The 56057-nt window shown below is 71.5% G+C and carries 50 protein-coding genes, 4 tRNA genes and 3 pseudogenes (1 of these 57 cut by a window edge); 30 read left to right on the top strand and 27 right to left on the bottom strand.

Annotated features, from left to right (window positions below; translation table 11 throughout):
• Positions 1-89 precede the first annotated feature (89 nt).
• The 4 genes from IE136_RS04115 to IE136_RS04100 all read right to left on the bottom strand — a co-directional run bounded on the left by IE136_RS04115 (position 90) and on the right by IE136_RS04100 (position 4439).
• Positions 90-632 (bottom strand): RNA 2'-phosphotransferase, encoded by a 543-nt coding sequence (locus IE136_RS04115; protein ID WP_189599494.1) that lies wholly within the window; start codon positions 630-632, stop codon positions 90-92.
• A gap of 153 nt (positions 633-785) precedes the next feature.
• Positions 786-1739 carry a MerR family transcriptional regulator gene (locus IE136_RS04110; RefSeq protein ID WP_229818624.1) on the bottom strand — a complete coding sequence of 318 codons (954 nt, stop codon included), beginning with the start codon at positions 1737-1739 and terminating at the stop codon, positions 786-788.
• Between the two features lie 70 nt (positions 1740-1809).
• Positions 1810-3588 carry an SDR family oxidoreductase gene (locus IE136_RS04105; protein ID WP_189599489.1) on the bottom strand — a complete coding sequence of 593 codons (1779 nt, stop codon included), beginning with the start codon at positions 3586-3588 and terminating at the stop codon, positions 1810-1812.
• The gene (locus IE136_RS04100; protein WP_189599487.1) at positions 3588-4439 is read right to left on the bottom strand and encodes a M24 family metallopeptidase; all 852 of its coding nucleotides are present in this window, start codon (positions 4437-4439) and stop codon (positions 3588-3590) included. The genes IE136_RS04105 and IE136_RS04100 overlap by 1 nt, the downstream gene beginning before the upstream one ends.
• A gap of 252 nt (positions 4440-4691) precedes the next feature.
• On the opposite strand from IE136_RS04100, the gene IE136_RS04095 reads away from it, so the two are divergent.
• Genes IE136_RS04095 through IE136_RS04080 form a run of 4 tightly spaced genes read left to right on the top strand, consistent with a single transcriptional unit; the run spans position 4692 to position 8198 of the window.
• The gene (locus IE136_RS04095; RefSeq protein WP_158994486.1) at positions 4692-5657 is read left to right on the top strand and encodes an ABC transporter ATP-binding protein; all 966 of its coding nucleotides are present in this window, start codon (positions 4692-4694) and stop codon (positions 5655-5657) included.
• Positions 5654-6556, top strand: coding sequence for an ABC transporter permease (locus IE136_RS04090; RefSeq protein ID WP_158988611.1), 903 nt, complete (start codon positions 5654-5656; stop codon positions 6554-6556). The genes IE136_RS04095 and IE136_RS04090 overlap by 4 nt, the downstream gene beginning before the upstream one ends.
• Entirely contained in the window at positions 6553-7464 is a 912-nt protein-coding gene (locus IE136_RS04085; RefSeq protein ID WP_158988612.1) for an ABC transporter ATP-binding protein, read from the top strand. Before IE136_RS04090 ends, IE136_RS04085 begins: the two co-directional genes overlap by 4 nt.
• A gap of 14 nt (positions 7465-7478) precedes the next feature.
• Positions 7479-8198, top strand: coding sequence for an ABC transporter permease subunit (locus tag IE136_RS04080; RefSeq protein ID WP_158988613.1), 720 nt, complete (start codon positions 7479-7481; stop codon positions 8196-8198).
• Between the two features lie 113 nt (positions 8199-8311).
• On the opposite strand, the pseudogene IE136_RS04075 reads toward IE136_RS04080, so the two are convergent.
• Positions 8312-9554: pseudogene (locus IE136_RS04075) on the bottom strand (CynX/NimT family MFS transporter).
• Positions 9555-9657: 103 nt separating this feature from the next.
• Positions 9658-10335: a FadR/GntR family transcriptional regulator gene (locus tag IE136_RS04070; protein WP_189599485.1), complete on the bottom strand. Its 678-nt coding sequence runs from the start codon at positions 10333-10335 to the stop codon at positions 9658-9660.
• A 115-nt stretch (positions 10336-10450) separates the two neighbouring features.
• On the opposite strand from IE136_RS04070, the gene lpdA reads away from it, so the two are divergent.
• The 3 genes from lpdA (at position 10451) to IE136_RS04055 (ending at position 12885) form a co-directional block, all read left to right on the top strand.
• A complete protein-coding gene (gene lpdA / locus IE136_RS04065) occupies positions 10451-11854 on the top strand; it encodes a dihydrolipoyl dehydrogenase (protein ID WP_189599483.1) in 1404 nt (467 codons plus the stop codon).
• Between the two features lie 44 nt (positions 11855-11898).
• Positions 11899-12576 carry a rhomboid-like protein gene (locus IE136_RS04060; protein ID WP_373308990.1) on the top strand — a complete coding sequence of 226 codons (678 nt, stop codon included), beginning with the start codon at positions 11899-11901 and terminating at the stop codon, positions 12574-12576.
• A 206-nt stretch (positions 12577-12782) separates the two neighbouring features.
• A tRNA-OTHER gene (locus IE136_RS04055) sits at positions 12783-12885 on the top strand.
• Between the two features lie 16 nt (positions 12886-12901).
• Here IE136_RS04055 and IE136_RS04050 read toward each other — a convergent pair.
• From IE136_RS04050 to IE136_RS04010, 9 genes are all read right to left on the bottom strand, one after another.
• Positions 12902-13708 carry an HAD family hydrolase gene (locus tag IE136_RS04050; protein ID WP_189599481.1) on the bottom strand — a complete coding sequence of 269 codons (807 nt, stop codon included), beginning with the start codon at positions 13706-13708 and terminating at the stop codon, positions 12902-12904.
• Positions 13705-14994: a serine--tRNA ligase gene (serS, locus tag IE136_RS04045; protein WP_158988616.1), complete on the bottom strand. Its 1290-nt coding sequence runs from the start codon at positions 14992-14994 to the stop codon at positions 13705-13707. The genes IE136_RS04050 and serS overlap by 4 nt, the downstream gene beginning before the upstream one ends.
• 606 nt (positions 14995-15600) lie before the next feature.
• Complete coding sequence (gene pheA, locus IE136_RS04040; protein ID WP_158988617.1) at positions 15601-16536, bottom strand: prephenate dehydratase; 936 nt, start codon at positions 16534-16536, stop codon at positions 15601-15603.
• Between the two features lie 73 nt (positions 16537-16609).
• Positions 16610-17869, bottom strand: a complete 1260-nt coding sequence (gene efeB / locus IE136_RS04035; RefSeq protein WP_229818623.1) for an iron uptake transporter deferrochelatase/peroxidase subunit — start codon at positions 17867-17869, stop codon at positions 16610-16612.
• 5 nt (positions 17870-17874) lie between these two features.
• Positions 17875-19872 carry a copper resistance CopC/CopD family protein gene (locus tag IE136_RS04030; protein ID WP_189599479.1) on the bottom strand — a complete coding sequence of 666 codons (1998 nt, stop codon included), beginning with the start codon at positions 19870-19872 and terminating at the stop codon, positions 17875-17877.
• Positions 19873-19896: 24 nt separating this feature from the next.
• A complete protein-coding gene (locus IE136_RS04025; protein ID WP_189599477.1) occupies positions 19897-20382 on the bottom strand; it encodes a copper chaperone PCu(A)C in 486 nt (161 codons plus the stop codon).
• Complete coding sequence (locus IE136_RS04020; RefSeq protein ID WP_189599475.1) at positions 20379-21107, bottom strand: SCO family protein; 729 nt, start codon at positions 21105-21107, stop codon at positions 20379-20381. Before IE136_RS04020 ends, IE136_RS04025 begins: the two co-directional genes overlap by 4 nt.
• A 42-nt stretch (positions 21108-21149) precedes the next feature.
• A complete protein-coding gene (locus IE136_RS04015; protein WP_189599472.1) occupies positions 21150-21899 on the bottom strand; it encodes a YcnI family copper-binding membrane protein in 750 nt (249 codons plus the stop codon).
• Positions 21900-22026: 127 nt separating this feature from the next.
• Positions 22027-22857: a hypothetical protein gene (locus IE136_RS04010; RefSeq protein WP_189599470.1), complete on the bottom strand. Its 831-nt coding sequence runs from the start codon at positions 22855-22857 to the stop codon at positions 22027-22029.
• A 203-nt stretch (positions 22858-23060) separates the two neighbouring features.
• On the opposite strand from IE136_RS04010, the gene IE136_RS04005 reads away from it, so the two are divergent.
• Positions 23061-23576 (top strand): ATP-binding protein, encoded by a 516-nt coding sequence (locus IE136_RS04005; protein WP_158988623.1) that lies wholly within the window; start codon positions 23061-23063, stop codon positions 23574-23576.
• Positions 23577-23700: 124 nt separating this feature from the next.
• Here IE136_RS04005 and IE136_RS04000 read toward each other — a convergent pair whose 3' ends face one another.
• Complete coding sequence (locus IE136_RS04000; protein ID WP_158988624.1) at positions 23701-25164, bottom strand: aminopeptidase P family protein; 1464 nt, start codon at positions 25162-25164, stop codon at positions 23701-23703.
• Positions 25165-25315: 151 nt separating this feature from the next.
• Complete coding sequence (locus tag IE136_RS03995; RefSeq protein ID WP_189599468.1) at positions 25316-26920, bottom strand: PP2C family protein-serine/threonine phosphatase; 1605 nt, start codon at positions 26918-26920, stop codon at positions 25316-25318.
• A gap of 381 nt (positions 26921-27301) precedes the next feature.
• Here IE136_RS03995 and IE136_RS03990 point away from each other — a divergent pair, with 381 nt between their 5' ends.
• Together IE136_RS03990 and IE136_RS03985 are read left to right on the top strand one after the other, a co-directional pair.
• A complete protein-coding gene (locus IE136_RS03990) occupies positions 27302-27982 on the top strand; it encodes a bifunctional DNA primase/polymerase (RefSeq protein WP_158988626.1) in 681 nt (226 codons plus the stop codon).
• 250 nt (positions 27983-28232) lie between these two features.
• Positions 28233-28844 (top strand): hypothetical protein, encoded by a 612-nt coding sequence (locus tag IE136_RS03985; protein ID WP_189599466.1) that lies wholly within the window; start codon positions 28233-28235, stop codon positions 28842-28844.
• Positions 28845-29067: 223 nt separating this feature from the next.
• Here the strand turns inward: IE136_RS03985 and IE136_RS03980 are convergent, their stop codons facing one another.
• The 3 genes from IE136_RS03980 to IE136_RS03970 all read right to left on the bottom strand — a co-directional run bounded on the left by IE136_RS03980 (position 29068) and on the right by IE136_RS03970 (position 31730).
• Positions 29068-30036 (bottom strand): DUF5926 family protein, encoded by a 969-nt coding sequence (locus tag IE136_RS03980; protein WP_158988628.1) that lies wholly within the window; start codon positions 30034-30036, stop codon positions 29068-29070.
• A gap of 198 nt (positions 30037-30234) precedes the next feature.
• Positions 30235-30837, bottom strand: a complete 603-nt coding sequence (locus IE136_RS03975) for an ATP-binding protein (RefSeq protein WP_189599464.1) — start codon at positions 30835-30837, stop codon at positions 30235-30237.
• Positions 30838-30908: 71 nt separating this feature from the next.
• On the bottom strand, positions 30909-31730 hold the full coding sequence (locus tag IE136_RS03970) for a glycerophosphodiester phosphodiesterase (RefSeq protein WP_158988630.1): 822 nt from the start codon (positions 31728-31730) through the stop codon (positions 30909-30911).
• A 177-nt stretch (positions 31731-31907) separates the two neighbouring features.
• On the opposite strand from IE136_RS03970, the gene IE136_RS03965 reads away from it, so the two are divergent.
• A complete protein-coding gene (locus IE136_RS03965; protein WP_158988631.1) occupies positions 31908-33329 on the top strand; it encodes a S1C family serine protease in 1422 nt (473 codons plus the stop codon).
• Positions 33330-33969: 640 nt separating this feature from the next.
• Complete coding sequence (locus IE136_RS03960; RefSeq protein ID WP_189599462.1) at positions 33970-34701, top strand: trypsin-like serine peptidase; 732 nt, start codon at positions 33970-33972, stop codon at positions 34699-34701.
• A 49-nt stretch (positions 34702-34750) separates the two neighbouring features.
• Here the strand turns inward: IE136_RS03960 and IE136_RS03955 are convergent, their stop codons facing one another.
• From IE136_RS03955 to IE136_RS35325, 3 genes are all read right to left on the bottom strand, one after another.
• Entirely contained in the window at positions 34751-35068 is a 318-nt protein-coding gene (locus IE136_RS03955; protein WP_158988633.1) for a hypothetical protein, read from the bottom strand.
• Positions 35069-35146: 78 nt separating this feature from the next.
• On the bottom strand, positions 35147-35347 hold the full coding sequence (locus IE136_RS35330; RefSeq protein WP_229818622.1) for an integrase: 201 nt from the start codon (positions 35345-35347) through the stop codon (positions 35147-35149).
• Positions 35344-36123, bottom strand: coding sequence for a site-specific integrase (locus tag IE136_RS35325; RefSeq protein ID WP_229818667.1), 780 nt, complete (start codon positions 36121-36123; stop codon positions 35344-35346). The genes IE136_RS35330 and IE136_RS35325 overlap by 4 nt, the downstream gene beginning before the upstream one ends.
• A 213-nt stretch (positions 36124-36336) precedes the next feature.
• Between IE136_RS35325 and IE136_RS03945 the strand changes: the two genes are divergently transcribed.
• Positions 36337-36424: transfer RNA gene (locus IE136_RS03945), tRNA-Ser, on the top strand.
• Between the two features lie 108 nt (positions 36425-36532).
• Here IE136_RS03945 and IE136_RS03940 read toward each other — a convergent pair.
• Positions 36533-37423: a bifunctional DNA primase/polymerase gene (locus IE136_RS03940; protein WP_189599460.1), complete on the bottom strand. Its 891-nt coding sequence runs from the start codon at positions 37421-37423 to the stop codon at positions 36533-36535.
• Between the two features lie 399 nt (positions 37424-37822).
• Here IE136_RS03940 and IE136_RS35320 point away from each other — a divergent pair.
• From IE136_RS35320 to IE136_RS03900, 9 genes and pseudogenes are all read left to right on the top strand, one after another.
• Positions 37823-38159, top strand: a pseudogene (locus tag IE136_RS35320) (hypothetical protein).
• A gap of 174 nt (positions 38160-38333) precedes the next feature.
• Positions 38334-39512 carry an acyl-CoA dehydrogenase family protein gene (locus IE136_RS03935; RefSeq protein WP_189599458.1) on the top strand — a complete coding sequence of 393 codons (1179 nt, stop codon included), beginning with the start codon at positions 38334-38336 and terminating at the stop codon, positions 39510-39512.
• Positions 39509-40483, top strand: a complete 975-nt coding sequence (locus IE136_RS03930) for a bifunctional MaoC family dehydratase N-terminal/OB-fold nucleic acid binding domain-containing protein (protein ID WP_229818621.1) — start codon at positions 39509-39511, stop codon at positions 40481-40483. The genes IE136_RS03935 and IE136_RS03930 overlap by 4 nt, the downstream gene beginning before the upstream one ends.
• Before the next feature lies 1 nt (position 40484).
• Positions 40485-41573: an acyl-CoA dehydrogenase family protein gene (locus IE136_RS03925; RefSeq protein ID WP_189599456.1), complete on the top strand. Its 1089-nt coding sequence runs from the start codon at positions 40485-40487 to the stop codon at positions 41571-41573.
• A complete protein-coding gene (locus IE136_RS03920; protein WP_158988651.1) occupies positions 41570-41974 on the top strand; it encodes a MaoC family dehydratase in 405 nt (134 codons plus the stop codon). Before IE136_RS03925 ends, IE136_RS03920 begins: the two co-directional genes overlap by 4 nt.
• Positions 41971-43137, top strand: coding sequence for a lipid-transfer protein (locus IE136_RS03915; RefSeq protein ID WP_189599454.1), 1167 nt, complete (start codon positions 41971-41973; stop codon positions 43135-43137). The genes IE136_RS03920 and IE136_RS03915 overlap by 4 nt, the downstream gene beginning before the upstream one ends.
• A 52-nt stretch (positions 43138-43189) precedes the next feature.
• On the top strand, positions 43190-44149 hold the full coding sequence (locus IE136_RS03910; RefSeq protein ID WP_158988653.1) for a DUF1906 domain-containing protein: 960 nt from the start codon (positions 43190-43192) through the stop codon (positions 44147-44149).
• A 124-nt stretch (positions 44150-44273) separates the two neighbouring features.
• Entirely contained in the window at positions 44274-44843 is a 570-nt protein-coding gene (locus IE136_RS03905; RefSeq protein ID WP_158988654.1) for a SigE family RNA polymerase sigma factor, read from the top strand.
• A gap of 196 nt (positions 44844-45039) precedes the next feature.
• Positions 45040-46692, top strand: a complete 1653-nt coding sequence (locus IE136_RS03900; RefSeq protein ID WP_189599452.1) for a long-chain fatty acid--CoA ligase — start codon at positions 45040-45042, stop codon at positions 46690-46692.
• 105 nt (positions 46693-46797) lie between these two features.
• Here IE136_RS03900 and IE136_RS03895 read toward each other — a convergent pair.
• From IE136_RS03895 to IE136_RS03885, 3 genes and pseudogenes are all read right to left on the bottom strand, one after another.
• Positions 46798-47051, bottom strand: a pseudogene (locus tag IE136_RS03895) (winged helix DNA-binding protein); the annotation flags it as partial.
• 76 nt (positions 47052-47127) lie between these two features.
• Positions 47128-50850 (bottom strand): hybrid sensor histidine kinase/response regulator, encoded by a 3723-nt coding sequence (locus tag IE136_RS03890; protein WP_189599449.1) that lies wholly within the window; start codon positions 50848-50850, stop codon positions 47128-47130.
• 197 nt (positions 50851-51047) lie between these two features.
• Positions 51048-51479, bottom strand: coding sequence for an SSI family serine proteinase inhibitor (locus tag IE136_RS03885; protein ID WP_158988656.1), 432 nt, complete (start codon positions 51477-51479; stop codon positions 51048-51050).
• 205 nt (positions 51480-51684) lie between these two features.
• On the opposite strand from IE136_RS03885, the gene IE136_RS03880 reads away from it, so the two are divergent.
• From IE136_RS03880 to IE136_RS03845, 8 genes are all read left to right on the top strand, one after another.
• Positions 51685-51775: transfer RNA gene (locus tag IE136_RS03880), tRNA-Ser, on the top strand.
• Positions 51776-52015: 240 nt separating this feature from the next.
• Positions 52016-52088, top strand: a tRNA-Arg gene (locus tag IE136_RS03875).
• 117 nt (positions 52089-52205) lie between these two features.
• Positions 52206-52865 (top strand): signal protein, encoded by a 660-nt coding sequence (locus IE136_RS03870; RefSeq protein WP_229818620.1) that lies wholly within the window; start codon positions 52206-52208, stop codon positions 52863-52865.
• Between the two features lie 78 nt (positions 52866-52943).
• Complete coding sequence (locus tag IE136_RS03865; protein WP_158988657.1) at positions 52944-53309, top strand: PH domain-containing protein; 366 nt, start codon at positions 52944-52946, stop codon at positions 53307-53309.
• A 123-nt stretch (positions 53310-53432) separates the two neighbouring features.
• Positions 53433-54326 (top strand): BRO-N domain-containing protein, encoded by an 894-nt coding sequence (locus IE136_RS03860; protein WP_189599440.1) that lies wholly within the window; start codon positions 53433-53435, stop codon positions 54324-54326.
• 179 nt (positions 54327-54505) lie between these two features.
• Positions 54506-55342 carry a DUF2797 domain-containing protein gene (locus IE136_RS03855; protein ID WP_189599438.1) on the top strand — a complete coding sequence of 279 codons (837 nt, stop codon included), beginning with the start codon at positions 54506-54508 and terminating at the stop codon, positions 55340-55342.
• Positions 55343-55417: 75 nt separating this feature from the next.
• Positions 55418-55753: an antibiotic biosynthesis monooxygenase family protein gene (locus IE136_RS03850; protein WP_158988660.1), complete on the top strand. Its 336-nt coding sequence runs from the start codon at positions 55418-55420 to the stop codon at positions 55751-55753.
• Between the two features lie 58 nt (positions 55754-55811).
• A protein-coding gene (locus IE136_RS03845) for an amidohydrolase family protein (RefSeq protein ID WP_229818658.1) crosses the window boundary here: on the top strand, positions 55812-56057 show its beginning. Its footprint extends 618 nt past the window's final position; 246 of the gene's 864 nt are visible here — the first part of the coding sequence; the start codon lies at positions 55812-55814; its stop codon lies off the right edge, out of view.

The raw sequence follows: 56057 nt of genomic DNA, 5'->3' as shown, positions 1-56057 counted from the left end.
CACGAGCCTACGACCGACGCGCCGGTCCCCGTCGCGCGCCGATCCTCTTCGCGCCGATCCTCTTTGCGCACGGACGGGGACGGCAGGCGTCAGCCGGGGAAGCGGAGGAACTCCGGAGGGACGGCGTCCGTCAGCCAGACGCCGTTGGCGCTGACGTGGAAGGCATGGCCGGCCCGGTGCATCGCGGCGGCGTCCACGGCCAGGACGACGGGGCGGCCACGCCGCGCGCCGACCCGGGTCGCGGTCTCCCGGTCGGGGGAGAGATGGACGTGGTGACGTGCCATGGGCCGCAGGCCCTCGGCCCGGATCCCGTCCAGATGGGCGGCGACCGTACCGTGATAGAGGTACGCGGGCGGCTCGGCAACCGGCAGGTCCAGGTCGACCTCGACGGTGTGACCCTGGCTTGCGCGGATGCGCGTGCCCTCGATCGCGAAGCGCTTCTTGTCGTTGGTGGCGACGACATGGTCCAGCTCGTCGCGGGTGACCGGGAAGCCGTGCTCGGCCGCCGCGCGCAGCAGCGCGTCGATCTCGACCCAGCCGTTCGGGTCGAGGACGAGCCCGATCCGCTCGGGCTGATGGCGCAGATGCTTCGAGAGGTACTTCGACACCTTCACGGTGCGTCTGTCGTCCATGGGTCGGTTCATGGCGCCAGGATGCCCGAGCTCGGATCGACGGACCATTCAATTGACGCGCGGATGTTTGATCCACAGCCAAGTGGAGTTATCCACAAGCGAATTGAAGGATCTGTGGACAAAGAGCTTGTGAAATACAGCCATTTGGGCAAATCAGACCCCTTCCTCTTTAGTTGCCGCCAGGGCGTCCAATGTCCTGGTATGCACCTCGCGTTCGGCTGCCGCCGTGATGAACGCGGCCACGTTCTCCGCGCCGACGAGCCGCTGTACGGCCCGGATCGTGCCGGACGGCAGGACGACCGGACGCGGCTCGTCGTCCCGTACCGGCGGAGGGCCGGGCGACAGGTGATGCTGGAGATGGCGGGTGGCGAACAGGCGCATCGCGCGCGCCAGTTCGGCATCCACCGTCTGCTGCGCCAGCGGCCTCAGCCTGCGGACCATCGTCGCCGCGGCGGCCGCGTCGGCGTCCGTGGGCGGGCGGTGCTCCAGATAGCGCGCGAAGACGTGCTCGGTGGTGAACTCCAGGAAACGGGAAGCGATGTGTTCGACCTGGCCCCGAAGCTCCCGCAGATGCCCGGAGATCGCCTGGAGAGGCACGCCGGCCGCGTACAACTCGGCTGCCACCGCCAGCTCTTGCGGGCTGGGAACGAGAAACTCGTCCTCCCGGTCCGCCACCCGCTCCAGCACCCCGAGTTCGATCGCCTCGCGGATCGCGTCCTCGTCCGGCTTGCCGCCGAACGTGGCGTCCAGCTCCTCGCGGGAGATCCGGTCGGCCTCCTCGTCCGTCCACGGGCCGTCGACCTCGGCGACCAGACCCAGCACTCCGCCCAGCCCGCGTCCCGTGTCCCATGCCTCCAGCAGCTCCTTGATGGAGGCCAGGGTGTAGCCGCGGTCCAGCAGATCCGCGATCTGCCGAAGCCGCGCCAGATGCGTGTCCCCGTACACATTGGACCTGCCCCGGCGCTCCGGGCGCGGCAGCAGGCCACGATCCTGGTAGGCGCGGATGGTCCGGACCGTGGCACCGCTGCGGTGGGCCAGATCCTCGATCCGGTACTCCGCCGGGGACGGCTGTCCGCCCCCGGCCGACTGTGCTGACTGCTCCGACAAACCCGCTCCCACTGCTCCCACCGCCTGTCCGTCCGCCCGCCTCAGGCGCGCCCGGCGTGGCTCCGCTCGATCACGCCGGCGGCTCCAGGCGCGCTATCGCGCGCAGGGCCCTGGGGGCGAAGCGTGACATGAAGTGGGCACCGCGCGCCTCGGGGGTGACCGGGACGACGGCCTCGTTGCGGACCACCGCGCGCAGGATCGCGTCCGCGACCTTCTCCGGAGGATAGTTGCGCAGACCGTAGAGCCGGGATGCCTTCTGCTGCCGGCGCTTCTGCTCCTCCTCGCCGACACCGGCGAACCGGGCCGTCGCGGTGATGGCGGTGTTCACGATGCCGGGGCAGATCGCCGAGACGCCGATGCCCTGACCGGCCAGCTCGGCGCGGAGGCACTCGCTCAGCATCAGCACGGCCGCCTTGGACGTGCTGTACGCGGGCAGGGCGCGGGAGGGCTGGAACGCCGCCGCCGAGGCGGTGTTGACGATGTGGCCGCCCTGCCCGCGCTCGGCCATCTGGCCGCCGAAGATCCGGCAGCCGTGGATGACGCCCCAGAGATTGACGTCGAGGACCTTCTTCCACTCCTCGCTCGTCGTTGCGAAGAACGAGCCGCTCAGGCCGATGCCCGCGTTGTTGACGAGGACGTCGACCGTTCCGTAGTCGCTCGCCACCTTCGCCGCGAGCTTCTCCATGGCCTGCTCGTCGCTGACGTCGACGGTCTCCCCCCAGGCGGCGGGGGCGCCGATGAGCCGGGACATCTCGGCCGTCCGGGCCGCGCCCTCGCCGTTCCGGTCGACGGCGACGATCCGCGCACCCGCCTCGGCGAACGCGAAGGCGGTGGCCCGGCCGATGCCGCTGGCCGCGCCGGTCACCAGGACCAGCTGGCCGCCGAACCGCTCCGCGTACTCCGGTCGCACGCCGCTCTTCGCCGTCGTTTTCGGAGCCTTGGTGGACCGGTCCTCGTTCGCCCCGACGAACTCGCCGATCCAGGCGGCGAGCTGGTCGGGCCTGGTGCGCGGAACCCAGTGCTTGGCCGGCAGGGAGCGGCGGGTGAGGTCCGGCACCCAGGCCCCGAGGTCGTCATAGAGCCGCTCGGAGAGGAAGACGTCGCCGGTCGGCGTGATCAGCTGCACCGGCGCGTGCGCGTACGCGTCGGCGCGGGGGCGGCTGAGCCGTGCGCGGACGTTGTCCCGGTAGAGCCAGGCGCCGTGCGCCGCGTCGCCGGGCAGGGACGCCGTCGGATAGTCGCCGGCCGGGACCTTCTCGACCCGCTGGAGGATCTTCGGCCACCGCCTGCCGAGCGGGCCGCGCCAGGCGAGCTCGGGCAGCAGGGGCGTGTGCAGCAGGTACACGTACCAGGACTTGGCGCCCTGGCCGAGGAGCTGGCCGATCCGGCGCGGGGTGGGCCGGGCCATGCGCTGCTTGATCCAGTGCCCGAAGTGGTCGAGGGACGGGCCGGACATCGACGTGAAGGAGGCGATCCGGCCCTCCGTGCGCGGAACGGTCACGAACTCCCACGACTGCACCGAACCCCAGTCGTGGCCGACGAGATGGACGGGCCGGCCGGGGGAGACCGCGTCCGCCACGGCCAGGAAGTCGTCGGTCAGTTTCTCCAGGGTGAAACCGCCGCGCAGCGGGGTCGGCGCCGTGGAGCGGCCGTGGCCCCGGACGTCGTACAGCACCACGTGGAACCGCTCGGCGAGCCGGTGCGCGACCTCCGACCAGACCTCCTTGGAGTCCGGGTAGCCGTGCACCAGCAGGACGGTCGGCCGGCTCTCGTCACCCAGCTCGGCCACGCACAGCTCGATCCCGCCCGTACGGACCCAGCGCTCCCGCGCCCCCTTCAGCCCCGCCATCACACGTCCCTCTCGTTCCAGCGCCGCACGTGCGGCAGATCGTCGTCCAGCCAGAACGCGCTCTGCTCGGGGTCCTTCGAGTCGGTGACGACGAGGATCTCCTCGAACTTCGCGCCCGTCCCCCGGAATCCGAGGTGCGGCTCGACGGCCCACAGCCCCGGCCGCGGCGGGTGGTCGGAGAACTTGTACGGCGACCAGAGCGGCGACCAGCCGTCGCGGTGGCCGTGCACGGCGTCGCTCGCCAGCCCCTTCAGCGACTGGGTGCCGAAGCCGAAGAGCGTCGGCGACCAGCGCCGCTCCCTGACCCGGTCGATCTTGTGGGCGATCACGCCGAAGGGATACGCGCGGTGCCGGTTGGCGTATCCCTGGCGGACCATGAGCCGGTCCACGTCCTCGTAGATCTCCCGCAGCGAGCGGCGCTCGCGCACCTGGCTCAGAATCAGCTCGCGGTGCGCCCTGAGATCGGCGAGCAGTTTGTCGTGCAGGGGGTCGAGGCCCAGGCATCCGGAGTAGCCGATGTCCGAGGTGTAGCCCTTGTACACCGGGGCCATGTCGAGGATGAACGGCATCCCCGCCTCCAGGCGCCGGTTCGTGGGGAAGAACTGGAGCGGGATCTTGAAGTCCACGAAGGCCGTGCGGTCGCCGAACCAGGCGAAGGGCCGGTGGAACCAGTCCCGCACCCCGCGTTCGTACAGCCAGTCCCGCTGCATCTTCGCGGCCTCGCGCTCGGTCACCCCCGGCTTGAGCTGCGCCGCGACCGCTTCCGCGCACTCGTAGGAGAGGCGCTGCACTTCCCTGAACCCCCGCAGGTCCGCGGCCGGTCCGCCCGTCACTGCCGAGGCCTTCGTCATTGCTGAGGCCATGCCACCCCGCCCGTCCGATGTGAGCGTACGCGTGCGCTACGTGTCCGTAACGTGACACTGATGAATGTGACAATGATCGACGGCTGCGTCAAGGGTCGCGCGCATGCCTGTGGAAAACGGCGGCGGCGAACGACTTTGGTCTCGACTCCCCTACGGGTTCGTACGCCTGGAGTCGGATACGGATCGAGCCGTTGGGCTGACGACTGCTGTGGTGTGCGCCACTACCGTCGAATCGTGACTGTGATCGCCACCGAAAGCCTCAGCAAGCGGTTCCCCCGGGTGACCGCTCTCGACCGGCTCTCCCTGGACATCGGGCCCGGTGTGACCGGACTGGTGGGTGCCAACGGAGCCGGTAAGTCCACGATGATCAAAATCCTGCTCGGGCTGTCCCCCGCCACGGAGGGCCGGGCCGAAGTGCTCGGCCTGGACGTCGCCACATCCGGCGCCCAGATCCGTGAGCGGGTCGGATACATGCCCGAGCACGACTGCCTCCCGCCGGACGTCTCGGCGACCGAGTTCGTCGTCCACATGGCGCGGATGTCGGGCCTTCCCGCCACGGCCGCCCGCGAGCGGACGGCCGACACGCTGCGCCACGTCGGTCTGTACGAGGAGCGGTACCGCCCCATCGGCGGCTACTCCACCGGCATGAAGCAGCGGGTGAAGCTGGCCCAGGCCCTGGTCCACGACCCGCAGCTGGTGCTTCTCGACGAGCCGACCAACGGCCTCGACCCGGTCGGCCGCGACGAGATGCTCGGCCTGATCCGCCGGGTGTGGACGGAATTCGGCATCTCGGTCCTGGTGACCTCCCACCTGCTCGGCGAGCTGGAGCGCACCTGCGACCACGTCGTCGTCATCGACGGCGGGCGGCTGCTGCGCTCCAGCTCCACCAGCGACTTCACCCAGATCACCACGACCCTCGCGGTCGAGGTCACCGACTCCGACACCCATCCCGACGGCACGGCGACGCTGCGCGCGGCCCTCGCCGCCGCCGGGGTCACCCTGCACGAGGGTGTCGAGGACGGGCTGCCCGGCGCGGGCCACATCCTCCTGGTGGAGGCCGCCGGCGAGGAGACGTACGACCTCGTCCGCGACACCGTCGCCGACCTCGGCCTCGGTCTCGTCCGCATGGAGCAGCGCCGCCACCACATCGCCGAGGTCTTCCGCGCCGAGGGCTCCCAGGAACAGCAGGAGGTGCCGACGCGATGAGCTCACCGGCCCAGACCCCCGAGACCACCCGGATCCACAACATCGGGTACCGCAACTACGACGGGCCGCGCCTCGGCCGTGCGTACGCGCGCCGGGCGCTGTTCTCCCAGTCGCTGCGCGGCGCGTACGGACTCGGCCGCAGCGCCAAGTCCAAGGTGCTGCCGATGATCCTCTTCGCGGTGATGTGCGTTCCCGCGCTGATCATCGTCGCGGTGGCGGTCGTGACCAAGGCGCCCAAGCTCGCGATCGAGTACACGCAGTACGCGATCTACCTCCAGCTCGTCATCGCCATCTACCTGGCGGCCCAGGCACCTCAGTCCGTCTCCCGCGACCTCCGCTTCAGGACCGTGCCGCTGTATTTCTCGCGGCCGATCGACCGCGTGGACTACGTCCTCGCCAAGTACGGCGCCATGGCCTCGGCGCTCTTCATCCTCACCGCCGCCCCGCTGCTGATCCTCTTCATCGGTTCACTGCTCGCCAAGCTCGACTTCGCCACCCAGAGCAAGCTCTTCGGCCAGGGGCTCGTCTCCGTGGCCCTGCTCTCGCTGCTCTTCGGAGGCATCGGCCTGGTCATGGCGGCGCTCACGCCGCGGCGCGGCTTCGGCGTCGCCGCCGTGATCGCCGTGATGGTGATCTCGTACGGCGCGGTCTCCACCCTGCAGGGCATCGCCTACGGCACGGACAACGTCGATGCCATCAAGTGGATGGGCCTGTTCTCGCCGGTCACCCTCATCGACGGCGTGCAGACAGCCTTCCTCGGAGCGCCGACCGCGTTCCCCGGCGGCGCGGCCGCCGCTCCGGGGGCCGGAGCCGGCGCGGTCTACGTGCTGGTCGTCCTCGCGCTCATCGCCGGCTCCTACGGCGTCCTGATGCGCCGCTACCGAAAGGTCGGACTGTGACCACGATCAACATCGACCACACCTCGCGGTGGTTCGGCAACGTCGTGGCCGTCAACGACGTCACCATGACGATCGGCCCCGGTGTGACCGGCCTCCTCGGCCCCAACGGCGCCGGGAAGTCCACCCTCATCAACATGATGGGCGGCTTCCTCGCCCCCTCCACCGGGGCGGTCACCCTCGACGGGCAGCCGATCTGGCGCAACGAGTCCGTCTACCGGCAGATCGGCGTCGTGCCCGAACGGGAAGCGATGTACGACTTCCTCACCGGCCGCGAATTCGTCCTGGCCAACGCCGAGCTGCACGGGCTCGGCGCCAAGGAGGCCCAGCACGCGCTCGCCACGGTCGAGATGGAGTACGCGCAGGACCGGAAGATCGCCACGTACAGCAAGGGCATGCGGCAGCGCGTGAAGATGGCCTCGGCCCTCGTCCACCAGCCGTCCGTGCTCCTGCTCGACGAGCCGTTCAACGGCATGGACCCGCGCCAGCGCATGCAGTTGATGGACCTGCTGCGCCGGATGGGATCAGCGGGCCGCACCGTGCTGTTCTCCTCGCACATCCTGGAGGAGGTCGAGCAGCTCGCCTCGCACATCGAGGTGATCGTGGCCGGACGGCACGCCGCCTCCGGCGACTTCCGCAAGATCCGCCGGCTCATGACCGACCGGCCGCACCGCTATCTCGTACGGTCCAGCGACGACCGTGCGCTGGCCGCCGCGCTCATCGCCGACCCGTCCACGGCCGGTATCGAGGTCGATCTGGCGGAGGGCGCGCTGCGCGTCCAGGCCGTCGACTTCGGGCGCTTCACCGAGCTGCTGCCCCAGGTCGCCCGGGCACAGGGCATCCGCCTGCTGACGGTCTCGCCCTCGGACGAGTCCCTCGAATCGGTCTTCTCGTATCTCGTAGCGGCCTGAAAGGAGCCTGACCGATGTACAACCCCACAGTCGCCCGGCTCACCTACCGGGCCCTGCTCGGCCGCCGGCGGGCGCTGATCCTCTTCGCACTCCCCGCTCTGCTGCTCCTGATCGCCGCGGCGGTACGGGCCTTCAACGGCGCGGACGACCAGATCGCGGCCGACGTGCTCGGCGGCTTCGCGCTCGCCACGATGGTGCCGCTGATCGGTGTGATCGCCGGAACGGGCGCGATCGGCCCGGAGATCGACGACGGTTCGATCGTCTACCTGCTGTCCAAGCCGGTGAAGCGGCCGACGATCATCTTCACCAAGCTGATCGTGGCGATCGCCGTGACGATGGTCTTCTCGGCCGTCCCCACGTTCCTCGCCGGCATGATCCTCAACGGCAACGGTCAGCAGGTGGCGGTGGCGTACACCGTCGCGGCACTGGTCGCCTCCATCGCCTACAGTGCGCTTTTCCTGCTGCTCGGCACTGTCAGCCGCCACGCGGTGGTCATCGGCCTCGTCTACGCCCTGGTGTGGGAGGCGCTCTTCGGCTCCCTGATCTCGGGGGCCAAGACGCTCAGCGTGCAGCAGTGGGCGCTGGCGGTCGCCCAGAAGGTCAGCGGCGAGGGCCTGGTCACCTCGGAGGTCGGCCTGTCGACGGCACTTGCGCTGCTGATCGGCGTGACGATCGCCGCGACCTGGTACGCGGGCCAGAGGCTGCGGTCGCTGAAGCTGGCGGGCGAGGAGTAGGCCCGGGCGGCGACTGCGGCGGGAAACGCAGGCCCGATCGGGCCTGACGGCCGGAGGGGGCCGCCTCGGACGGGGGGCCATGCAGCCGGGGCCCTGCCTCGGCGGGGCCCGCCTCAGACCTTCCGGTCCCTCGCCGCGAGCAGACCGACACCCAGCGCCGCTACGCAGACGCCGAGCACCAGCGCGATCGGCACCGTCCAGGACCCGGTCGCCTGGTGCACCGCGCCGGCGGCCAGCGGCCCTGCCGCGGCGAGCGGATAGCCGACGGTCTGGGCCATCCCGGAGCCGGGCGGCGGTGACCGCGTCGCCGCTGCGCAGCACGATCAGGGTCAGGGCGAGGCCGACCGCCCCGCCCTGGCCGACGCCGAGGACGGCGGACCACAGCCAGGCCCCCTGCACGGGGACGATCAGCAGCCCGGCGTACCCGAGCGCCACCATCGAGGTGACGAGCACGACCAGGGGGCGCTGGCTCCGCATCCGGCAGGCGAGGAGCGGCACGGCGAAGGCCCCTGCCACCTGGATGAGGTTGTTGAAGGCGAAGATCACGCCCGCCGTGGAACGGCTCATCCCCTGGTCCGTGAAGATGGTCGGCATCCAGGCGATCAGGACGTAGGACCACAGCGACTGCAGCCCCATGAAGAGGGTCACCTGCCAGGCCGTCGCCGAGCGCCAGACGTTCCGGGCCCGGGGCGCCGGGACGGTCCGTACCGCTTCACGGCCCGTGCGACCCCGCGCGATCACCACCTGCGGCAGCCACGCCAGCGCCGCGAGGGCGGCCAGCAGCGACCAGAAGCCCAAGGACGCCTCCCAGCTGCCGCCGAAGGCACGCTCCAGCGGCACGGACGCCGCCGCGACCACGGTCGCACCCGCGATCATCGCCCCCGTGTAGACCGAGGTCATCGAGGCCGCCCGGTCCGGGAAGTCCCGCTTGATCAGACCCGGCATGAGGACGTTGAGCAGGGCGATCGCCGTGCCGACCAGGACGCCTCCGCCGTAGAGCGCGTACACCGACGGCACGATCCGAACGAGGATGCCGGCCCCGAGCAGTACCAGCGCCGCGCACAACACCGGTTCGGCGCCGAACCGCCGCCCCAGCCGGGGCGCCACCAACGCGCCGATCCCGAGGAAGAGCACCGGTACGGACGTCACCAGCGAACTCGCCGTCGAGGACAGGCCGAAGGCCGTCGCGATCTCGCCCACCAGCGGTGACACGCTCGCGAGCGCCGCCCGCATGTTGAGCGAGGCCAGCACGATCCCCACCATCAGCAGGGCGGGGTGGGCGAGCAAGGCCCGCCGCCCGGCGGCCTCTTGGGGCGAGTGCCGGACATCGGCCTCGGCATCGGGAAGCACGGGTATCTCCGGGCGGGGCACGACGAACGGCCTTTCTCTTCTGTACGTAAGGGAGTTCAGCGGGCGGTCAAGGGATGAGCGGGGCGCCGGACGGCCGGCGGCCGAACGGTCAGCCGGCTGCGTCCAAGGCGGCCACCGTCTCCATCGGCAGGCGCAGCAGCTCCCGAGCCCCCGCCTCCGCGCCCGCCGGATCCCCGGCCTCGATCGCCGCGACCAGCGCTTCGTGCGCGTCGATGTCGACCGGCGGCATCTCCCGGTCGCCGAGCGCCCGCACCAGCACCTCGTGCACCTGGGTGGAGAAGAAGCGGTACACCTCGGCGAAGGCCGCGTTGTGCGTGGCCTCGACGACGGCCAGGTGAAAGGCCATGTCCGCGTCCGCGTCGCGGTCGCCCTCCTCCCGGAGGGTCGCCAAGGCCGCCCGCAGCCGCAGCAGGTCGCGGGTGTCCCTCCGCACCGCCGCGAGACGCGCCGCCTCCGCCTCCAGCGCCACCCGCAGCTCCAGGACGTCCATGGCACCCGCATGGCGCATCCCGCGCAGAACGGCGGCCGGATCGGCCGTCGACCTGACAAAAGTGCCGTTGCCCTGGCGGGACTCCAGCAGCCCCGCGTGGACGAGGACCCGCACCGCCTCGCGGACCGTGTTGCGGCCGACGCCCAGCTGCTCGGCGAGCTCGTGCTCGGTCGGAATGCGGTCGCCGACCGCCCACTCGCTCTCCGTGAGCTGGGCCCGCAGCTGCTCGACCACCGAGTCCACCAGCGAGGTCCGCCCCGCCGCCTTCAGTGCCATCGCCACTCCATTCGCCCGGTTGCCCGGTCATCCTACAACTGCTGTTGCGGGTGGCTCGGGATTACTGTGGGGCCCGTACGCGGACACGAACCCTCACCACCTTCGGGAGTCAGTCATGTCAGACCGCTTCGACGTCGTCGTACTCGGAGCTGGCCCCGGCGGCTACGCCGCCGCCATCCGCGCCGCCCAGCTGGGCAAGCGGGTCGCGGTCGTCGAAGAGAAGTACTGGGGCGGTGTCTGCCTGAACGTCGGCTGCATCCCCACCAAGGCGCTGCTGCGCAACGCCGAACTCGCCCACATCTTCAACCACGAGGCCAAGACCTTCGGCATCAAGGTGGACGGCACCGTCTCCTTCGACTACGGCGAGGCGTTCCGCCGCAGCCGCACGGTCGCGGACGGTCGCGTCAAGGGCGTCCACTTCCTGATGAAGAAGAACGGCATCACTGAGTTCGACGGCCGGGGCACCTTCCTCGACGCGAACACCTTGCAGGTGAACAAGGCCGACGGCACCTCGCAGACGATCACCTTCGACAACTGCGTCATCGCCACCGGCGCCACACCGCGCCTGCTGCCCGGCACCGCCCGCAGCGAGCGCGTCGTGACGTACGAGGAGCAGATCCTCGCCGAGGACGTGCCGCAGTCGGTCGTCATCGCCGGCGCCGGCGCGATCGGCATCGAGTTCGCGTACGTCCTGCACAACTACGGTGTGAAGGTCACCATTGTCGAGTTCCTGGACCGGATCGCCCCGCTGGAGGACGCGGACGTCTCCAAGGAGCTGGCCAAGCAGTACCGCAAGCTCGGCATCGACGTCCTGACCTCCACCCGCGTCGAGACGATCGACGAGTCCGGCCCGCAGGTCCGTGTCACGGTCACCGGCAAGGACGGTGCGCAGAAGGTTCTGGAGGCCGACAAGGTCCTCCAGGCCATCGGCTTCGCGCCGAACGTCACCGGTTACGGCCTGGAGAACACCGGTGTCGCGCTGACCGAGCGCGGCGCGATCGAGGTCGACGGCCGCTGCCGCACCAACGTGCCGCACATCTACGCGATCGGTGACGTCACCGCGAAGCTGATGCTCGCGCACACCGCCGAGTCCATGGGTGTCGTCGCCTCCGAGACCATCGCGGGCGCCGAGACGATGGAGCTCGACTACCCGATGATCCCGCGCGCCACCTACTGCCAGCCGCAGATCGCCAGCTTCGGCTGGACCGAGGCGCAGGCGCGGGAGAAGGGCTTCGACGTCAAGGTCGCCAAGTTCCCGTTCACGGCGAACGGCAAGGCGCACGGCCTCGGCGACTCGACCGGCTTCGTGAAGATCATCAGCGATGCGAAGTACGGCGAGATCATCGGCGCCCACCTGATCGGTCCCGACGTCACCGAGCTGCTGCCCGAGCTGACCCTGGCCCAGCAGTGGGACCTGACCGTCCACGAGGTGGCGCGGAACGTCCACGCGCACCCGACGCTGGGCGAGGCCGTGAAGGAAGCGATCCACGGTCTTGCCGGACACATGATCAATTTCTAGTGGTGTCTCAGCTTTCTCCCGCCTCCGGGTGGTAGGCACGGAAGGTGCCCACTCCGGAAGCCCTGCCGCCGGGTGGCGAACCGTCCCGACCGATCAGGTCGTGGGTGTGTTCGTCACCCGGTACGCACGTCTGGCTGCTCGTCATCGCGATCACCAGCGTCGTGATCGCGTTCTCCCCGGACGGCCTCGCGCACCATCTGCTGCACCGCAACAGCAGCAATCTGCACCAGCTCGCGCACCATCCGGTCCTGGCGCTGCTCGGCAGCGCCTTCTGGATCGAGAACCCGTCGGCCTTCCTGCTGTACGCGATGCTCTTCGAGTTCTTCCACGCCCCGGTCGAGCGGTGGCTCGGGACCTTGCGGTGGCTCCTCACCGTGGCCACGGCGCACATCGCGGCGACGCTCCTCAGCCAGAGGGTGGTGCTGGAGGCGATCCAGGACCACGACGTGCCGCGCAGCATGGCGCACGTGGTGGACATCGGGGTGAGCTACGGCCTCGCGGCCGCGGCCGGAATCCTGACGTACCGGATCTCCCGGCCCTGGCGGTGGGTCTACCTGGCGGGTGCCGTGGCGTTCTTCGCCGTACCGCTGTGCACACGTCATACGTACACGGACCTGGGGCACGCCATCTCGCTCGCGATCGGGCTGGCCTGCCGACCGCTGGCGCACGGGGTGCCGCACGGAAAACCGTTGGCCCCCGAACCCCCGCCGTCCGCACACTAGTTCAGCGGGGAGGGCCCGCGAAGTCACGAGAGCGCGACGTCACGCCGACCGCGAAGTCACGAGACCGGGGAGGAGCGCGATGTCGACCGACACCAGTTCGAGCCGGAGTTCGAGTCCGTCGAGCTCCCTGCAGGGCGGCGCCCCCTAGGGTGTCCGCCGGGGCGGCCGCTTCGAGCGCGCGGGACCTCCGCGCGGGCCGCCCACCCGGAGGATCGGCCGAGTGGTAAGGCAGCGGGCTTGCGCTGTGCTCAACGCAGAGCGAGTCGTCGTCCGGGTCACCCCGCGCGTGTCCGTTCCGCGCATCCTCCGCGGAACGGAAACCGGCCTACTCCGCGAGCAGACGCTCCAGCACGACCGCGATGCCGTCCTCCTCGTTCGAGGTCGTCACCTCGTCCGCGACGGCCTTCAGCTCGTCGTGGGCGTTCGCCATCGCCACGCCCCGCGCCGCCCAGGCGAACATCGGGATGTCGTTGGGCATGTCACCGAAGGCGATCGTCTCCGCCGCCTTCACCCCCAGCCTGCGCGCCGCGAGCGAGAGGCCGGTCGCCTTGCTCAGTCCGAGCGGCAGGATCTCCACGACCCCGGCGCCCGCCATGACGACGTCCACCAGGCTGCCGACCGTCGCGCGGGCGACCCGCGCCAGCTCGTCGTCCGACAGCGTCGGGTGCTGGATGTACACCTTGTTGAGCGGGGCCGACCACAGCTCCGTCGGATCGTCGTAGGCGCGGACCGGCAGGGGCCCCTCATGGACGCGGTAGCCGGCGCCCACCAGGACCTCGCCGTCGAGGCCGTCGCGGCTGGCGGCGAGCGCCAGCGGGCCGACCTCCGCCTCGATCTTCGACAGCGCCAGACCGGCCAGCTGCCGGTCCAGCGTCACCGACGTGAGGAGACGGTGCTCGCCCGCGTGGTAGACCTGCGCGCCCTGACCGCACACCGCGAGTCCCTCGTACCCGAGGTCGTCGAGGATGTGCCGCGTCCAGGGCACGGCCCGGCCGGTGACGACGATGTGCGCCGCCCCCGCCGCCACCACGGCGGCGAGAGCGTCACGCGTCCGGTCCGAGACCGACTCGTCGGCCCGCAGAAGCGTGCCGTCGAGATCGGTCGCGACGAGCCGGTAGGGGAAGGAACTCACTTGGAGATCGGCTCCAGGACCTCACGGCCACCGAGGTACGGCCGCAGCACCTCCGGCACGCGCACCGAGCCGTCCGCCAGCTGGTGGTTCTCCAGGATCGCCACGATCGTGCGCGGTACGGCGCACAGCGTGCCGTTCAGCGTCGCCAGTGGCTGGACGACCTTCTTGCCGTCGCGGTCGTCGCGCATCCGCACCGACAGCCGGCGCGCCTGGAAACCGTCGCAGTTCGACGCCGAGGTCAGCTCGCGGTACTTGCCCTGCGTCGGGATCCACGCCTCGCAGTCGAACTTCCGCGAGGCTGAGGAGCCGAGGTCGCCGGTGGCCACGTCGATGACCTGGAAGGGCAGCTCGAGGCTGGTCAGCCACTGCTTCTCCCACTCCAGGAGCCGCTTGTGCTCGGCCTCGGCGTCCTCCGGCGCGACGTACGAGAACATCTCGACCTTGTCGAACTGGTGGACCCGGAAGATGCCCCGGGTGTCCTTTCCGTACGTGCCCGCCTCGCGGCGGAAGCACGGCGAGAAGCCGGCGTAGCGCAGCGGCAGCTTGTCCGCGTCGATGATCTCGTCCATGTGGTACGCGGCGAGGGGTACCTCGGACGTGCCGACGAGGTAGTAGTCGTCCTTCTCCAGGTGGTACACGTTCTCCGCGGCCTGGCCGAGGAAGCCGGTGCCCTCCATGGCGCGCGGGCGGACCAGCGCCGGCGTCAGCATCGGGATGAACCCGGCCTCCGTCGCCTGCGCGATCGCCGCGTTGACGAGGGCCAGCTCCAGCAGCGCGCCGACGCCCGTCAGGTAGTAGAAGCGCGAGCCGGACACCTTGGCGCCCCGCTCGACGTCGATGGCGCCCAGCGCCTCGCCCAGCTCCAGGTGGTCCTTGGGTTCGAAGCCCTCGGCCGCGAAGTCGCGGACGGTGCCGTGCGTCTCCAGGACGACGAAGTCCTCCTCGCCGCCGACCGGCACGTCCGCGTGGACGATGTTGCCGAGCTGGAGCAGCAGGGCGCGCGCGGTCTCGTCGGCCTCGTTCTGCTCGGCCTCGGCGGCCTTGACGTCGGCCTTGAGCTGCTCGGCCTTCTGCAGGAGCGCGGCGCGCTCCTCAGGAGTGGCCTTGGGGATCAGCTTGCCGAGCGCCTTCTGCTCGGAACGGAGCTCGTCGAAGCGGACGCCCGACGACCTGCGCCGCTCATCGGCGGAGAGCAGGGCGTCGACGAGTGCGACGTCCTCTCCACGGGCGCGCTGGGAGGCGCGAACACGGTCGGGGTCCTCACGGAGCAGGCGAAGGTCAATCACCCCACCAGGCTACCGGTGTGGACTCGCGGCCCCCCACCCGATATCGCCTTGCGTGTCGCTTTGCCCTGGTAAGGGCTGTTGGGACAGGATTGGGACGAGAGTGAGACCGGGCTGGTGAACAGCCCCCTTTTCGTCAATGAACGACTCATCCGCCCCCCTGGAGGGGGCGGATAGGCGTGTGCGGCTTGACCGAACCAGCTTGTGGATCACGGCACTTCTCCACAGGAGGGCGCGGGCCCGTCGAGTTATCCACAGGCTGTGTGGAAGATCTGTGGATTCTGGAGAAGTCGTCCGGAATGGGACGCGCGGGCCTCGGAATTCCTCGATCAAACCTCCCTCAGACACTCATTCGGGTGGGAATTCCTCGCCCTAAAGAGTTGATCAAGGGAATTGGGGTGACACGGGCGTCCTGTGTCATGTGGACGGATGGGGAGTGGCTAGGGCGATTTGTCGACCGTATCCGCGTGGGGTGTCGACTTGTCCCCAGGTCGAGAGGTGGGCCTGTGGATAACTTCTGTGGGTAACCGAAAAGTATGCAGGTAGGACTAATGGTTCACACCTGTGGACGACCGCGCCCAAGGAAGGGAGGGGTCGGGCATCCTCGGGTCAGGCCCGCCCGTCCTGGGCCCTCGCCAGCCAATCGGAGGCCGCCATGAACTCCGCGTCCGACGTCCCGCGCCGCAGCGCTCGTACGTCCTTCACCGCGACGCCCGCCCTCGGGTACGACCCGAGGAACCGCACCTTCGGGCAGATCCGCTTCAGACCCATCAACGCCTCGCCCACGCGCCGGTCCGAGATATGGCCCTCGGCGTCCACGGCGAAGCAGTAGTTGCCGATGCCCGCGCCCGTCGGGCGGGACTGGATCAGCATCAGGTTGACCCCGCGCACCGCGAACTCCTGGAGCAGTTCGAGGAGGGCACCCGGGTGGTCCTCGCCCAGCCACAGCACCACGGAGGTCTTGTCCGCCCCCGTCGGCGCCGCCGGCCGGGCAGGCCGGCCCACGAGGACGAAGCGCGTCTCGGCGTTCTCCGCGTCGTGGATCTCGGTGACCAGGGCCTCCAGGCCGTAGGTCGCCGCCGCGAACTCGCCCGCGAAGGCCGCGTCGAAACGGCCCTCCTGCACGAGCCGTGCCCCGTCCGCGTTCGACGCCGCCGACTCCCACAAGGCGTCGGGCAGGTGGGCGCCGAGCCAGTTCCGCACCTGCGGCTGGGCCACCGGGTGACCGGTGACCGTCTTGATCTCGGACAGCTTCGTCCCGGGCCGCACGAGCAGCGCGAAGGCGATGGGGAGGACGACCTCGCGGTAGATCATCAGCGGCTCGCCGGAGGCCAGCTCGTCCAGGGTGGCGGTGACCCCGCCTTCCACCGAGTTCTCGATCGGTACGAGAGCGGCCGCTGCCTGCCCGTTGCGTACGGCGTCCAGGGCGGCCGGGACCGAGACCATCGGGACCAGCTCGCGCGTCGCGGCCTCGGGCAGCGTACGCAGCGCGGCCTCCGTGAAGGTGCCTTCGGGACCGAGATACGTATACCGGGTGGCTGACATACGGTCACCCTAATAGGCGCCCGGGCCGTCGGCCCCCCGCCCGAACGGGCTCACGACTCCAGGCCGAACGGACTCACGACTCCAGGAGCCGCTGCCCCACGTACTCGCCCTCGGCCGCCCCGCCCGGAACGGCGAACAGGCCGCTCGCCTCGTGCCGGACGAAGGCCGACAGCGCGTCGCCCCGGTCGAGCTTGCGCTGCACCGGTACGAAGCCCCGCAGCGGATCGGCCTGCCAGCAGATGAAGAGAAGCCCGGCGTCGGGCGTCCCGTCGGGGGCGATCCCGTCGTGGAAGGAGAACGGCCGCCGCAGCATCGCCGCTCCGCCGTTCTGTTCGGGTGCGGAGATACGGGAGTGGGCGTTGTCCGGGATGACGAGCTTGCCGTCCGGCCCGACCTTGTTCAGGTCGAGCTCGGTCGTCTCGGTGCCGCCGGTCAGTGGCGCCCCGTCCGACTTCCGCCGGCCGATGACCTTCTCCTGCCTGTCCAGCGGCAGCTTCTCCCAGTCGTCGAGCAGCATCCGGATCCGGCGCACGACGGCGTAGGAGCCCCCGGTCATCCACTCCTGCGCGCCCGAGGTTCCCGCCGGCACGAAGATCCGCCGGTCGAAGTCGGGATCGGTGGGCTTCGGGTTGCCGGTCCCGTCCACCTGCCCCATGAGGTTCCGAGCCGTCATCGGCCGCGCGGTCGCGCCGGCCGACCGGTTGAAACCGTTCATCTGCCAGCGCACCTTCGCGGCCGCCCCGGCGTCCTTCTGCAGCGCGCGCAGCGCGTGGAAGGCGACCAGCGCGTCGTCCGCGCCGATCTGCACCCACAGGTCGCCCTCCGAGCGCTTCGGGTCCAGCGCGTCGGCGGAGAAGGCGGGCAGCGGGTCGAGCTGGGCCGGGCGGCGCGCGGTGAGGCCCGTACGGCCGAAGAAGGAGTGGCCGAAGCCGAAGGTGACCGTCAGCGAGGAGGGGCCGGCGTCCAGGGCGATGCCGGTGTCGTCGGTCGAGGGCTCGCCCGCCATCAGCGCCTTCGCCGTGGCCGACCAGCGGCGCAGCAGCGCGGCGGCCTCCTTGCGACCGGCGCCGGGCGCGAGGTCGAAGGCGATCAGATGGCCTCGGGACTGAAGCGGAGTGGTGATCCCCGCTTGATGTTTCCCGTGAAACATCGCCTCCGTCGCGCCGACGGTCGTCAGTGCCGTGGCGTCGGAGGCCGGGGATTCGGGGCCGGAGACCGCCGCGTACACGCCGGCTCCACCGGCCGCGCCCAGGGCGAGTCCGGCGGCGCCCGCCGCGCCGACGGTGCCGAGCAGGCGCCGCCGGGAGAGCTCAAGATTGTCGTCGTCACGCACGAAGGTCAGCCGATCTTCACGTTCTTGTCGATGGTGGTCTGGTCGATGTCGGAGGTACGGACCGTCACCTGGATCTGCCATGTGCCGGGCATCGGGATCTGGACACCGCTCGCGCTCCAGTGTCCGGTCTGGATCCGGTCGGGCAGAACCGGCAGCGGGCCCACATCCTTCTCCTTCAAAGTGAAGGCGACCTTGATCTCGGGGACGTCGAGCGGGCGCCCGTTGGGCCGGTCCACATAGAGGTGGAGCGCGTTGGCGCCGGTACGGCCCGGGTCGAGGCTGAGCCGTACCGTTCCCTTGCCGTCCACGCCGCCGGTGTCGAAGGGCAGCCGGATGTCGACGGGCCGCTCGGGGACGGCGGTCGAGCCGGACACCGACGAGGACCCGCCCGCCTCCTCCTCCGTGCGCCCGGGTTCGGTCGACGTCAGTACGGTCGTCACTGCGAGGAGCACCGCGGCGACGACGGCCTCGGTGAGCACGGAGCGGCGCAGGCCGGTCCGTTCGGGGTCGGCGTCCCGGTCGCGCTTCTTCCGCGCGATCGCGACGGCGGCCCGCTGCCGGGCGAGCTGAGCGGCCCGCTCGGGATCGACGGTTGCGGTGGCCTGCTCGACGTCCTCGGCGGCCTGCTCCTCGTCGACCGCCTCGGCGCTCTCGACCGCCTCGGCGCTCTCGACCGGCCCGTCCGCCTCGACCGGCCCGTCCGCCTCGACGGGCTCGTCCGCCTCGTCCGCCTCGGCGTCGTCGGCCGTCTCCCCCTCCGCCGGTGCCGCGAGGCGTCGCGTCCACTGCCGGGACATCCACGCGATCCCCACCAGTACGGCCACCAGCCCGATCTTGACCAGCAGCAGCTGCCCGTACGCCGTGCCCGTGAGGGCTGACCAGGAGCCGACCTGGCGCCAGGACTGGTAGAAGCCGGTCGCCGCCAGGACGACGACCGACCCGAAGGCGACCTTCGAGAACCGCTCCACCGCGGCCCGCTCGATGCCGGGAGCGCGGTACAGCGCGACGAGCAGCGTCGTCAGCCCGCCCAGCCAGGCCGCCACCGCGAGCAGGTGGAGGATGTCGACCGGCATCGCGATCCCCGGCTGGAGCCCGGTCGAGGCGTGTTCGGCGAGCGCCCAGGTGCCCGCGATGCCGGCGGCGACGACCGTGCCGCCGATCGCGAGCCCGAAGGTGAGGTCCTTCTTCTCCTTCTCGTCCGTCCGCCGGGTGTACGTCCCGAAGAGCACGGCGACGAAGAGCGCCGCCGCACCCAGCAGCATCAGCCGGGAGATCAGCGCGGCGCCGGTCTTGGTCTCCAGGACGGACTTGAGCCCGCCCAGGTCGAAGGCGTCGGCCAGTTCGCCGGAGCCGGTGTACGGGTTGCGCAGCAGCAGCATGACGAGCGTGGCCGCCGTCAGGGTCAGCCAGCCGCGGACCACGAACCGCTGCACCGGCCGGACTCCGGCCCCGCGCGGCCAGCAGGCGAGGACGAACGCACCGCCGCCGACGAGGACGGTGAACCCGGCGTACGAGAGGTAGCGCGCGATCCCGTAGAGCGTGCCGACGAGTCCGCCGCCCGGCTCCCGGTCCGGCAGGGCGACGGAGGTCTGGGAGGGGGCGCCGATGGAGAAGGTGAAGGCGCCCGCGATGGGGTGGCTGTCGGCGGAGACGGTCTGCCAGGCCACCGTGTAGGTGCCCTCGGGCAGGCCGGAGCGGAGGCCGACCCCGTACCGGACGACCGATCCGCTGCACAGGTCGCGGATCTCTCCGGTGTCCACCCGCTTCCCCGCCGGGTCGAGGACCCGGATCGAGTCGGCGCTCATGGCGACCTGCTCGGAGAAGGTGAGGTTGACGTCCTTCGGGGCGGTGGCGACCACCGCCCCGTCCCTCGGGTCGCTGCCGGTGAGCGCGGCGTGCGCGGAGGCGGGTGCCGCGCCGGCGAGCAGCGTGCCCAGGAGCGCGGCCGTGACGAGCAGCAGCCGGGTCAGGGCGGTCCCGAGGCGCGGGGCGGTGGCTGTCATCTGTGTGTCAGTCCCTCAGGGAGCTCAGTGCTGCTTCGGGTTGTGGGTCGCGGCCTCGACGGGAAGCTCGACCGCGATCGGGTCGGCCTTCTCGAAGTGCAGTTCGATGTCGATCTTCTCGCCCTGCTTCGGCTGCTTCTTGAGCTCCATGAACATGATGTGGTTGCCGCCGCGTTCGAGCTTCAGCTCGCCGTTGGCGGGGATGTCGAAGGACTTCACCTCCCGCATCTTCTGGTTCTTCGTCTCGTGGATCGTCACGTCGTCCGAGAGGGAGCTGGTGACGGAGAGGAGCTTGTCCGCGGTGCCGCTGCCGTTCGTGATGGTCAGAAATCCTCCGGCCATGTCCGTCGCGGGCTGCGGCATGAACGCGCCGCTGATCTCCAGCCGCGGCTTGCCGCCGGACGCGGCGGAGCCGGCGGAGTCGCCAGACCTGTCGGACGAGCACCCCGTCAGGGCCAGCACCGGGACGAGCGCGACGGCGGCGAACAGGGCGGTGGTGCGGCGGGTCACGGGTTCTCCCCCTTGATGATCTTCGGCAGGTCCTTGGCGTAGTCGTCGACGGTCGTGTCCTCGCCGTACAGGACGTAGCCCTGGTCGGTCGTGGGCGAGAACGCGATCACCTGGGCTCCGTGCATGGAGACGACCGAGCCGTCCTTCTCCTTCTTCGGCGGGTCGATGCCGATGCCGATCTGGCGGGCGCCCGCCTGGATCGCGGAGAAGTCGCCGGTGAGACCGGTGAAGGAGGGGTCACCGGCGGCCGGCAGCCACTTGGCCAGTTCGGCCGAGGTGTCCCGCTCGGGGTCGGTGGTGACGAAGACGACCTGGAGCTTCTCCTGGTCGGGCTTGGGGAGCTGCTTCTTGGCGATGGCGATGTTGCTCATCGTCAGCGGGCAGACGTCGGGGCAGTGCGTGTAGCCGAAGTAGATCAGCGTCGGCTTGCCCTTGGTCCGCTCGCGCAGGTCGAACTTCTGGCCCTTGGTATCGGTGAGGACGAGGTCGGGCTTGGTGAAGGGGCGGTCGAGGACGGTGGCCGCCTTGGTGGAGTCGGCGTAGGTGGAGACCTCGGCGACCGGTCCGTTCGCGGCGTCCGTGGACCTGCCGTCGCCGCCGGTGAGGCCGACGACGGCCGTCACCGCGACGGCGGCGACGACCACGGCGGAGGCGGCGATCAGCGGAGCGCGTCGGCTCGGCCGGGACGGCTCGCGGGACTGCTCGTCGTTCTTCTGGACAGACATGGTGATCTTTCTTGAGGTGGTTCTGGCCGGGCCGGGCGGCCGTCAGGCGGAGCGGCGGCGTCCGGCCAGCACGCCGAAGGCGACACCCGCGACGCCCACGAGGATGCCGACGATGCCCAGCACACGAGCGGTGGTGTCGCTGGAGTCGGAGTCCGAGTCGGAGGCGGCGTGGGAGTGTCCCTTCTCGTCCTTCACCTCTTCCTCCTGGCCCGCCTTCTCGTCCGTCTTCGTGGCGCCGCCACCGTGGTGGCCCTCGGTCGCCGCCGACAGCTTCAGCACCGGGGCGGGGTTCTGCGGCTCGGCCGCGCCCTCCTTCGGCTCCTCGATCCAGCGCACGACCTCGTTGTTGTCGTACGTCTGGATGGCCTTGAGGACGAGCTGATCGGCGTCCTCGGGCAGCTGACCGAGGGAGAGCGGGAACTGCTGGAACTGGCCCGGGCCGATCTTCGAACCGTCGGCGGTCCAGGTGACCTTGGAGACGGCCTCGTTGATCTTCTTGCCGTGCAGCTCCAGCGGCTTGGCCAGCTTGGCCTTGGTGACCACGGCCTTCCAGCCCGGGACCGGCTGCGGCATCACGGAGGCGAGCGGGTGGTCGGTGGGGAAGTTGATCTCGACCTTGACGGTGGAGGCGTTGTCGCGCTCGTTGGGGACCTTGACGTTGACGGTCGCGTAGCCGCCCTTCGCGGCCTCGCCCTGCGGCTGCACGCTGACGTGCGCGAAGGCGGTGCCGGAGAGCAGCACGACGGAGGAGAGAGCGATGCCGCCGGCGACGGCGATACGGGAAACGTTCATGGCAGAAGACACTCCAGCTCGGGAGAGAAGGTGAGAGGTCCGGCACGCCGGCGGTGGCGAGGGCCCGGGGTCACGGGACCACGAGCGCGCGGACGACCGCGGACCCGCTCCCTGTGAGCGGTCCGCGTCAGGCGGCGAGTACGCAGCCGGCGGCCGGCGGGCCACGCCGGATCACGGTGTGCTGGAGCGCTTCCCCGCCCGGGGGTACGGGGACGTCGGCCGCGGCCCGTGGAAGGCGGCTCGGACCGGCCGCCGGAACCCCGGGAAGACCGGCGAGGAGCGCCCGTACCAGAGTGAGCGCGGCGCGCAGGGAGCGGACGAGCGCTGCCTCCGCGAGCCCGGTCGCGCCCTGCGCCGAGAGCCGCGCCGAGAGCCGTACGAGCCGGCCCAGCGCGATGTCGCCGCGGCGCAGCAGCCAGCCGGTGACGAGGGCGGCGAGCAGGTGCCCGAGCAGCATGGGCAGGTCGGGCACGAGTCCCGCGCTCTGCGGAGCCGCCGTCAGGGCGTGCGCGTGGCCGTGGGCCTGGGCGACGGCGTCGGCGGGATCGAGGCCCGCGTCGGTGATGATCCGGGTCGCGTCGGCGGGGCTGATCGCCGCGGCGCCCGCGCCGCAGACCAGCTTGGCGGCCATCCGGATCAGTGCCTCGTCGGCCTCGTGGCCCAGCCCGCCGCGGCCCGCGCCTCCAGCGCCCGCCGCGAGCGAGCGCTGACCCAGCCCGAACAGGGCGTGCAGTCCGAGCTGTCCGACGGCCAGCGCGCCGACGATGACGGGCAGCGACCGGCCCCGCCCCGCGAAGAGCACGGTGATCGCGAAGATTCCGAGGAAGCCGGCCACCAGTGTCCACAAGGCGATCCCGGCGCAGGCGGCGAGGGCGTGGCCCAACGCGGACAGCACGACGCAGACCGCGGTGAACACCGCGGCCCTCAGCAGGCGTGGCGCGAGCGCGGGGGCAGACATGGCGGGGCCATCATCGCACCAGGCCTGTCACCGCCGTGAGGCAGGTCCGGAAGATCACCTTTGGTGGCTTCGGGCGGACATACACCGGCGTGCGGCGCCGGTGCATCCGCCGAACGAGCGCTCCAGTCCCGCCGAGGGGCTTACGAGCCGCTCCTCGCGGCAATACGTATCGGTATGTCGAGCCGCAGCCAGGAGGCTGGAGCATGAGCATCTGGTGGTCTCTCCATTTGCGGCGCGAGGCCGCGAGCGTTCCGCTCGCCCGGCGGCTTCTCCTCGGCACGATGGAGACGGCGGGTGTCGACCCCGACGTGTCCTTCGAGCTGTCGGTCGCCCTGACGGAGGCCTGTGCCAACGCCGTCGAGCACGGCGGCGACCTGAGCGACGGCGAGGCCTCGGAGGCGTACCGGGTCACCGCCTATCTGGACGGCGAGACCTGCCGTATCGAGGTGGCCGACTCGGGCCCCGGTTTTCCCACGGGCTCCCGTGTCTCCTCGGGGCCCGGGGTTTCCAGGGCGGCGCCCGCGGCGCGGCGGGCCGCGCCGGACGCCGAGCACGGACGCGGGCTGCGGCTGATCGAAGAACTGGCGGACCACGTCCAGTTCGGCAACAGAACGGGTCGGGGCGGCGCCGTCGTCAGCTTCGACAAGATCGTCAAGTGGCGGACGGACGCGCCCCCGACGCTCTGGGGCATGGGTGGGCCTCCCCTCGCGCTGACCTGACGGACCGTACGCGGGCAGGCGGGTGCGCAGGTACGCGAAGGCCCCCGCCGACACGCGTCGACGGGGGCCTCCCGCTTCGGTCACCCGGTCCGTACGGAGGCGGTCCGCCCCTCAGGTACGGAGGTCAGCCCTTGAGGCCGGCCATCCAGGCCTCGACCTCGTCCGCGCGGCGCGGCAGCGAGTCCGAGAGGTTCCGGTTGCCGTCCTCCGTGACGAGGATGTCGTCCTCGATCCGGACGCCGATGCCCCGGTACTCCTCCGGCACGGTCAGGTCGTCGGCCTGGAAGTACAGACCCGGCTCGACGGTCAGGCACATGCCCGGCTCCAGCGTCGTGTCGACGTACGCCTCGGTGCGCGCGGCGGCGCAGTCGTGGACGTCCATGCCGAGCATGTGGCCGGTGCCGTGCAGGGTCCAGCGGCGCTGGAGACCGAGATCCAGGACGCGCTCGACCGGGCCCTCGACCAGGCCCCACTCGACGAGCTTCTCGGCGAGCACGCGCTGGGCGGCGTCGTGGAAGTCGCGGTAGGCGGCGCCGGGCTTCACCGCGGCGATGCCGGCCTCCTGCGCCTCGTAGACGGCGTCGTAGATCTTGCGCTGGAGCTCGGTGTACCGGCCGTTGATCGGCAGGGTGCGGGTCACGTCGGCGGTGTAGAGCTCGTTGGTCTCCACGCCGGCGTCGAGCAGCAGCAGGTCGCCGGAGCGGACCGGCCCGTCGTTGCGTACCCAGTGCAGGGTGGTGGCGTGCGGTCCCGCGGCGCAGATCGAGCCGTAGCCGATGTCGTTGCCCTCGACGCGGGCACGCAGGAAGAACGTGCCCTCGATGTAGCGCTCGCTGGTCGCCTCGGCCTTGTCGAGGACCCTGACGACGTCCTCGAAGCCGCGGGCGGTGGCGTCGCAGGCCTTCTGGAGCTCGGAGACCTCGAACGCGTCCTTCACGAGGCGGGCCTCGGAGAGGTACACCCGCAGTTCCTCGTCGCGCTCGGCGGTGACCTTGTCGGTCAGCGCCGCCTCGATGCCGGCGTCGTGCCCGCGCACCACGCGCACCGGACCGGTCGCGTCCTTGAGGGCGCCGGGCAGTTCGCGGACGTCCTCGGCCGGGATGCCGAGCAGCTGCTCGGCCTCGGACAGGGAGTTCCGGCGGCCGACCCACAGCTCGCCCTGGCCGTCGAGCCAGAACTCGCCGTTCTCACGGTTGGAGCGCGGCAGCAGGTAGATGGTCGCCTGGTGGCCGCCGCCCTTGACCGGCTCCAGGACGAGCACGCCGTCCTGCGTCTGGTCGCCGGTGAGGTAGGCGTACTCGGTGGAGGCGCGGAAGCTGTACTCGGTGTCGTTCGACCGGGTCTTCAGGTTGCCCGCGGGGACGACCAGCCGCTCGCCCGGGAAGCGCGCGGACAGCGCGGCGCGGCGGGCCGCGGTGTGCTCGGCCTGCGCGATGGGGGCGAGACCGCGCAGCTCGGTGTCGGCCCAGCCCGACTTCATGTTCTCGGCGAGCTCGTCGGAGACGCCCTGGTACAGGCCGTTCTTGCGCTGCTTGATCGGCTGGTCTTCGGTCTCTTCCGGGGTCTCCGGCGTGAGCTCCTCGGCCACGGGTCTGCCTCCTCTTGGTACGACACTGAACCCCCACCATCGTACGGTCGTACGGAAGGGGGCCCAGGGCCGTAAGACCCATTACCGCCGAGTCACATCGCGAGTCACCTGCCGAGTCCCGTGGCAGGTGCCACGCGCCGTCACGTACCGCTCACTCGAAACGGGCGGCGAGCAGGACCACGTCCTCCCCGTCCACCGTCGTGCCGAGGTCGTCGGGCAGCATCGTCCGCAGGATGTGGTCGGCGACGGCGCCCGGGTCGTGGCGGTCCGCCTTCGGCACGTTCGCGGCGGCCGCGTGCAGCCGCGCGAAGGCCCGGTCCATGGGGTCACCGGTCCGGCGCAGCAGCCCGTCGGTGTAGAGCAGCACCGTTTCTCCGGGCCCTGGAGCGATCTCGGTGCTGGGCGCCTCCCAGCAGGCGAGCATCCCGAGGGGGGCCGAGAGGGACGTCTCGACGAACTCGGTGCGGTGGGCGCCGATGATCAGCGGCGGGGTGTGCCCGGCTCCGGCGAGGACGATTCTGCGCTGCTTCGGCTCGGAGTAGGCGAAGAGCGCGGTCGCCGAGCGGGCGGGCTCGGTCAGCCGGAGGAGGAGTTCCAGGTCGGACAGGACGGCGACGGGGTCCTCGCCCTCCATGACGGCGTACGCCCGCAGGGAGGCGCGCAGCCGTCCCATGGCGGCGAGGGCGCTGGGGCCGCTCCCGGTCACGGAGCCGACGGCGAGCCCGAGGGCGCCCTCGGGCAGCGGCAGGGCGTCGTACCAGTCGCCGCCGCCGTGGGGGCCGGTGCGGTGGCGGGCGGCGAGCTGGACGCCGGGGACGCGAGGGAGGCGGCTGGGCAGCAACTCCTCGGCGATGGTGGCCCCCCGGACGCGGGCGCGCTCCAGTTCCAGGAGGCGGGCGAGGTGTTCGGTGGCGTAGCGGCCGTAGAGGCCGACGAGATGGCGTTGCCGCTCGGCGGGTTCGGCGGGTTCGTCGTACAGCCAGACGACGGCGCCGAGCTTTCCGGCGGCCTCGGTGGCGAGGGGGAGGGCGTAGCTGGCGGCGTAGCCGAGGCGGGCGGCCACCTCGCGGTGGCGCGGGTCGAGCTCCGCCTGGCCGAGCAGGTCGGGGACCGCGATGGGGCCGGGGACGGCGATGGGGCCCGGGCGGGGGCCCGGGCCGGGGACGCCGGTGGTCGGGTCGCGGACGGGCCGCGGGCCGGCCGGGCCGGGGAGGCCTTCGGCCGGGTCGGGAAGGCCTTCGAGGATGCGGCCGTACGACGTGGCGCTGCGCGGCACGGTCTCGATGGTGCCGAGCTCCGCGTGGGCGAGACCGAGGCCGATGGTGGAGGACGGGCCGAGTCCGTCGGCGGGTTCGAGGACGGCCATCCCGCGGCGGGCACCGACCAGAGCGGCGCCCGCGCGCAGCACCTCGCGCAGTGCTTCGTCGAGCGAAGCGGTCCTGATCAGGCACTCGGTGAGTTCATGGAGGGTGGTGAGGTCGGAGACCCAGCCGGCCAGCCGGTCCTGGATCAGGGCGCCGGGGAGGCTCGGCAGGTGCGCCGCCGACGGGGCGGTGGGCGTGACCGGTGGGGCAGTGTGCGCGGGAGAGGGAACCGTGGAATCGATTCCAGCCACTTTCGGCAGGTGAGGGGCGCTCATGTCAATCGGCCTTCCGACCGGTGCGTTTCGCGCAATAGCATCGCAAACCCCCATGTCATTCTGCGCCGCTATCCATGCATCCACATGTACACGCACAAGAGGAGGGATGTCCAGCATTGTCCCCGCGGGACTTGTGGTGTCTATGGGGTTTTGTAAAAGGGTTGAACTGTGGGCCAAGTTGGCCGAAAATTGCCCCCGTCGTGCACCTTTCACGATCGACTGGCGTCGTTTGAAGGCGCGTTGATTTGAACGTGACGGGTACGTAATCGGTGATGGCCAGGGGCAGTTGAAACGGCCCCGGAACCTGGCAGGGTGCCTGGGCGTCCTCACCGCCGCAGGCCGCGCTCCCCGAGTGGACGACGAGCCTCAGCTCGGCCCCTCCCGCCCCACCGCACGGGGCGGTGAACCGCCGACCTTGTACGCGCTGATACGCACAGTGAACTGATCCGCACATGCTGTCATGTGGATTCGGCGTTCAACGGAAAGGAACGAGCGCTCATGCGCGAGATCCTCGGAAGGCGACGCAGGCTCCGGTTCCGGCGCAAGGAGAGGACCGTCCAGCTCGACGCGGCGCTCACCTGCGCCACCGAGTGGGGCTGGCCCGTACTGCCCGGTGTGGGGCTGAAGGCGACGACCCGTACGACCAGAGGGGCGAGCTGCGCCTGCCCCGACCCCGAGTGCGTCGTTCCCGGCGCACACCCCTTCGACCCCGGACTGCTCGCGGCCACCACCGACGAGCGCATGATCCGCTGGTGGTGGACCCGGCGCCCGGACGCCCCGGTCGTCCTGGCCACCGGAGGCGCCGCGCCGTGCGCGCTGAGCCTGCCGGCCGTCGCGGGCGCGCGGGCCCTGACCGCCCTCGACGCGATGGGCATGCGGCTCGGCCCGGTGGTGGCCACGCCGACCCGCTGGTCCCTGCTGGTCGCCCCCTACAGCCTCGAACAGCTCGGCGAACTCCTCTACACGAAGGACAGCGTGCCCAGTTCGCTGCGCTTCCACGGCGAGGGCGGCTATCTGCTGCTGCCGCCGTCGGTCGCCGGGACGGGCCAGGTGCGCTGGGAGCGGGCGCCGCTCGCCGGCTCGGCCACCCCCTGGCTGCCGGACGTGGAGGCGGTGGTGGACGCCCTGGTGGAGGCGAGCACGGGAGCGCCGGAGGGCGGCAGCAGGCTCGCGTACTGACACCCGTACCGACGTGCGTGCGGGCTCGGGGATCTGGGCGCGTGGCTCGGGGTGCGCGGATCCCGGCTCGGGGACCGGAGTGGAAGCCGGTGGTCGCCGGGCCCGCGTTTGCCGCCGTACGTCACCCGTACGGGTGTGACGGGGCCCGACTTGTCCCGGAAACGGGCGCGCGCCGGGTCGCGCGCCCCCGATCCGCCGATATCTTCGGCCCACCGTTCACGAGTCGCAGCCAGCCGGGCAGGTGGGTCCCATGAATCTCCGCATGATCGGGCTCGGGGTCGTCGTGGTGTGCGCCACACTCCTGCCGCTGGCCGCCCTGGCGGGCGAGGCGACCGCCCCCGGCGACGACGCCAAGGCCGGCGCGAAGACCTGGGCCTGGACCAGGACCGGGGCCGACGGCGGTCTGCTGCCGGGGCTCGGCCTGGGCCGGCCCGCGGAGAAGGCATCCCGGGCCCCGGCCCTGCCCGCGTCTGCCTCCCCTTCCGCGCCCCCGCGCGCGGAGGCGCCGGCCCGGGCCTCGCAGTGCGGTCCCGAACTGGTCTCCCCCGACGGCATCGAGGCGCAGACCTGTGTCCTCACGGAGGGGCCGGACACCTGGGCGCGTACGTACTACCGCAATGCCACCGGCCAGCGGCTCGACGCCGTACTCACTCTGATGGGTCCCGGCGGGCGGACCGTACAAGTGCGTTGCCCGGTCCCGGCACAGGACGAACCGGGGGCCTGCGAGACGCCGCGGGAGCGCGGCCACGGTGCGGTTTCGGCATATTCCGCGGTCTCGGAATTCGCGGGCGCGGGAGAGGGCGACAGTACGCCGCTGCTGCTGCGATCTGGGAGCAACACGGTCTCCGCGGGCGGAAGTTGAGCCTCGGGAGGGGGCCGGGACGGGAACCGTCCGGGCATGAGAACGCCCGGTCGCTGGCGACGGGGGATGCACCAGCGACCGGGCTTCTAGAACCGTAACAAGAGATCTGCGGTTCGCAAATTCGATCTGGGTTATTCGGACAGGGATTTACCTGGCCGATCGTGGGGTTGTGGCGGAAGTCACCGACTGGTCGGTCTGTCAGTCACCGCGGCCGCCCCGGGTGTCAGCTGAGCGTGACCTGCCGGTTGGTGAGGCCGCCGCGGGCGCGGCGCTCCTCCGGCGTGAGCGGGGCGTCGGAGGCGAGGGCCGCGGCCAGCCGCTCGGCGAACTCGGCGGCCGGCTTCTCGCACTCCTCCGCACCCATCGACGTCGGGAGATCCCAGACGGGCACCATCAGGCCGTGCGCCCGGAAGGAGCCGACGAGGCGGGTGTTCTCGCCCAGGGAGGAGGTGCCGGCGGCGTGCAGGCGGGCCAGCGCGTCGAGGAGCTTCTCCTCGGGGTGCGGCATGACCCAGCGGAGGTGGTTCTTCTCCGGGGTCTCGCACCAGTACGCGGCGTCCACACCGGTCAGCTTGACGGTGGGGATGGCGGCCGCGTTGGCACGCTCCAAGGAGGCCGCGACCTCGGGGTCGGAGTTGTCCGCGGTCTCCGGAATCCAGAATTCGAAGCCCGAGTGCACGACCGGCGCGAAATCGCCGTTCGGGTCGAGCAGGTCCTGCAGGCGCTGACCCTCGGCCGGCACGCGGCGGCCGGCGACCGGGGTGCCGGGCTCCGCCTCCAGAGCACGCTGAAGCGTGTCGGCGAGATCGCGCGCGAGGTCGCCCGAGGTGGAGTCGTTCTGCAGCGCGAGCAGGACCGAGCCGTCGTCGCGGCGCAGCGCCGGCCACGCCATCGGCAGCACCGTCGCGAGCGTCACGGACGGCACGCCCTCGGGCAGCCCGTCCTTCAGCGTGAGCGGGACGGTGGCGGCGGGCACCAGTTCCCGCAGCGCGACCCAGTCGCACTCGCCGGGCAGACCCTCGAAGGGACGCTGGACCAGCTCGGTCACGGCGTGTGCGGCGGCCCGGCCGTGACACGCCTTGTAGCGGCGGCCCGATCCGCACGGGCACGGCTCGCGCGCACCGACGACCGGGATCTCCCCGCTCGTGACCTGTGCCTTCGCGGCCTTCGTCTGGGGGCGCTTCTTGGCCATGGTGTGGCTTTCTCCCGATAGCGGCGGTGCTGGGGTGCAGGGCAGTGCTCCGTGCACGGCTCTGTGTCGGGCGAGCCTAGCCGTACGGAGGCGGTGAGGGGCTCAGGCCGGGGCAGTCGTACGCTCCCGGGTCCCGCCGCGGTCCTCGGCCCTCGTCTTCCCCCTCGCTGCCCGCTCGCGGATTCGGCTCCGTCCGGTTCAGCTCAGCTCGTCGTACGCGTCCAGGAGCTCGAAGCCGGAGCCGCCGCCGACCCTGGCCGCGAAGTCCTCGCCACGACGGCCCTGGGTGACGACCACCCAGACCGTCACCTCGCCGGACGCGCTGTCCCGTACACCCCAGTCCTGAGCCAGCGCACTGATGATGTTCAGCCCACGGCCGCCACGTGCGGTGACCGAGGGCGTCGAGGGAACGGGCCGGGTCGGACCACCGCCGTCCGTCACCTCGACCGTCAGGCCCCCCGAGGGGTCGATGCGCCAGGCCGCACGGACGTCCCCGTCGCCCACCTCCGCCCGCCCCAGCGGCCTGCCGTGCCGGCAGGCATTGCTGAGCAGCTCGGAAAGGATCAGTACCGCGTCGTCGACGACCGACTCGGACATTCCGCTGCGGCTCAGCTGCTCCCGCATACGGTGTCGCGCTTCACCCACGCCCGCAGGGCCATGGGGTACGGCCATGCTCGACGACGTGGGCACCTCCTGTGCCACCACAAACGCCACCCCCGAGACCTCCTTTGCCCCACGCCACGGTGTGAATGCCCCAATGGCCTGGACCGGAAACCGGCCAATCAACGTCCGGTGACGCACTCGTGACGATCGAGTACGCGCCGAACGCGCCGGTGCACTCCCTGTGAGACCCGAGACAGGAGGGGGAAGGGTCAAAGGCGGCCCAATTGGGACAGGACCTGCTTCGGCCGGTTCGTGATGATCGCGTCCACACCGAGCCGCTCGCACAGCTCGACATCCTCGGGATCGTCCACCGTCCACACGTGGACCTGGTGTCCGGCCTTCTGGAGCCGCATGATCACGGTGGGATGGTGGCGGACGATCCGGATCGACGGGCCGGCGATCCGCGCGCCGGCGGGCAGCCGTCCGTCGCGCAGCCGCGGGGTGAGGAACTGGGTCAGGGAGACGGTGGGGAGGGTCGGCGCCGCGGCCGCGATCCGGTTCAGGGAGCGGGGGGAGAAGCTCATGACGCGGATCGGGGACTCCTCGGGCGCCGCGGGCTCGGCGAGGCCGAAGCGCTGCAGCAGCTGGAGGAGCCGCTCCTCGACCTGGCCCGCCCAGCGGGTCGGGTGCTTGGTCTCGATGGCCAGCTCGACCCGTCGCCCGGCGTCGGAGACCAGCTCCAGCAGGCGTTCCAGGGTCAGTACGGAGGTGAGTCCGGCGTCCTTCCAGTCCGGGCTCTCGCCGGCCTCCTCGCGCCCCTTCCAGACTCCGAAGTCGAGTGCGGCGAGGTCCGCGAGCTCCAGGGCGGAGACGGCGCCGCGGCCGTTGGAGGTGCGGTTGACGCGCCGGTCGTGGACGCAGACGAGGTGGCCGTCGGCGGTGAGCCGGACATCGCACTCCAGGGCGTCGGCGCCGTCCTCGATGGCCTTCACATAGGCGGCCAGGGTGTGCTCCGGGGCGTCCTCGGAGGCGCCGCGGTGGGCGACCACCTGGACGGGGACGCGGTTCGTGTGCTGCCGTGCGTGGGTCACCGCGTCATGGTGCCATTGGCGGGACGGCCGTACCGGATCGCGTCCGTTCTGTCCGTAAATAAAGAATGGGACGCGGATGCACAGCTCCGGCTTACAGTGGCCTGACGCCCTGTGGGAAAAGCTGTCCCCAGCACCCTGACGATGGCATCCACCTGTGCAGTGAACGAGGAGAGAGCTGTGAGCACCGAGAACGAGGGCACGTCGGTTCCGGCGGACCCGAGTGCCCCGTCCGCCCCTCCCGCGCCTCCCACCCTTCCCGTACCGCCGGCCTCGTCAGCGTCCGAGCCGGCAGCGGTGCCGGAGGCGGCGCCCGGGTACTCCCCCCGGCCCGAGCCCGCCACCGCACCGCTGCCCGTGACACCCCCCGCGGAGGCCGGGAGCGCGACGGGCGCGGCGGGCGGCTGGCCGCCGCCTCCGCCGGCCGTGCCGGCCTGGGGCGCGCCCGTCCCGCCCGCTCCCGAGGCCCCGCGCCGACGGGCCGGCGGGCTCGTCGCGGCGGTCCTGGCGGCGGCGCTCGTGGCCGGCGGTGTGGGTGGCGGCATCGGCTACTGGGCCGCCGAGCGCGGTGACGAGGTGACGCGCTCGACGACGGTCTCCTCCGGCGATTCCCCGGCCGCCTTCAAGCGCGAGCCGGGAACGGTCGCGGCGGTGGCGAACAAGGCGCTGCCGAGCGTCGTGACCATCCAGGCCAAGTCCGGCGGTGTCGAGAGCGAGGGCGAGGGCGGCACGGGCACCGGCTTCGTCTACGACGAGGAAGGCCACATCGTCACCAACAACCACGTGGTGGCGTCCGCTGCGGAGGGCGGTGGCGCGCTCTCGGCGACCTTCTCCGACGGCAAGACGTACGACGCGGAGGTCGTCGGCCGGGCCGAGGGCTACGACGTGGCGGTGCTGAAGCTGAAGAAGGCCCCGGAGGGCCTGACTCCGCTGCCGCTCGGGGACTCGGACAAGGTGGCGGTCGGCGACTCGACGATCGCGATCGGCGCGCCGTTCGGCCTGTCGAACACGGTCACGACCGGCATCATCAGCGCCAAGAACCGGCCGGTCGCCTCCGGCGACGGATCCGGCGGCAAGAACTCGTACATGAGCGCCCTCCAGACGGACGCCTCGATCAACCCGGGCAACTCCGGTGGCCCGCTGCTCGACGCCGGTGGCGCGGTGATCGGCATCAACTCCGCGATCCAGTCGACCGGCAGCGGCTTCGGCCAGTCCCAGGCGGGCTCGATCGGCCTCGGCTTCGCGATCCCGGTCAACCAGGCCAAGAACGTGGCCGAGCAGCTGATCAAGACGGGCAAGCCGGTCTACCCCGTGATCGGCGCGACCGTGAACATGACGGACAAGGGCGAGGGCGCCACCATCGCGGAGGAGGGCGCGGGCGGCACCCCGGCGATCACCCCCGACGGCCCGGCGGCGAAGGCCGGCCTGAAGGCGGGCGACGTGATCACCGGCTTCGGCGACCGCCAGATCGACAGCGGCCCGACCCTCATCAGCGAGATCTGGACCCATCAGCCGGGCGACCAGGTCAAGATCACCTACGAACGGGACGGCAAGACCGCCACGACCACGGTCACGCTCGGCGAGCGCACGGGCGACAACTGACCGGCTAGGCTGCCCCCCCCGCGCCGTTCCAACGGGATCCGGCGCGGGGCGGGTTGCCCGAGCGGCCTAAGGGAACGGTCTTGAAATCCGCGATCAGCTTCGCGGGCGGATCTGGGCCACCGCCAGAGACTTTCCGCAGCTAACAAAGCTGCACGTGAGAGGGGCTGCCGACCAGGTCGGCAGCCCCTTCGGCGTGTCCGGGTGTCCCACGCCAGAGCAGGCCTGAAACTGCCGTGTGCCTGCCAAGCGTGCCGTGATTCGATGCGGTTCGAAGATCTAGAACGACCTCTGTGAAAGGGTGTCCGTGCGTCTTCTCCGCTTCGCCGCAGCAACTGCAGCGGCCTCCGTACTCGCCATCCTGATCCCCGCCGCTGCCTCGGCAGTACCAGCCGGGGCGGAACCTTCCCCGGCAGTTGTCGACGTTCACAAGAGTGAGCTGACCGACAAGCAGATACGTGCCTTATGGACCCCCGAGCGCATGAAGGAAGCGCTCCGCAACCCTGCGAAGGCGCCGGCCGCGCGCCCGGACCGCGGTCGGACAACCCAAAGTGCCTCTCCACCGCATGGTTTGACCGCGTCGGCTCCTGCCCGGGGATTCACCGCGAGTGCCACCCTGTCTCAGACGAACGCAGCCGCCGGGATGTCCGTCTCCCAGGAGGTCCCCGCCGGGGCCGGAAACACCATCGTGGGGAAGTTGTACTTCTTCACGCCTGAGGGGAAGCTCAACCATTGCAGCGCGGCGTCGATTGTCTCGGCCAACAAGAACACCATCTGGACCGCTGGCCACTGCGTCCATCGAGGTGACGGCTCGGGGGATGCCGGCTGGAACAAGCACTTCCTGTACGTTCCGGGATACAGCCGTGGTGCAGAGCCCCTTGGGGAGTGGACCGCAGCCCGGCAATACGCGCCAACTGCTTGGACCCAGGACGGGGACGCGCGTGAAGCCGACGTGGCAGCGATCGTGCTCAACCCGCGCCTAGACGGAAATCTGGAGGACGTGGTCGGGTTTGCCTTGGGCTACCTGTTCACCGAGAACCGTACCGACTACACCGGTGCCGCAGTAATGGGCTACCCGGGGGAGGGCTACCAGCGCACCGACCTTGATGGGGAACGCCTGATGTACTGCGCAGGTGACACAGCCGATGCGTTCCCCGTGAACCCCTTCGATGACAGGATCAAGTTCGACTGTGACATGGGCGGGGGAGCCAGTGGGGGACCTTTCGTGTGGGGTCCGCAGAACGATCCACGCATCGTAGGCGCCGCTAGCCATGTGACGGTTGATGACGCCCAGCAGCGCCTCACTGATGACCTGTTCTCTTCTGAGCACGGAAGCTACGCGGCTGCGGTGATCAACACTGCAAATGGGGCGTGACCCGAGTCGGCCATGAAGCGACGGGCTGTTCCCACCAGGGAGGAGCCCGTCACCTGTTGCCGTCAGTCGCCCGGACTGTTGGCTGTTTCTCCAGGACGATGTGCTTTCGCCATTCGGCCCACATCGCCTCGAAGACCTCATGGTCAGTCATCTGGTCCACGTCTGCCGGAAGCGCCTGCCCTGACTTCGACAAGGCGACCTGCCACTGTCGAATGTAGTCCTCGCGAGTCTGAGGCTCCTCCGTGTGCGACTCGACCGATACGGCTTGATCGTCGCCCATTGCGAATGTCACGCTCGCTGTTACCACCGCGCCGCTGAGCATAGCCAGCAGTGTTGCGAGCGTGACAAGTCCCTTCCGTGCAGCCATGCCGACGAGACTAGCCCAACGAGTCAACCGGCATGCGACACCCGGCATTTGGTGACTTCGATGCGACCACTGACGAGCTCAGTCGCCCAAGGCGGCGTCGATGAGCTCGTTGGCCTTGTGCTGCTGGCCCCGCAGGATCTTCGCGTAGAAGCGCCACACGACCGCGATGCTGTGGCCGGCGCGGCGAGCGACTTCGACCGGGTAGACACCGGCCTTGATCCAGAGCGAGACGCACGCGTGGCGGAGCGAGTACGGCACGTCGGCGAGCGGGGTGTTCACCTCCTCCTCGGAGAGGACCTTGCGGTGGGCCTTCTGCCAGACCTCGGTGTACTCGTTCGATCGGACCCGGCCCCCGCGCACGGCCCGGAACAGACGGCCGTCGGGGGTGACGCCCCTGGGTCGCGATGTGGTCGCGGAGCATCTGGACGAGAGCCGGCGGGATGGGTACGCGGCGGGTGGCGCGGCGGGGCGCGGCGCTTCAGGCCACGTTCCTCGTACGGCTTGCCGTCATCGGTCCAGCCGGAGCCGACCTCTGGGCGGCTGCCGGCAAGGATCATCTCGCCCCACCCCTCCTGCGGCAGGACGAGGTCCGACTCCTTCAGGTCGGCCACCTCTGACGGACGGTTCGCGGCGTACATGCACCCGAGGAACGCGTACAAGTCCTCGCCGCGCGGGCCCTGGGCTGGGACGGCGTCGATCAGCTCACGGGCCATCTTCGGCTCGGGGACGTAGCGGAAGTCGACCTCGTCGTCCGTCTCCGGCGCACTCCAGTCGATCCGGGTGAGCGGGTCCACGTCGAGGAGATCCCGCTCGACCGCGTACCGGAGCGCGTTGCTTAGTACCGTCCGCTTACGAGCGACCGTGTTGTCCGCCGCCTTCTTGCCATTCAGCTTGAGCGAGATCGCCTTGAGCGCGGGGCGGAGCTTGTCCGAGACGGGCAGGTCCTTGACCTTGACGGAGTTCGCCGCGATCCCGTGTGCCGGGCGATCAACGCCTTCCACGAGTCGGCTCGCGTCGACCTCGGCGTGGATGGCGGCGTCTCCGGCGAGCAGCACCCCGAGCGGGACCTCCTGCTGCCCTCCGCGCGTCGCGAGGACGGCGCGCAGGCGTCCTGACCCCGAGGCCCGTCCGGCTGCGTGACAGACTCGTGGGAGCCGCCTCCGTGGTCAGCTCTGACCGCCTGTGGTCAACCTGTGGTCAGACTTCCATGCCCGAGGCGCCCAGCCGGTAGGCTGTAGCCCGCTCCGCAGCAGGTGAGGCGGGGCGTGGGTGGGTTGCCCGAGCGGCCTAAGGGAACGGTCTTGAAAACCGTCGTGGCGCGAGTCACCGTGGGTTCAAATCCCACACCCACCGCCAGGTGAAGCGGCCCCTGACCAGGATCGACGGTCAGGGGCCGTCGGCCTGTCCGGGCGCGGTACGTCTCATGACGGGCACCGGCGGCGCCTCGCGTCCGGGGCCGGGTTGTCAGTGCGGGATCAGGCGGGCTGCCGAGAGGATGGTGGCGCGGGCCTCGTGTTCGGGCAGACCCGTGCGGATCGCCGCTGTCGTGAGGGCTTCGGCGAGGGAGTCGCCGAGGCCGTTCTCGTAGGCGCGGCAGGCCGCCCAGAAGAGGCGTGTGTTGCGCTGCCCCTCGTGTGCCGTCAGGACGAAGTGGATCAGGCCTTGGCCTCGGCGGGGGTCGGCGTGGTCCGGGTGGTGGGGGCGCCGGGGTGGTGCGGGTGGCGCGATCAGGTTGAGGAGGGCGCGGGGGCAGGGCGCCGGGGCGAGGTCGGCGGTGCCCGGAGCGAGCCGGTACGCGCCCCGGGTGGTCACCGAGCCCGGGCCGACCAGGTAGCCGCCGGCCCCGCGGACGTCGATGCCGGGGGCGAGGCGGCTCGCGGAGTTGGGGACCACGACGTCGGGTGGGCCGGTCAGCCAGAGGTGGCGGCCGCCGCTGGGCGTGAGGACGGTGACCGTGGGCGGCACGGTGAAGAGGTGTTCGAGCGCGAGGTGCCGGAGCCTGGCCGTGGGGTCGTCGGCCGTGGGGTCGGTGCCCGTGGGTGACGGCTTCACGTCGAGATCGATGCCGATCAGGTGGTGGGGCGGGCGCCCGCACGCGATGCCGTAGCCGGTGGCCCAGGGTGCGGCGTCGAACAGCGCCCGTACGGCCGCCGAGTCGGTGGTGGCGTCGTGCACGCCGTGTCCGGGTCGGCCGCATTCCCCTCGGCAGCGGATCGGCGCGGCCTCGTCGTGATGCGGTGAGCGCAGGGCGGGGAGCTTGGTGGCGGACAGCGGGATGACGGCGAGCCCGCGCTCCGCGGCGGAGAGCGCGTGGGCGAGGGCCAGGGTGGCGGTGTGCCGGGAGGAGACGGCCATGGCTCTATTTTCGTACACACGTTCGAAGAAGGGAAGAGGGGGGGTCCGGGAGGGAAGCGGCAAAGGATTGGCTGAAAATCTGCCGGAACGCTTCCCCTCTTGCGGTGGCCCGGTTCGGCCGGTGCGGAACGCGCTCACCGGTGTGACCTGCGGGTCTTGAGGGACGCAAAGTGGTTTATCGACTTGTCCTCACGCTTGGGAGGGAATCGACCGCTCAGGGGTGGTTCGCCGGGGATTCGATGGGCAACCCTGGAGTTGCGACGTCGAGCACGACGACCGGGGCGATCGGCCAACCGCCTTGGGGAGAGCCGCACTTCAGTGCTTCGGCGCGAGAGGCGCGGCTCGGTTCAGTTCCGCAACAGCCCGGTTCAGCTCAGTTCGGTTCCTGGAGGAAAGCACATGGCAGGCATCCGTACCGCCCGCGTCGTCGCCGCTGCCGCCGCGCTGCCCCTGCGGCCGCCCTCTTCACCGGAGTGGCCCAGGCCGACGACGGCGGCTTCGCGGACAGCGGATCGAACGCGAGCGTCACCACCGTCATCGGCGGCGGCGTGGGTGGCGACAACTTCGGCGATTCGACCACCACGCAGCAGGTGGCCACCGGCTCCGGTGCCTCCGACCAGAACAACACCGCGAACGTGAACGGCGGGGGATCACGTCCATCGGGCAGACGAACGCGGTCGTCAACTTCCCCCCTGGTGGTTCTAGCCGACAGCCGGGGTCCGGCCCGAGGGGGTGACCGGGGGAGAGCGACGGCCCGCGCGTGGGTACTTCGGTACCGGCGTGCGGGCCGTTCCGCTCGTCCGTGGAGAGCGGCGACGGGCCCCGGCCGGGTGCGCCGGCGACCTTGACACGACTCATGTATCTGACGGACAGTCAGAAACCTTAGTCGTCCCGTCCTGGAGGCGTCGCCGTGCACCTCGCCCCGACCGAGCGACAGCTGCGGCTGCGCGCCGAACTCCGCGCGTACTTCCGGGACGTCATGCCCGAAGGGCCACCGCTCCCCGGCGACACCGCCGCGCAGCGGAAGCTGCTCCGCCGGATCGGCGGCGACGGCATGCTCGGGCTCGGCTGGCCGCAGGAGTACGGAGGCCAGGGCCGGGGACCCGACGAGCAGTTCGTCTTCTTCGACGAGGCCTACCGGGCGGGCGCCCCCGTCTCCATGGTCACGCTCAACACCGTCGGCCCGACGCTCATGAAGTACGGCACCGAGGACCAGAAGGCGTACTTCCTGCCCCGCATCCTGCGCGGCGAGACCGTCTTCGCGATCGGCTACAGCGAGCCGGAGGCCGGCACCGACCTGGCCTCGCTCCGTACGAGGGCCGTACGGGACGGGGACTCGTGGCTGATCCACGGGCAGAAGATCTTCACCTCGAACGCCCAGAACGCCGACTGGATCTGGCTGGCCTGCCGCACCGCGCCCGAGGTCCCCAAACACCGGGGGATCTCCATCCTCCTGGTCCCCACGGACGCGTCCGGATTCTCCTGGACCCCGATCGAGACGGTCGGCGGCCTGACGACGACGGCGACGTACTACGACGGGATCCGGGTCCCCGCGGGAAACCTGGTCGGGGAGGAGAACGGCGGCTGGGGGCTGATCACCAACCAGCTCAACCACGAGCGGGTCGCACTCGCCGCCATCGGCATGCAGGCCGAGGACTTCTACGCATCGGTGATCCGCCGGGCCCGCACACCTGATCCGGTGACGGGGCGGCGCCGCATTGACGAGCCGTGGATACGGATCCGGGCCGCCGAGGCACATGCCCGCCTGGCGGCGACGCGCTTGCTCAACTGGCGTCTGGTGGGGGACGTGGGGGCCGGGCGACTGGCCCCCGGCGACGCGAGCGGGGTGAAGTTCGCGGGAACCGAATCGGCGGTGGAGGTGTACCGGATATGTCAGGAGATCGCGGGCGGGGCGGGTCTGGTGAGGGCGGGGTCGCCGGGGGAGGTCGACGGCGGTGAGCTCGAGCGGATGAACCGCGCCGCGCAGATCAACACCTTCGGGGGAGGGGTGAGCGAGGTGCAGCGCGAGATCGTCGCGACCATGCGACTCGGCATGACCGGCACGAAGAGGGACGGGGGCCGGCGGTGAACGACGAGGGGGCGGCGGTGAACCACGAGGGGGCGGCGCACGACCTCGACGCCCGGCTGAAGGCGTACGAGGGGCGGGCCGCCGCGCGCGCCGGTATCGGCAAGGACCGGGTCAACGAGCCGATGATCCGGCACTGGTGCGAGGCCATGGGCGACACCAACCCGGCGTACGAAGGACCGGACGCCGTCGCACCGCCGACCATGCTCCAGGCCTGGACGATGGGCGGCCTGTCGGGGCACACCGGCCGCTCCGAGGCGTACGACGAGCTGCTCGCGCTCCTCGACGGCGCCGGGTACACCTCCGTCGTCGCCACCGACTGCGAGCAGGAGTATCTGCGCCCCCTGCGCCCGGGGGACGCGATCACCTTCGACGCGGTGATCGAATCGGTGTCGGAGCGCAAGAGGACCAGGCTCGGCACGGGGCACTTCGTCACCACGCGGATGGACATCCGGGCCGGCGGCGAGCCGGCGGGCACCCACCGGTTCCGGATCCTCAAGTACGCGCCCGCCGCACGGCCGCGCCGGGAGCCGGAGACCGCACGGGACCCGGAGACGGCCCGGACACCGGGGACCAGGCGGCCCCGGCCCGTGATCAACCGGGACAACGCCGGATTCTGGGAGGCCGTCGCCGAGCACCGGCTCCTCATCCAGCGCTGCGAGGCCTGCGCGGCCCTCCGCCTCCCCTGGCTGCCCGGCTGCAACGCCTGCGGCTCGCAGCGGTGGGACACGGTCGAGGCGTGCGGTTCCGGGACCGTCTTCTCGTACGTCGTGATGCACCACCCGCCCTTCCCCGCCTTCGACCCTCCCTACGCGGTCGGGCTGGTCGAACTGGCCGAGGGCGTCCGGATGGTGAGCAACGTGATCGGTGTGCCCTACGACAAGGTCCGCATCGGGATGCCGGTCACGCTCACGTTCCTGAGGGTCGACGAGGAGCTGGAGCTTCCCGTCTTCCGCGCGGGAGGGGATGACTGACATGGACTTCACCCCCACGGAGGAGCAGGAGGCCGCCCGGCAGCTGGCGGCGCGGATCTTCGGCGATCTCGCCACGCACGAACGGCTCACGACCGTCGGGACGGCCACGGACCCCGAGCTGTGGAAGGCGCTGTGCTCGGCCGGACTGCTCGGAGCGGTCGAGGAGATCGGCCTCCTCGGCCTGGTGCTGCTCGCCGAGGAGCAGGGGCGTACGACCGCCCAGGTGCCGCTCGTGGCCTGCGGGGTGTACGGAGTCCTCACCGTCGCCCGCCACGGCACCGACGAGCAGCGCGCCAGGCTGCTGCCAGGCCTGCGGGCCGGTACGACGGTGGTGACCGGGGCCTTCCCGGCCGACGGCCGGATCAGCGCCGGGGAGGACGGTCTGCTCACCGGGACCGTGGACCGGGTGCCCTGGCTCCGGGACGCCACCCACATCCTCGTGCCGGACCAGGAGCGCGCGCTGTGGCTGGTCGCCACCACGGAGGCGTCCGTGGTGCCCGTCGAACTCACCGCCCCCTGGGCCGCCGGGCGGCTCGTCCTCGACGGCGCCGCAGGCGAGCGGATCGGCGGCGCGGAGCCCTCGGCGGGCGGTGGCGCGGAGCCCTCGGCGGCCGGCGAGACGGAGGCTCGGGCGGGGGCCTGCGCGGACGTGCTGGCCGCGGCCAGGATCGCGTTCGCCGGGCTACAGGCCGGGGTGTGCGCCGGTTCCCTGGCCCGGGCGGTCGCGTACACCTCCGTACGAGAGCAGTTCGGGCGCCCGCTCGCCACGCGCCAGGCGGTGCAGTCCCGGGCCGCCGACGCCCATATGGACACGGAGGCGATCCGGGTCACCGCCTACGAGGCGGCCTGGCGACACGACCAGGATCTGCCGTCCGCCGGGCACGCGCTGACCGCCGCCTGGTGGGCCTCCGAGGCCGGCAAGCGGGTCGTCCACACCGGACAGCATCTGCACGGCGGCACGGGCGCCGACCTCGGCCACCCGGTCCACCGGCACTTCCTGTGGGGCAGACAGCTCGACGCCTATCTCGGCTGCGGCACCGAAGTCCTCGCCGAACTCGGCGACATGATCGCGAACGGAGACCCGTCATGAAGGCCGGGGACGAGCTACCGCCGCTGGAGATCCCGATCACCCGCACTCTGATCGTCGCCGGGGCCGTCGCCTCCCGCGACTACCAGGACGTGCACCACGACGCGGAGCTCGCGCGGGCGAAGGGCTCCCCCGACATCTTCATGAACATCCTGACGACCAACGGTCTCGTGGGGCGGTACATCACCGACCACTTCGGCCCGGCGGCCGTGCTCCGCAAGGTGGCGATACGGCTCGGGGCGCCCAACCATCCGGGGGACACCATGACCCTGACCGGGACGGTCACCGACATCGACGGTGACACCGCGCGGGTACGGGTCGTAGGCGCCAACGGCCTGGGCCGGCACGTCACCGGCACGGTCACCGTGCTCCTGCCGGGCCCCGGCGAGAAGGGAGCGTCATGAGCATCCGCAGGGCGGACGGCCTCGCAGGCCGCGCCGCCGTCGCCGGCATCGGCGCGACCGAATTCTCCAAGGACTCCGGCCGCAGCGAGCTCAAGCTGGCCGTCGAGGCCGTGCACGCCGCCCTCGACGACGCCGGGCTCTCCCCCGCCGACGTCGACGGCATGGTCACGTTCACCATGGACACCAGCCCCGAGATCACCGTCGCCCAGGCGGCCGGCGCCGGCGAGCTGTCCTTCTTCTCCCGCGTCCACTACGGGGGCGGAGCAGCCTGCGCCACCGTCCAGCAGGCCGCCCTCGCCGTCGCCACCGGCGTCGCCGACGTCGTCGTCTGCTACCGGGCGTTCAACGAGCGCTCCGGCCGCCGCTTCGGCTCCGGGGTCCAGCGGCGGGAGCCCTCCGCCGAAGGTGCCGCGCTCGGCTGGCAGCTCCCTTTCGGGCTGCTCACGCCCGCCTCGTGGGTCGCCATGACCGCCCAGCGCTACCTCCACACCTACGGCCTCACTCCCGACGCCTTCGGCCATGTCGCCGTCACCGGCCGCCGGCACGCGGCCCGCAACCCCGCCGCGTACTTCTACGGGAAGCCGATCACCCTCGCCGACCACGCCGCCTCGCGCTGGATCGTCGAGCCGCTGCGGCTCCTCGACTGCTGCCAGGAGACCGACGGCGGCCAGGCGATCGTCGTCACCTCCGTCGAGCGGGCCCGCGATCTGCGCCACCCGCCCGCTGTGATCGTCGCCGCCGCCCAAGGCGCCGGGCGCAACCAGGAGGCGATGACCAGCTTCTACCGGGACGACCTGACAGGTCTGCCGGAGACGGGCGTGGTCGCCCGACAGCTCTGGCGGACCTCGGGCCTGGGTCCCGGCGACATCGACGTGGGCATCCTCTACGACCACTTCACCCCGTTCGTCCTGATGCAGTTGGAGGAGTTCGGGTTCTGCCGGCCCGGGGAGGCGGCCGACTTCGTCTCGGCGGACGCGCTGCCGCTCAACACCCACGGCGGGCAGCTGGGAGAGGGGTATCTGCACGGGATGAACGGCATCGCGGAGGCCGTCCGACAGGTGCGGGGCACGTCGGTGAACCAGATACCCGGCGCGGCCAGGACGCTGGTGACGGCCGGCACCGGGGTTCCCACGTCCGGGCTGATCCTGGGCACGGACGGCTGAGGCGAAGGCCTGAGCGGTGGCCGGCCGGGGCGGGGCGCACTTCACTCGCCCCATGAAAGGCTCCCTCACCGTCCCCGCGTCGCGGCCCCGCCGCCGGTCCGTACCGGCACTCGCCCGTGCGCTGGTGGCCGCCCTCGCCACCACGCTGCTCGCCGCGCCCGCCGCGTTCGACCGCTACGAGTCGCCCCCGGCTCCCGAACCGCCCCCGGCCGCCGGCGGCTCCGCGACGGACGCCCGGGCCGCGGGCGCTCCCGCGGCAGGTGGTCCCGGGGCCCCCGTCCCGTACCGGCACTTCCTGGGCCGGGCCTTCGACACCTGTGAGGCGCCGTCCCTCGCGGTGATGCGGGCCTGGCGCGCGTCCCCGTACCGGGCCGTCGGCGTGTACTTCGGGGGCCGGGGCCGCGGCTGCCTGACCCAGAAGCACCTGACCCCGGCCTGGGTCACCTCGGCGGAGACCCTTGGCTGGCGGTTGCTGCCGCTGTTCGTGGGGTCGCAGGCGCCTTGCGTGTTCGCCGAGCACAAGAAGGACGTCCCGATCGGCAGCGCCCCGTGGGAGCAGGGCACGAAGGAGGCCGGCGAGGCCGTCCGGGCGGCCCGCGCGCTCGGGATCGCCGCGTCCAGTCCGCTCTACCTCGACATGGAGGCCTATCGGATCACCGATCTGCGCTGCGCCGCCACCACCCTGCTCTTCGTCCGCGCCTGGAACCGCGAGGTCCGTCGCCTCGGCTACCTGCCCGGCTTCTACAGCAGCGCCGACACCGGCGTACGCCACATGGAGCAGGCGCGGAAGGCCGGCGTGAAGGACCTGCCGTCGGTGATGTGGTTCGCGCGCTGGCAGGGCGCCCCGGCGCTCTACGCGGAGTCCGTGCTGCACCCGCTCGCCTGGCGGGAGCGCAGCCGCATCCACCAGTACGCGGGGAACGTGCGGGAGTCGTACGGAGGCCAGAGCATGCTGATCGACCGCAACGCGGTCGACGCCCCCGTCGCCCATGTCATCGCCGCCCGACCCTGAGCCCTGCCGCGTCCGACTCCACCTTCAGGAGGTCCAGCTGCCCCCACCCCTACAACCTGAGGGGGAGTACGGTTCGGGACCTGGGGCCGATCCGAGGACACGCCCCCGCTCCTAGCGTGGAGTCATGACTCCGCCACCCTCTGGCCCCGTCTGCGCCGGCGCCTCCACGGCCGCCCGGGGGGCCGCCGTGACCACCGGCTACCCGTCCTTCTCCTCGTACGTACGGGCTCGTGGGCCCGTGCTGCTGCGCACCGCGCGCTCGCTGACCGCGAACCCGTCGGACGCCGAGGACCTGTTGCAGACCGCGCTGACGAAGACCTTCGTCGCCTGGGAGCGGATCGAGGACCACCGCGCCCTGGACGGCTACGTCCGCCGGGCCCTGGTGAACACCCGTACGTCCCAGTGGCGCAAGCGCAAGGTCGACGAGTTCGCGTGCGAGGAGCTGCCGGAGCCGGTCGGCCTGCCGCCCGAGCCGGACCCGGCGGAGCGCCAGGTGCTGCAGGACGCGATGTGGCGCGCGGTGATGAGGCTCCCCGACCGCCAGCGGGCGATGGTCGTCCTGCGGTACTACGAGGATCTCAGCGAGGCCCAGACGGCCGAGGTGCTCGGCGTGTCGATCGGCACGGTCAAGAGCGCGGTCTCGCGGGCGCTCGGCAAGCTGCGCGAGGACCCGGAGCTGACGCCGGTACGGTAGCCGCCCGGGCGGCACGACGTTCGGCCGGCCCTGGCCTTCGGAAGAGGCGTCCCCCGTCCGTAGGAACCTCCGGAATCCCCTCCCGCCAGTAATCACTGGCGATTTCCGTACTCCCGGGTAGTGACATACCGCGCGGTACGTGCGCAGAATCTGCACACCCTTACTACTGCCACGTAGCGCCCACCGGGAGGACGCCGTGCTGAGCACCATGCAGGACGTACAACTGACCGTGACCCGCATCCTGCAGCACGGGATGACGATCCACGGGAAGTCACTGATCACCACCTGGACCGGTGAGCCCGAGCCGCGGCGCCGCACCTTCGCGGAGGCGGGCGCCCGCGCGACCCAGCTGGCGAACGCCCTGCGCGACGAGCTCGGTGTCACGGGCGACCAGCGTGTCGCGACCCTCATGTGGAACAACGCCGAGCACGTCGAGGCGTACTTCGCGATCCCCTCCATGGGCGCGGTCCTCCACACCCTCAACCTGCGTCTTCCCCCCGAGCAGCTGGTCTGGATCGTCAACCACGCCGCCGACCGCGTCGTCCTCGTCAACGGCTCCCTGCTCCCGCTCCTCGCCCCCCTGCTGCCGCACCTGCCGACCATCGAGCACATCGTGGTCGCGGGCCCGGGCGACCGTTCCGTCCTCGACGGCGTGGCGCCCCGCGTGCACGACTACGAGGAGCTGATCGCCGGCCGCCCCACCACCTTCGACTGGCCCGAGCTGGACGAACGCGCCGCCGCCGCCATGTGTTACACCTCCGGCACCACCGGCGACCCCAAGGGCGTCGTCTACTCCCACCGCTCCATCTACCTGCACTCCATGCAGGTCAACATGGCCGAGTCGATGGGCCTGACGGCCAAGGACACGACCCTCGTCGTCGTCCCGCAGTTCCACGTCAACGCCTGGGGCCTGCCGCACGCCACCTTCATGACCGGCATCAACATGCTCATGCCGGACCGCTTCCTCCAGCCGGCCCCGCTCGCCGAGATGATCGAACGCGAGAAGCCGAGCCACGCCGCCGCCGTCCCCACCATCTGGCAGGGCCTGCTCGCGGAGGTCACCGCCAACCCGCGCGACCTGACCTCCATGAAGCAGGTGACCATCGGTGGCGCGGCCTGTCCGCCCTCCCTCATGGAGGCGTACGACAAGCTCGGCGTCCGCCTCTGCCACGCCTGGGGCATGACGGAGACCTCCCCGCTCGGCACCATGGCGCACCCGCCGGCCGGGCTGACCGCGGAGGAGGAGTGGCCGTACCGCGTCACCCAGGGCCGTTTCCCGGCCGGTGTCGAGGCCCGGCTCGTCGGCCCCGGCGGCGAACACCTGCCCTGGGACGGTGAGTCGGCCGGTGAGCTGGAGGTCCGCGGCAACTGGATCGCGGGCGCCTACTTCGGTGGGGTGGACGGCGAGGAGATCCGGCCGGCGGACAAGTTCAGCGAGGACGGCTGGCTGAAGACCGGCGACGTCGGCGTCATCAGCCCGGACGGCTACCTCACCCTCACCGACCGGGCCAAGGACGTCATCAAGTCCGGCGGCGAGTGGATCTCGTCCGTGGAGCTGGAGAACGCGCTCATGGCGCACCCGGAGGTCGCCGAGGCCGCCGTCGTCGCCGTGCCGGACGACAAGTGGGGCGAGCGGCCGCTGGCGACCGTCGTCCTCAAGGAGGGCTCGACGGCGGACTACGAGTCGCTGAGGGTCTTCCTCGCCACCGAGGGCGGGATCGCCAAGTGGCAGCTGCCGGAGCGCTGGGCGATCGTCCCGGCGGTGCCGAAGACGAGCGTGGGGAAGTTCGACAAGAAGGTGATCCGCAGGCAGTACGCGGAGGGCGAGCTGGACGTGACCCAGCTCTGAACTCGGAGCAGGCGCAGGTGAGAAGGGGGGCGGTGTCCGCGCGGACACCGCCCTCGCGCGCGTACGTGTGCCGGCTACGCGCCTTCGGTGTCGAGGGCCGCGCTGTCACGCCTTCGTGTTGGCGATCATCCTGCGCAGCACCTTGAGCGCGGTCACGTACTCCTCGTCGCTGATGCCCTCGTGGACCGCGTGCGCAGGTGGGTCACCAGCTCGCGCACCCGGAGCCTGGCGGCCTCCCCCGCATCGGTGAGGTACAGGTGCTGTCCGGCGTCGGCCCGGAGCCACCCGCGGTGGAGCAGCTGGTCGACGACCCGCGTGATGTCGTGCGGCCCGTCCGCGAGGGGCGTCAACTGCGCTACTGGAGCGGCGGTGTCGGTGTCGGTGTCCGTGATCGCGACGCTACTCGTCCGGTCGGCACCGACCAGCGGACACCGGTCAGTTGGTACCGATCTTCGCCAGCAGGTCGACGATCCGGGCCTGGACCTCGTTGCTCGTCGAGCGTTCCGCGAGGAAGAGGACCGTCTCGCCGGACGACAGCTTCGGCAGTTCGGCCTCGTCGATGCCGGCCGAGGTGTAGACGACGAGCGGCGTACGGTTCAACTGGCCGTTCGCGCGCAGCCAGTCGATGATCCCGGCCCGCCGACGGCGCACCTGCATCAGATCCATGACCACGAGGTTGGGCCGCATCTGCGCCGCCAGCGTGACCGCCTCGGCGTCCGCCTCGGCCCGGGCCACCTGCATGCCGCGCCGCTCCAGGGTCGCCGCGAGCGCCTGCGCGATCTCCTCGTTCTCCTCGATGAGCAGGACGCGGGAGGGGTGCTGCTCGCTGTCGCGCGGGGCGAGCGCCTTGAGGAGTACGGCGGGATCGGCGCCGTACGCGGCCTCCCGGGTCGCCTGTCCCAGCCCGGCAGCCAAGAGCACCGGCACCTCGGCGGCGACGGCGGCCTGGCGCAGCGACTGGAGCGCGGTACGGGTGATGGGGCCGGTCAGCGGGTCGACGAAGAGCGCGGCCGGGAAGGCGGCGATCTGGGCGTCGACCTCCTCGCGGGAGTGGACGATCACCGGACGGTAGCCGCGGTCGCTCAGCGCCTGCTGGGTGGAGACGTCCGGCGCCGGCCAGACGAGCAGACGACGCGGGTTGTCCAGCGGCTCCGGGGGCAGTTCGTCGTCTACGGGCTGCGGCAGCGGCTTGTTCGCGACCTCGACCGCACCGCCCGGGCCGTCGAGCGGCTCGGGCCCTTCGGCGGAGCCCTCGGCGGGCGCTCCTATGGCGTACGCGCGGCCTTCGGGGGCCGGGGGACCGAGCTTGGGCTGCGGCAACGGCTGCGACGGTGCTTCGGACGGCTGCGGGTTCGTGTGCGGATGCGGCTTGGCCGCCGAATCGGTGGGAGCCGGGGCCGGGCGGTCGCCCTCGGGGGGAGTGGCGAGCTTGCGCCGCCGACCGGATCCGTTCGACGCGTTCTGCCCGCCGGTCTGGGCTGCTGCCGGGGGGCCCGGCTGGGCGCCGGTCTGCTGCGCGGCGATCTGCTGCGCGAAGGGCACGCCCTGCCCGAGCGTACGGACGCTGAACGCGCGTCCGCCCTGGCCGCGGTCCTTCTGAACGGGCACGGGCTGGGCCGGCTGTGCGGCAGCCGGTGCCTCCGGCGGCAGGGGTACGGACCCGGTGCCGGTGACGGAACGGGTCTCCTGCGGGATGCCGGAACCCGGGCCCCGGCGACGGCCGGTCGGCTCGGGATGGGCCTGCGGCGGCGTGGGGCCGGCGTCCGGCACGGACCGTACGGCGTCGTGCCGGCCCTTGTCGCTCACGGGGGGGACCGAAGGCCGCGGCGCCGGCTGAGGTGCCTGCTGAGGAGCGGTGAAGGGAGCGGCGGGCCCGGTCTGAGCCGCCTGCTCGGCGGGCCGGTCGGCGTCGGCCGGCGGCAGCGCGAACGGCGTGCGCGGCCCCGCGTCGGCGGCGGCGGTCCGCTCCTGGGCGGCGAGTGCCCGGCGAGCCCGGCGGCCCGTCGGCTGCGCCGAGGCCGCGTCCGCCTCGCCGCTCGCCACGGCCGGCAGGGCCCGCGCGCGGGAGGACGCCTCCACGGGAGTGCCCTGAGCCGGGACGGGAACGCCCTGCGGCGGCACCGCGTCGCCCCGAGCGGCGCGGCCCTGCGCCCCCTCGGCGGCGGTCACCACGGCGCCCTCGGCGGGGCGGCCGCGTCGGCGGCCGGTCGGTTCGGTGCCGGAGGTGGAGCCCGTACCCGCGTTCTGGGCGGGGATCAGCTCGGCGGGCGCCGCCGGGCCGTCCTCCGTACGGCCGCGCCGACGACCGGTCGGCTCGACCGCGCCGCCGCCGGGACCGGCACCCGTACCGGCACCCGTACCGCCCTCCGCCGCGACGGGGCTCTCCAGGAAGGCGTCCGTGGACGCCCGACGGGCGCGCCGCCTTCCGCCACCCTGCGTCTCCGACGCCTGCGCGGGCAGCGCCAGCCGGGCCCCCTGTCCCTGAGCCGCAGGATCCGACGCCTCCGACGCATCCGCCGCGGCGTCGCGCACCGGACCCAGTTCGGGCCTCACCCCGGCCGGTGCCGCGGCCGGCGCGGCGACCGTTCCCTTCCCGGCGCCGAGCGGAAACTCCAGCACGTACGCGCTGCCGCTCATCCCGGGCACCTCGTGCGTCTGCACCACACCGCCGTGCGCCGCCACGATCCCGCGGACGATCGGCTGGTGGACGGCGTCGCCCCCGGCGTACGGCCCGCGTACCTCGATCCGTACGACGTCACCGCGCTGCGCGGCCGCGACGACGATCGTCGAGTCCGCGTATCCGGCACCCGGTACGACCCGGGCCTTGCCGGTCGAGTCGACCCCGGCCACGTCCGCGACGAGGTGGGCGAGCGCGGTCGCGAACCGGCCGGCGTCCACCTCGGCCTCGATCGGCGGCGCGTGTACGGCGAACTGGGCGCGGCCGGGCCCGATGAGCTCCACGGCCCCGTCGACACCCGCCCCGACGACCCGGTCGAGGAGCACGACGCTCTTGTCGAGGGCCTCCGCCCCCGCGTCCAGGCGCTGGTAGCCGAGGACGTTGTCGACGAGGGTGGTCATCCGGGCGTAGCCGGCGGCCAGGTGGTGCAGCAACTGGTTGGCCTCGGGCCACAGCTGCCCCGCGTCGTCGGCCGCGAGGGTGGCGAGCTCGGTGCGCAGCTCCTCCAGCGGGCCGCGCAGCGACTCGCCGAGGACGGCCGTCAGCTGCTCGTGCCGGGCGGTGAGGGCCTCGTACCGCTCCTTCTCCCGCTCCAGCACCTCCGCCTGCCGCTCCAGCTCCACCGCGTGCCGCTCGGCGGCGTCGGCGAGTTCGGCGGCGTGCTTCTCGGCGAGCTGCTCGTACGGCCGGCGGTCGGTGAAGGTCATCACCGCGCCGACGAGCTGGTCCCCGTCCCGTACCGGCGCGGTCGTCAGGTCGACGGGGACCTGCGCACCGTTCTTCGACCAGAGCACCTGGTTGCGGACCCGGTGCTTGCGGCCCGACTTCAGGGTGTCGGCGAGCGGAGACCCCTCGTACGGGAACGGCTCGCCGTCCGCACGCGAGTGCAGGATCAGCGGGTGCAGCTCCTTGCCGCCGAGGTCGCTGGCGCGGTAACCGAGGATCTGCGCGGCGGCGGGGTTGACGAGGACGACCCGGCCATCGGTGTCGGTGCCGACCACGCCCTCGGCCGCGGCGCGCAGGATCATCTCGGTCTGGCGCTGCGAGCGGGCGAGTTCGGCCTCGGTGTCGAGGGTGCCGGTGAGATCGCGGACGACGAGCATGAGCAGCTCGTCGCCCGTGTAGGCGCTGTACGAGTCGTAGGCCTCGCGCCCGTCCTCCAGACTTGCGCTGGTCACCTCGACGGCGAACTCGCTGCCGTCGGTACGGCGCGCGATCATCCGGGTCGGCTTCGTGCGGCCCCGCTCGTCGGTGCCCTCGGGCCGCCGCATCGAGCCGGGGATCAGGCGTGAGTCGAAGCCGGGCAGCAGATCGAGCAGGCCGCGCCCGACGAGGGCCGTGCCCGGGGTCTCGAACATGCCGAGGGCGATGGTGTTGGCGTTGACGACCGTGCCGTTGCAGTTGACGAGCACGAGGCCGTCGGGGAGGGCGTCAAGTATGGCTGCGAGGCGAGCAGCGCCTCGGGATGGCCTGCTGCTCACGACGACGCTTCCTCCCTGACCCACTGCACTTGCCCAGCTGCGCTGCCCGGTGGCCGGCCGGCCCCATCTTGCCCCTCGGGCCGTGGCCTGTCACTGAGGTGAGTCTAAGGGCAGGGCCGCCGGGCGTGGGGTGAGGTCTCTTGCCTCCGGCACAATGCGGCGCTTCGTGGGAGCTTTCGTAAAGCTCCGTGGGCGCTTCATCCCCGTACGTGCGGAAGCACGGGCTCCAGATTCTCCCAGCGGTCGATCTCGCAGCCGTCGGCCCGGGAGAAGCGGGCGTCGACGGGGCGCCCGTGCCAGTCGCCGGTGACGTGCGCGACGGCCGGCCCGCCGTACTGCTGGGTACAGAAACGGTCCTTGTCCACCGCCGCGAACGGGTCCTTCCCCTCCTTCGCGAGCCGGTCGAGCCGGTCGCAGGCACGGTCGGCGGCCGGGTGGTTCCCGCCCACCTCGCTGCCGCACTCGAGCCGGAAGGTGCCGTTGGCGTCCGGGTGGCCGCTCTTGGAGATCGTCACGGTGAGCGCGTCGGGCGGCGACAGCAGGGGCAACGGCGGGATCGGCCCGAGCCCGGCGGCGCCGGCGGTGGCGGCGAGGGGTGCGAGGGTCGTGAGGACGAGGCGGCGCAGCATGCGAACTCCAGGTGAGCGGGTAGGGGCTACGGGTCTCGAGGCCCGTCTCCTCTAACGCTCCGCACTCGCGTTCGTTGCGCATGCCGGTGGGGCCGGCGGACTTTGCTCTTCGCCCGGGAGGGCTAGTACGGTGAAAGCGATTGGTGGCACCCGGCTCGTCTGTGTCATCATCTGCACGCACCGTTCGCGCCCGCGCGAGGTGCATGGAGGCGTCGCCTAGTCCGGTCTATGGCGCCGCACTGCTAATGCGGTTTGGGTCTTAAAGCCCATCGAGGGTTCAAATCCCTCCGCCTCCGCTCCATCCGAAGCCCCGGCCCCACGGCCGGGGCTTCGGCCGTTCCCGGCCCCGGCCGGCCTGCCCCGCGGGCCCGCGGGATTCACCCGTCCGGCGGATGGGGGCGGGGCTCTCGATCTGCCCCTGAGAGATGTTTCCGCAGGTCAGAGGGGGTCTAGCTAATGGATTTCGCGCTACGGCGCAGGTCATGTAATGTTGTCCACGCAACGCCGACCGGCAAGAAAAAAGCCGAGAAGCACAAGCACTCGTAGCTTAACGGATAGAGCATCTGACTACGGATCAGAAGGTTGCAGGTTCGAATCCTGCCGAGTGCACAGCCTAAGAGGCCCCGGACGAGAGTCCGGGGCCTCTTGCGTTGGGCCGTACAGCGGTGAAGGGCAGGTCGTGCCGATGGGGGAGACGGTCGGCGGCCTTGGTGGGGAGGGGGTCGGATGAGGTTCGGGGCGGGGAGAGCGGGGCTGACCGCTGGGGCGCTCGTGTCGCTGGTCGCGTTGGCGGGGTGCGGGACGCAGGCGTCCCCGGACCCGGAGGACACGGCGACGGCGGGACGGGCGTCGGCAACGGCCTCGCCGCCGGCGGCGTCGGCGAGTGGTCGTCTGTCCGGTGGGGAGCTTCAGGGGCGGTGGTGGTCGTGGGCGGCTTCGGAGCCCGCGGAGGTCAACCCCGTCGCCGACCGGGACGGGCGGGAGTGCGGACGGAACCAACCGCAGGACGTGTGGTTCCTGGCCGGCACCTTCGGCGGACAGGTCACGCGCGCGTGCGCGGTGCCCGGCGGTCGTCCGATCGCCTTTCCCGTCGTCAACAGCTACGGAGAGCCCTCGGATTGTGCGGCCTTCATGAGCGGCGCGCGGGGGACCGTGCTCCTCGACGGCGAGGCGGTCGAGCCGGAGGCGTACCCCGGCGACGTGATGACGGTGCGCAGCGCTCAGGGCAACGCGGTCACGGGTGAGGGAGGCGGCTTCACCGCTACGGGGTGCGGCTTGTGGGTCCAGCTGCCCGCCTTGGCGCCCGGGAAGCACGCGCTGAAGATCCGTGGGCGGTCGGGCGACTTCTCGACGGGTGTGGACTACGCGTTGACCGTCACGGCCTAGGGGTGAGGGGCTCGCTCGGCGAGGCGGTGGGGGATAAGGTCTGAAGATCGTTTTGTCTTCGGGTTTGTGGGGGTTGGCATGGCACTGTTCGGGAACGCGCACAAGATCGATCCGGCGCAGGCGCAGCAGGACTACGCGCGGCTGCTCGGGCCCGGGGAGCAGGTGCACGCCGCGTACCTGCTGATCCGGGACACGATCTTCTTCACCGACCGGCGGCTCGTGCTCGTCGACAAGCAGGGCATCACCGGCAAGAAGGTCGAGTACCACTCGATTCCGTACCGGAGCATCACCCACTTCGCCGTGGAGACCGCCGGCACGTTCGACCTGGACGCCGAGCTGAAGATCTGGATCTCCGGCCAGGCGCTTCCCGTCCAGAAGACCTTCACCAAGGGTGTCGACATCTACGAGGTGCAGGCGATCCTGACCCAGTTCGTCGCGAAGTAGACGGAGAGACGAGGTCCTCGGGGGTTCCCCGGGGGCCTCTTTCCCTTTTCGGGTGAACGTCCGCTGATTTCATGACAATTGAATATGCCATCGGCCTAGCTTCGGCCGTGGAGGTGAGGCTCGATGGACGAGCAGCATGGACAGAAGCAGGACGCGATCGACATCGACGACTTCGTGTACGCGGCGACGGGCGCGCGTGTGCGGAGACTGACGATGCCGGACGGGACGCACTGGTTTCCCGCGGTGGACGTGGCGGGGCGGTTGGGATACGGCAACACCCGGGACGCCCTGCGATCCGCCGTCCCGCAGCACCACACGACCTCGCTCGCCGATCTCGTACGAACCGTCGGCCGGACCGACGGTGCGCGCGAGGTCGCAGGTCACGGCCTCAAGAAATCCATGCGGATGGTCGATCTCCAGGGGCTGGTCCACCTGGTCAGCAGGTGCGCCGAACCCGAGGCCGCCCCCTTCAAGGCCTGGGTGGCCGACGTCGTCGCCACCGTCCAGCGTGACGGTTCCTACGCGCTCGAGCCGTCCCCCCTTCCGTCCGGGCACGTCATGCCGCAGCAGGTCGCCGACATCATCGTGCGGCTGGAGGGGCGGAACCGGCGGCTGGACGAGGAGTTCGCGGTCTGGGCCGCGGAGCAGCACGCCTTGTTGCGGGAGACCAGCCGGAGTCTGTCCCGGATCGCCGACTCGCTGGAGCGGATCGCCGTACCCGGGCAACGGCAACGGTCACGGCAGCAGATCGGGCGCCGCCCCGCCATGACGCCCCAGGAACTGCTCGCCTCCTGGAACGCCGACCGCCTTCCCGTCACCGGGGACGTGCGGGCCGTCGCCGCCTGCCTCGCGCCCGCGCTGCTCAGGGGCGGGGCCCGGTACCGGCCGGAGGAGATCGCGCGGCGGACCGGGCTCGCGGTCGAGCGGGTACGGGACTGCGTGGGGCTGCTGGTCGAGCGAGGGTGCGTGCGGCAGATCGAGGCCGCCGACGGGGCGCGGATCCACCTCCTGCCGTAGCGGCCCTCGAGGTGGTGGAGGCGTGGAGGCCGTGCGGGTCCCAGGTCGTGTCCGGAAAGTAGCGCCGTCCGCCCGTGGGCCAGGCGGGACTTTACGGATACGGCCCAGCCGCCGTGGAGGCAGACTGGCAGCTCACGAGAGCAGGGTGGAGCGAGCGCGTGGTGTGGCGGTGTGCCGGGATGGGGTGGCGCGGGGGTGTGCCCGGGCTGCGCTGGGAGGGCGGGCGGGTGTCCGTGCTGCGGTACGGGCGGATGATCGGGTTCCGTGCGGTCGACGGGCGACGCTGCCCGGGTGCCCGGGGCAACGCCTGCCCGTTGTCCGCGGAGGTGTCACCGCGCGCGACCGGCGGGCAGTGCCCCGAGTGCGCGCGGCTCGACCGGGCCCGTTCGGTCGCAGCCGACACCAAGGTGGACGACCCCCAGCCCTACCGCGTGTACCTCGCCTGGTTCGGACCCGGGATGACCAAGGTCGGCATCACGGCCGAGGCCAGGGGTGACGCCCGGCTCCTGGAGCAGGGGGCCGTCGCCTTCAGCTGGCTCGGGCGGGGGCCGCTCATGGCCGCGCGACGGACCGAGGAGCAGCTGCGGCACGCGCTGAAGGTGCCCGACCGGATTCCGTACGCCGGGAAGCGTGCCGTACGGCACCGGTTGCCGGCGCCGCTCGAACGGCGGCGCGGGATCGAGGAGCTGTACCGCGACGCCGTCGCCCTGCCCGGATGGGGAGAGACCCTCCACACGCTCCCGTGCGAGGTGCGTGACCACGCCGAGGTCTTCGGGCTCGACGGGCTCCCGCCGCTCTCCGGGACCGTCACCGAGCTGTGCGAGAACGGCGTCGTCGCCGGCCAGGTTCTCGCCGCCGCAGGGCCCGACCTGCACCTTCTCGATTCCGAAGGGCGCTGCCTCGCCGTCGACACCCGGCTCGTGCGGGGGTGGGGGCTGGCCTCCGCCGACGCCGGCGAAGCCGTCACCGTGCCCGTCCGGAAGGAGCCCGGGCGCTCCCAGGAGGGGCTGTTCTAGCCGACCGTAAAGACTTGGATCCCTTTCCCGCCGGGCTGTGGACACGTGCGCCCCGACCGGCGGAGGGTGATCGACATGACCCAGAGCCTGGTGGCGGGCCTCGAACCGCCGTACTACACCGCTGTCTTCACCTCGGTCCGCGCCGACGACCCCGAGGGGTACGCCGAGACCAGCGCGCGCATGCAGGAGATCGTCCGGGAGCTCCCGGGCTTCCTGGGGTACGAGACCGCACGCACCCCCGGCGGGATCGGTATCACCGTCGCCTACTTCCGCGACCTCGACTCCCTCGGTGTCTGGCAGCACAACGCGGAGCACCAGGCCGCGAAGCGCCACGGGCGCGCGCACTGGTACGACCGCTACAGCGTCCACATCGGGAAGGTCGAGAGGAGTTACAGCTTTGAGCGCGCATGACGTCCCCGACACCACCCCCGACACCGCCCCCGAAACCCCTGAGGGCCCCACCCACGATCTGATCCGGCGGCTCGGCATCCCCGGACTCGTCGACGTCCACACCCACTTCATGCCCCAGAACGTCCTCGACAAGGTCTGGGCCTACTTCGACGCCGTCGGCCCCCTGACCGGTATGGAGTGGCCCATCACCTACCGCGAGGAGGAGGACCGTCGCGTCGCGCTGCTCCGCGAGTTCGGGGTCCTCGCCTTCACCTCGATGCTCTATCCGCACAAGGCCGGGATGGCGCGGTGGCTCAACGCGTGG

Origin of the sequence: Streptomyces lateritius (assembly GCF_014649715.1) — a bacterium.
Lineage (GTDB): Bacteria > Actinomycetota > Actinomycetes > Streptomycetales > Streptomycetaceae > Streptomyces > Streptomyces lateritius.
The sequence above is the reverse complement of the archived record's forward strand: the minus strand, read 5'-3'. Positions and strand labels throughout refer to the sequence as shown.

What these genes read in the sequence shown, in the direction of transcription:
- IE136_RS04030 (WP_189599479.1), bottom strand. Translation starts at nt 19,872, where the DNA reads ATGACAGCCACCGCCCCGCGCCTCGGGACCGCCCTGACCCGGCTGCTG.
- lpdA (WP_189599483.1), top strand. Translation starts at nt 10,451, where the DNA reads ATGTCAGACCGCTTCGACGTCGTCGTACTCGGAGCTGGCCCCGGCGGC.
- IE136_RS03995 (WP_189599468.1), bottom strand. Translation starts at nt 26,920, where the DNA reads ATGCTGGACATCCCTCCTCTTGTGCGTGTACATGTGGATGCATGGATA.
- IE136_RS04070 (WP_189599485.1), bottom strand. Translation starts at nt 10,335, where the DNA reads ATGGCACTGAAGGCGGCGGGGCGGACCTCGCTGGTGGACTCGGTGGTC.
- IE136_RS03960 (WP_189599462.1), top strand. Translation starts at nt 33,970, where the DNA reads ATGTCCGTCTCCCAGGAGGTCCCCGCCGGGGCCGGAAACACCATCGTG.
- IE136_RS04005 (WP_158988623.1), top strand. Translation starts at nt 23,061, where the DNA reads ATGAGCATCTGGTGGTCTCTCCATTTGCGGCGCGAGGCCGCGAGCGTT.
- IE136_RS03910 (WP_158988653.1), top strand. Translation starts at nt 43,190, where the DNA reads ATGAAAGGCTCCCTCACCGTCCCCGCGTCGCGGCCCCGCCGCCGGTCC.
- IE136_RS04020 (WP_189599475.1), bottom strand. Translation starts at nt 21,107, where the DNA reads ATGTCTGTCCAGAAGAACGACGAGCAGTCCCGCGAGCCGTCCCGGCCG.
- IE136_RS04015 (WP_189599472.1), bottom strand. Translation starts at nt 21,899, where the DNA reads ATGAACGTTTCCCGTATCGCCGTCGCCGGCGGCATCGCTCTCTCCTCC.
- IE136_RS03855 (WP_189599438.1), top strand. Translation starts at nt 54,506, where the DNA reads ATGGGGTGGCGCGGGGGTGTGCCCGGGCTGCGCTGGGAGGGCGGGCGG.
- pheA (WP_158988617.1), bottom strand. Translation starts at nt 16,536, where the DNA reads ATGTCAGCCACCCGGTATACGTATCTCGGTCCCGAAGGCACCTTCACG.
- IE136_RS03860 (WP_189599440.1), top strand. Translation starts at nt 53,433, where the DNA reads ATGGACGAGCAGCATGGACAGAAGCAGGACGCGATCGACATCGACGAC.
- IE136_RS03865 (WP_158988657.1), top strand. Translation starts at nt 52,944, where the DNA reads ATGGCACTGTTCGGGAACGCGCACAAGATCGATCCGGCGCAGGCGCAG.
- IE136_RS03955 (WP_158988633.1), bottom strand. Translation starts at nt 35,068, where the DNA reads ATGGCTGCACGGAAGGGACTTGTCACGCTCGCAACACTGCTGGCTATG.
- IE136_RS03905 (WP_158988654.1), top strand. Translation starts at nt 44,274, where the DNA reads ATGACTCCGCCACCCTCTGGCCCCGTCTGCGCCGGCGCCTCCACGGCC.
- IE136_RS04100 (WP_189599487.1), bottom strand. Translation starts at nt 4,439, where the DNA reads ATGACGAAGGCCTCGGCAGTGACGGGCGGACCGGCCGCGGACCTGCGG.
- IE136_RS04010 (WP_189599470.1), bottom strand. Translation starts at nt 22,857, where the DNA reads ATGTCTGCCCCCGCGCTCGCGCCACGCCTGCTGAGGGCCGCGGTGTTC.
- IE136_RS03925 (WP_189599456.1), top strand. Translation starts at nt 40,485, where the DNA reads ATGGACTTCACCCCCACGGAGGAGCAGGAGGCCGCCCGGCAGCTGGCG.
- IE136_RS03870 (WP_229818620.1), top strand. Translation starts at nt 52,206, where the DNA reads ATGAGGTTCGGGGCGGGGAGAGCGGGGCTGACCGCTGGGGCGCTCGTG.
- IE136_RS04105 (WP_189599489.1), bottom strand. Translation starts at nt 3,588, where the DNA reads ATGGCGGGGCTGAAGGGGGCGCGGGAGCGCTGGGTCCGTACGGGCGGG.
- IE136_RS03885 (WP_158988656.1), bottom strand. Translation starts at nt 51,479, where the DNA reads ATGCTGCGCCGCCTCGTCCTCACGACCCTCGCACCCCTCGCCGCCACC.
- IE136_RS04115 (WP_189599494.1), bottom strand. Translation starts at nt 632, where the DNA reads ATGGACGACAGACGCACCGTGAAGGTGTCGAAGTACCTCTCGAAGCAT.
- IE136_RS03985 (WP_189599466.1), top strand. Translation starts at nt 28,233, where the DNA reads ATGAATCTCCGCATGATCGGGCTCGGGGTCGTCGTGGTGTGCGCCACA.
- IE136_RS03940 (WP_189599460.1), bottom strand. Translation starts at nt 37,423, where the DNA reads ATGGCCGTCTCCTCCCGGCACACCGCCACCCTGGCCCTCGCCCACGCG.
- IE136_RS03850 (WP_158988660.1), top strand. Translation starts at nt 55,418, where the DNA reads ATGACCCAGAGCCTGGTGGCGGGCCTCGAACCGCCGTACTACACCGCT.
- IE136_RS04090 (WP_158988611.1), top strand. Translation starts at nt 5,654, where the DNA reads ATGAGCTCACCGGCCCAGACCCCCGAGACCACCCGGATCCACAACATC.
- IE136_RS04080 (WP_158988613.1), top strand. Translation starts at nt 7,479, where the DNA reads ATGTACAACCCCACAGTCGCCCGGCTCACCTACCGGGCCCTGCTCGGC.
- IE136_RS03980 (WP_158988628.1), bottom strand. Translation starts at nt 30,036, where the DNA reads ATGGCCAAGAAGCGCCCCCAGACGAAGGCCGCGAAGGCACAGGTCACG.
- IE136_RS03990 (WP_158988626.1), top strand. Translation starts at nt 27,302, where the DNA reads ATGCGCGAGATCCTCGGAAGGCGACGCAGGCTCCGGTTCCGGCGCAAG.
- IE136_RS03915 (WP_189599454.1), top strand. Translation starts at nt 41,971, where the DNA reads ATGAGCATCCGCAGGGCGGACGGCCTCGCAGGCCGCGCCGCCGTCGCC.
- IE136_RS03920 (WP_158988651.1), top strand. Translation starts at nt 41,570, where the DNA reads ATGAAGGCCGGGGACGAGCTACCGCCGCTGGAGATCCCGATCACCCGC.